This window comes from Amycolatopsis sp. NPDC005232 (genome assembly GCF_040607795.1).
GTDB lineage: Bacteria > Actinomycetota > Actinomycetes > Mycobacteriales > Pseudonocardiaceae > Amycolatopsis.
The window spans coordinates 1-55,311 of sequence record NZ_JBEXHL010000040.1; the positions used below are offsets into that span (position 1 = coordinate 1).

Sequence of the window (55,311 nt, forward strand, 5' to 3'; positions counted from 1 at the left end):
CGCCGGCGTTCGCGATCGGGCTGACGGGCATCGTCGGGCTGATCGCGCTGGCGCTGGACGTGACCACGTCGACGTCGTTCATCAACTTCGGCGTCGCAGCCCAGGGGCCGCGCGAAAACCGCTCAGTCCAGAAGCCGGCGCGATCTCGCGGCGTGGTCGAGCGGAGTGGAGTCACTGGCCCGGCGGTTCGATCGGCGCCATCTCTGGCTGAGCGAACTCACTAGCCGGTCCAGCTGCCGGAGCGTTTGATCGTCCGGATCATCGGCGCCGTCTCGACCTGGTGGACTCCGGGAAGGGCGCCAAGGCGCGTGGCGAGAAAGTCGTAGAGGGCGTCGTCGTCGCGGCAGCCGATGCTGAGGGTCAGGTTGGTCGGACCGGTGGTGGCGGCGACGAGCGCGACTTCCGGGTAGGTCGCCACCTCGCGGGCGACGGCGTCGAGGCGGGACGGGGTGACGCCGAGCCACAGCAGGGCCGACAGGGACGCGCCGAGCAGGGCGGCGTCGACCTCGACGTCGAAGTAGAGGGCACCCGTGGCGCGCAGGTGCTCGAGGCGGCGGCGGACGGTCGTTTCGGAGCGTCCCGACGCGGCGGCGAGGGTGGCCAGCGAAGCGCGGCCGTCGTGAGCCAGGGCGGCGAAGAGGGCGTCGTCACCGGGTTCCAGGCGCGGCGACACGGTGCTTCCAGTGGCACGGCCGTCCCAGCCGGGAGTCAGCGCGGCGACCTGAGCGGCGTCCAACGCACTCGCCCGGCCCGGCCAGCCCGCCGGACCACCGGCGAACCGACGCAGCAATCGATGCGCCGTCACGGACACCACACGCGGCGTGCGCGGCAGCTGCCCGAGCAACAGGCCCTCGTCGGCTTCCTGCCGGGGCGCCGAGGTGTAGCAGGCGATCTCCGTGCCGCCGGATGTCAGGCTGACCCACGACGTGTCGTCGCGCCGCGCCAGCGCCGTGGCGATCACGCCGGCCGCGTCGGGCATGCAGCGCACGCGAAGCAGCCACTGCACGCGCCCGAGCTTCGTCACCTCCGGCACACCCACGACCCGCACCACTCCCGTCGAGCGCAGCCGGTGGTAGCGGCGCGCCACGGTCTGGTCCGACACGCCCAGCACCTCGGCCAGGCGGCTGAACGGCACGCGCCCGTCGAGCTGGAACGCGTGCGTCAGCCGGCGGTCGAGGTCGTCGAGCTGAGGTGAATCCACCGGATCAGCCTATTCCCTGTCGGATTCCAAGCATCTGGATCGAATGAGCAGCCTGAACCACCAGCACGGACGAGAGTCGGGGTCACCGGAAGGAGCCACGAATGAACCTCGACCACACCGTCTTCCTGGCCCAGCGCTACGAGCGCGTCTGGCAGCTCTACGAGCAGCTCGGCTTCACTCTCAGCCCGCCGTCGCGCCACTTCGCCGCGGGCACCAGCGGCAGCGAACCGACGCTCAGCTGCACGGCCAACCGCTGCGCCTACTTCGGCGACTCGTTCGTCGAGCTGATCGGCATCGTCGACGCGAAGGCGGGCGACCCGTGGCACGTGCTGCCGATCGTCGCGCGCGGCGACGGCCTGCACGGCGTGTCCTTCGGCGTCCCCGACACCGAGGCCGCCGAGCGCCGCCTGCGCGAAGCCGGCCTGTCGAAGTCCGGCGTGCTTTCCCTGCAACGAGACGTCGACACCCCGGAAGGACCCCGCACCGCGCGGTTCCGCAGCGTCCACCTGCTCCGCGACCGCACGCCGGAAGGCATCCTGCACACGGCCGAGCACCTCACGCCGGAGTACGTGTTCCAGCCGCAGTTCCTCAGCCATGCCAACACGGCGAAAGGCCTCGACAGCGTCCAGCTCGTCGTCGCCGACGCCGACCTGACCGCCTACGCCCGGCGCTACGAACAAATCCTCGACCAGAAGCCCACCAACAACTCGTTCGCCCTGAGCACGGGACGGCTCGACCTCGTCCCCGCGACCCGGCTCGACGACGTCCTCCCGGGCGAGCAGGCACCCCGCCTGCCGTACTTCGCGGCGCAGACCGTCGCCGTCGAAACCCTCACTCCCGCAAGGAAACTTGCCGCTGACGCCGGCCTCCCCACCGTCGATCTTCGCGACGGCGGCTTCTTCGTCCCCGCCGCCCACGCGGGCGGTGCGGCCCTCGGTTTCGTGGAAAGGTGAACGTGATGATCATCGAGACGGCCAGCGGCAAGGTCCGCGGCGCCGGCGGCGCGTTCCGCGGCATCCCCTACGCCCGTCAGGAACGCTTCCAGCCGCCGGCCGAAGCCCCCGCGTGGACAGGCGTGCGCGACGCGCTGGAACCCGGCCCGGCGGCGATCCAGCTGCCGTCGCGGCTCGAGCCCGTCGTCGGGCCGATGACGCTGGCACAGTCGGAGGATTGCCTGTCGCTCAACGTCTTCACGCCCTCGACCACCGGCTCGCGCCCGGTCCTGGTGTGGATCCACGGCGGCGCGTTCCTCACCGGCTCAGGCGGCCAGGGCTGGTACGACGGCACGCGCCTCGCGAACGAGGCCGACGTCGTCGTGGTCTCCCTCAACTACCGCCTCGGCGTGCTCGGCTTCCTGCCGCTCGACGGCGTCGCGCCGCCCAACCTCGGCATCGCCGACCAGCTCGCCGCGCTGGAGTGGGTGCGCGACAACGCCGCGGCTTTCGGCGGCGACCCGTCACGCGTCACGCTCGCCGGCCAGTCGGCGGGCGCGCAGTCGACGCTCACCCTTTGGTCCGCGGCTCGCGCGCAGGGCCTGGTGCACCAGATCGGGCTGCAGAGCGCGCCCGTCGGGCTGCCGCCGCAGACCCCGGACGAAGCCGCGGGCTGGGCGGAGAAATACCTCCACGCCCTCGGCGCGAGCACCGCGGAGGAGCTCATCAAGATGCCCACCACCCAGCTGCTCGACGGCCTCAAGACCCTCGCGGCCCAGGTCAAGACCGGGATCGCGCCGCCGTTCCAGCTCGTCGCGGACCACGACCTCGTGGCCGAAGACCTGATCGCCGCCGCGAAACCCGGCCGCGCTCTCGTCAGCTGGACCCGCGACGAAGTCCGCGCCTACGATCCCGCCGCGCCCCAAGCGCAAGTCGACCAGCAGACGGCCGCCCTCTTCAGCGGCGATCTCCCACGGCTGACCAAGCAACTCGGCGAAGACGCGACCCTCATGCGCTTCGACTGGTCCGCCCCCGGCAACCCGTACGGCGCCTGCCACTGCCTCGACGTCCCGTTCCTCTTCGGCACGCACGACGCCGCGCCGGAAGCCGCCTGCCTCGCGGGTGCTCCCGAGGGCCTGCCCGAGATCAACGACCTCCGCCGTGTGTGGGCCCAGTTCCTCCACGGCGAACGCCCGGTCGTCGACACCCCGCTGCTCACCGCGTTCTGATCAGTTCCGAGCGCGACAAGGGCCGCTCACCAGCCCGGTGAGCGGCCCTTCCCCAAGCCGTCAGGCCGCCGAAGCAGCCTTCACCGCCGCTTCGACCTCGGCGAACGACGGGTTCACCATCGCGGTCGACCCGACGATCACCGTCGGCACGGTCTCGTTGCCGTTCGCCACCTCGCGCACGCGCTCGGCCGCACCCGGCTCCTCCCAGATGTTGATCTCCTTGACGTTCAGGCCGCTCGCCATCAGCGGCCGCCGCAGCGCCGCGCAGAAGCCGCAGCCCGGCCGCCAGTAGAACTCGACCTCGACGTCACTCATCGCCCGTCCTCCGAAGCACGTAGGTAGTCCAACTGCGCCCGCACGCTCATTTCGGCAGGCGCCCACAGCGCCCGGTCGACGTCCGCGTAGACCACCTCGACCACCTGTCGCGGCGACGCGTCGGCCCCGAGCACCTTCAAGGCGGAACGCACCTGGTCCAGCCGCTGTTCCCGGTGGGCCAGGTATTCGCGCGCGGTCGCGGGCAGATCCGCCAGCTCCGGGCCGTGGCCGGGCAGGCCGGGCGTGCCGTCGGGCAGCTCGATGAGCGTGCGCAACGACCGCAGGTAGTCGCCGAGGTCCTTGAGCACGGTCGTGCCGCGCCCGAGGATCGTGTCGCCGGTGAGGATCTGGCCGGCGACGTGCAGGGAGACGGAGTCGTCGGTGTGCCCGGGCGTGTGCAGCACGCGGAACTCGAGCCCGCCCGCGGTGAACACCTCACCGTCGGCCAAGGCCGAAGCGCCGACGCACAGCGAAGCGTCGAACGCCCGGATCGGAGCGCCCACGCGCTCGGCGAACCACGGCGCGCCCTCGGCGTGGTCGGCGTGGTGGTGGGTCAGCACCACGAGCTCGACGGCGCCGATGGCCGCGAGCTTCTCCAGGTGGTCCAGGTCGTGGTACCCGGGGTCGACGACCACGCCGTCCGACGCGTCCGGACCACGCAGGAACCAGCTGTTCGTGCCCTCGAGCGTCATCGTCGACGGGTTGTTCTCCAGCAGCACCTGCGCGGTCTCGGAGACGCGGCGAAGCACGCCGTACGCGGGAGCAGTCACCGGTCAGACCTCCGTCGGGTCGAGGACGACACGGAAGCGGTCGCCTTCCTTGATGAGCGTCGGCATGGTCCGCAAGATCTCGCGCGGAGCGGCCAGCAGGGCTTCGGCCGTGGCGAACTCGTCGATCTCGACGAGCGTGAGCCACGTCGGGGGCATCAGCATGCGGCGGCCTTCGCGGGCGTCGCCGATCGCGGCCGACGGGCGCTGCCAGCCCGTGGCGTGCGCCTCGGAGGTCGCGCCGTCCGCGCGCTGGCCTTCGGGCAGCTTCGCCGAGAAGAAGCGGGTGTCGTAGCGGCGCGGTTCCTGCGGCGGCGTGACCCAGTGGGCGAACGGCCGCAGCAGGTCCGCTCGCAGCGTCAGCCCGGCGTCGGCGAGGAACGCGGCGAGCGAGATTTCCCGGCTCTCCAAGGCTTTCCGAGCTTCGGCGTAGGGCGCGACATCGGCGACCACCGCGTCTTCCGTGCCCGCCAGCAGCACGCCGGATTCCTCGAACGTCTCGCGCACGGCCGCGCAGACGAGCGCGCGGGCGAGGCTCTCGTCGCACGTGAACTGCGCGGCCCACCAGCTCGGCGGCAGTCCGGCCCACGCCACGGACGCGTCGGCGTCGCGCGGATCCACCCCGCCGCCGGGAAACACGGTCATGCCGCCGGCGAAGGGCATGCCCTTCACGCGGTGTTGCAGGAAGACTTCGAGACCGTCCTCGCCGTCGCGGGTGAGGATCACCGTGGCGGCGTCCTTGGGCTTCACGGGTGGGCCGTCGGCGTTCGCCCTCGTGCTGACTCCGGCCCCTACGGGGATGTCGAAAAGGAACTCACGCGGCCGATCCACCGAGGCAACATACCTCGCACCAGTGACCTCACGCCCACAATTTGTGACATGTCACCGACGCACCGCAGCCCCGGACCCACGCGGGGCCCGGGGCTGCGATCAGAACGTCAGAACCTCAGGACGACGACCAGCGGTCGCCACCCGAACGGGACGCACCGTTGAGCCGCAACCGGGCCGCCTCGGCGCGTTCGCGCTCGGCCAGCTCCTCGTGCAGCTCCCGCAGCAGCGCGCGGTCGCGCTCCGACAGGCTCGGGTCGTCCAGGTCCAGCGCCGGCAGCTCCACGACCTCGTGCATGCTCGGCTTGCCCGCGGCGATCTCGCGGCCCTTCTCAGGGTCCTCGGCCAGCGCCTGACGCAGCTGGGCGACCTCGGCCGGCGTCAGGTCGGCGGTGCGCTCGGCGCGCGTCTCCGACCGCGACTTGCGCGAGTTGTCCACCTGCGGGGTGGGCGCGTTCTGCACGATCGGCACCACGGGGGCGACCGCCTCGGGCGTCTGCCGGATGCTGTGCCGGCTCGGGGCCTCCATCACCACCGGCTCCACCACGGGCGTCGGCACCGGGGTGGGTACCGGAGTCGGAGCCGGTGGCGGGGTCACTACCGGCTCGGGCCGGTAGTCCGAGGTCGTCGTGTGCGTGCTTCCTGTGACCCACACCGGCGTGGCGACGGACGCGGCCGACTGGTGGTACGCGGACCGCGCGACACCCGGGCCGCTGACCTCGACGACCGACCGGATGCCGGCGCGGCGCAGGGCCGTGTCGACGCGGAACGCGACCGCGGGCGGGTTGCCCTCCGGGCCCAGCTCCACCAGCACCACGCGCTGCGGCAGCGCACCCGGCACGGAACCCGCCGGGGTGTTGCGCCACACCGCGTGCACCGAGCGGACGTCCGGCAGCACCTGCAGGGTGCGGTCGAGCGCCTCGGCCAGCCCGAACTCCGGCTGGTTGTCGCCGGTGAAGCGGTGGCTGTGGACCTGCTCGGCCTCGTCGACCAGCAGGTCGTTGGCGAGCGTCGCGTCCGACCGGCTCATCTCGAGCACCAGCGCCAGCTCGCGCTGCTCGGCCGAGCTGACGGAGATGCGGCCCGCGATGAGCGTGCCGGTCGTCAGTTCCACGGCTTCGTCGATGTGCGCGCGAGCGATCAGCTCGCGCGCCTCGGTGAGCGCGCTGTCGTCGATGCGGCCCGCCAGGGCCAGCAACAAGTTGTGCAGGCGCAGGGGCACCGAGAACCCGTCCATGGGCGGGCCTTCGTGAACCTCCACCATTGCTCTGCTCCTCCCAGCTCGCCTGGCGGCTCGAGCGTTATGCGGCGACGAGTCGATTACCGGAACCCGCGGCGCCGACACAGACCAGCTCGGAATTGGCGAGCGCGGCCCGGTGGTACCCGGGAAGGTCGAAGCGCGGTGGGATGACCTCGACGCTCGGTTCCTCGTCCCCCAGCACCCGCAGCACGCGCTGCAGTTCGCCGGTGAGCCTCGGCAGCCCGGACGTCGCCGTCACCAGCAGGACTCGCTTGGCCCCACCCTCACCGACCACACCGAGGTGTCGCCAGCTTTGCCGCACTTCCCCCACATCCGCGCGTCCTCGCAACGTTGCGTGGAGCAAGACGGACACAGAGTCGACTGAGTTCACCCATTCGGGCGCACTCGGTGTGAATGTGTACCTGGTCTCGGTGACGTCGTCTACCCCCAGGGTGGAACTCACCTGGTGCCAGTCGGCGCCGTGCGGGATCAGACCCGCGACGAGCAGGCGGTACTCGGTTTGGTCCAAATCGATCCTGTGCTTAAGCAAAGACCTGGGCAGCGTGCGCGCGAGCGTGCCCATCGCGCCTTCGCCCAGCCAGTCGCGGAACCGCCACAGGAGCTGGTCGGGCGTGCGGCCCGCGAGCCGGATCAGCAGCTCGTGCAGGGACTGTTCGATGTCGGGGTCCATCACTTCACCTCCACGATCAATTCGACCTCCACCGGGGCCCCGATGGGCAGCTCCGCGACGCCGACGGCCGAGCGGGCGTGCTTGCCCGCGTCGCCGAAGATCTCGCCGAGCAGCTCGGACGCGCCGTTGATCACCGCGGGCTGGCCGGTGAAGCCCTCCGCGGACGCGACGAAGCCGACCACCTTGACGATCCGCGTCACCGAGTCGATGCCCACCAACGCGTGCACCGCGGCCAGCGCGTTGAGCACGGAGGTGCGGGCATGGCCCTTGGCCTCTTCGGGGCTGACCTCCGCGCCGACCTTGCCGGTCGCCGCGAGCGTGCCGTCGACGAAGGGCAGCTGGCCGGAGGTGTAGACGTGGGAGCCGCTCTGCACGGCCGGCACGTAGGCGGCCAGCGGCGCGGCGACGCCGGGCAGTTCGATGCCGAGCTCGGCGAGCCGGGAAGTCCAGGTCACGGCGGGTCCCCTCAGTTCTTCGGGCGCTTGAGGTACGCGACGTGCTGCTCGCCGCTCGGGTTCGGCAGCACGGTGACCAGTTCCCAGCCGTCCTCGCCCCACTGGTCGAGAATCTGCTTCGTCGCGTGGATCAGCAGGGGGACGGTCGCGTACTCCCATTTGGTGGCGCTCATGACCCGGGAGCGTAGCTGGATTTTTGGCCCCGGCTCCGCCGGGGCGTGCGAGATCGCCTTTGAGCCGGCTCCTTCCCGACCGATGCGGCCGGCCCGAGGGGCCGACCACATCGGCCAGGAAGAAACCGGCGCGATCTCGCGCTTTCGTCGGCAAAGGTCAGCTGGTTTTGGCCGGCTAGTTCCGCGAAGGGTGCCTTGAAGGAATTTGCGTCCGTGAAGGCGTCCTTCACAGCCGGTTACCGTTGCTGGTGTGGAGACGTGGCGGATCGTCGCGACCGCCTTGCTCGCCGCGGCCGGGCTGCCGCTCGTGCTCGTGGTGATGGCCAAGGTGCGCGACCACGTGAACAGCTCGGCCCGGGTCGCGGTCGGCGGCGCGATCACGTTCACGGCGCTGGTGGTGGTGGCCGTGCTCACGCTCACTGTGCTGCCCGGCGCGCTCACCTGGATCCTCGTCGCGGCGGTCGCGGCTGCGGTCGGCGTCATGGTGCTCGCCAGCTGAGCGCCGGTTTAGTGTTGACGGTGTGACCACACCCTCCGCCGGCTGGCCCGACGAGCTCACCCGGGCCCGGCTGCACTTCGTCACCGGCAAGGGCGGCACCGGCAAGACCACCCTCGCCGCGGCGCTGGGTCTGGCCCTCGCGCGCGAGGGCCGCCGGGTGCTGCTGATCGAGGTCGAGGGCCGCCAGGGCATCGCCCAGCTCTTCGACACGGAGCCGCTGCCGTACGCGGAGCAGCGCATCGCGTCCGTCCCCGGCGGGGGCGAGCTGCGCGCGCTGCACATCGACGTCGAGGCCGCGCTGCTCGAGTACTTCGAGATGTTCTACAACCTGGGCTTCGCCGGCCGGACGCTGCGGCGGATGGGCGCGATCGAGTTCGCGACCACGCTCGCGCCGGGTCTTCGTGACGTCCTGCTCACTGGGAAGATCAAGGAGTGCGTGGGCCGCACGGAGTCCGACGGCCGCCACACCTACGACGCCGTGGTGGTCGACTCGCCGCCCACCGGCCGCGTGGTCAAGTTCCTCGACGTCACCAAGGCCCTGACCGACCTTGCCAAGACCGGCCCGATCCGCGGCCAGGCCGACGGCGTCGTGCGGCTGCTGCACTCGGGCGAGACCGCCATCCACCTCACCACGCTGCTGGAGGAGATGCCGGTGCGCGAGACGGTGGAGGCCGTGGCGGAGCTCGACGGCGCCGACCTGCGCCCCGGCGCGGTACTGGTCAACCGCGTGCGCCCGCCGCGCCTGCCCGCGCGTTCCGTCACGGCGGCCGCAGACGGTCGTGTCGACGCCGGCCGCGTGCGCGCGGGCCTCGCGTCGGCCGGGCTGAAGCTGCCGGACGAGACGCTCGACGCGCTGGTGGAGGAGACCGTGGAGCACGCCGTGCGCGTGGCCGCCGAGCAGCGGGCGCGTGAGCAGCTCGCCGAGGCGGACCTGCCGACGCTGGAGCTGCCGGAGGTCACCGACGGCGTGGACGTGGCGTCGCTCTACGACCTCGCGGAAGCGCTGCTGGACCAGGGGGTGCGCTGATGACGCTGATCGACGTCGACGCCCTGCTCGACGACCCGGAGAGCCGCGTGATCGTGTGCTGCGGCTCCGGCGGCGTCGGCAAGACGACCACCGCGGCGGCGCTCGCGTTGCGCGCGGCCGAGCGCGGCCGGCAGACGGTGGTCCTGACCATCGACCCGGCGCGCCGGCTGGCACAGGCGCTGGGCCTGCGCGAGCTGGGCAACCACCCGCGTCAGGTGCGGGTGGAAGGGTTCGAGCCCAAGGGCGAGCTGTGGGCGATGATGCTCGACATGCGCCGCACGTTCGACGACATGGTGCGCGTGCACGCCGGCCCCGAGCGCGCCGAGCAGCTGCTGCAGAATCCCTTCTACCAGACCATTTCCACGTCGTTCTCCGGCACGCAGGAGTACATGGCGATGGAGAAGCTGGGCCAGCTCGCCGCCACCGACGACTGGGACCTGATCATCGTCGACACGCCGCCGAGCCGCTCGGCGCTCGACTTCCTGGACGCGCCGACGCGCCTGTCCAGCGCGCTCGACGGCCGCATGATCCGGCTGCTGACCGGCCCCGCGAAGGCGGGCGGCTGGGGGCTGCGCAAGGTGGTCAGCGCGGGGTTCTCGATGTTCGCCAAGGCCGTGTCCACGATCATCGGCGGGCAGCTGCTGGCCGACGCGTCGGCGTTCATGCAGGCCTTCGACAGCATGTTCGGCGGGTTCCGCGAACGCGCGCGCAAGACGGCGGAGCTGCTGCGCTCCAGCGGCACGTCGTTCCTCGTGATCGCCGCGCCGGAGCCCGACGCTCTGCGCGAGGCATCGTTTTTCGTCGAGCGGCTCGCGGGTGAGTCGATGCCGCTCGCGGGTCTCGTCGCGAACCGGACGCACCCGGTGCTCGCGTCGCTTTCGGCATCGGAGGCGATCGCGGCCGCGGAGTCGTTGCAGAAGGGCGGCACGAGCGCGCCGCTGGCCGAGGCCGTGCTGCGGCTGCACGCCGACCGCGTGGCGCTGGCCGAGCGGGAGAACCGGCTGCTGGCGCGGTTCACGAAAGCACATCCTGAAGTGCCGCTGGTGCGAGTGCCGGCGTTGGCCGGTGACGTGCACGACCTCGAAGGTCTGCGCGACATCGGGACCAAGCTCGTGAGTGACTGAGCCCGTGAGTGACTGAGCTCGGCTCAGCCACTCACGAGCCGGTCAGCTGACCTGCGCGCTTTCCACCGCGTCACGCTTTGCGGCTTCCAGCAGCTCGGCCCAGCTGGTGACGTCGGAACGCCGGCGCAGCAATGCGCGGCGCTCACGTTCGGTCATGCCACCCCAGACACCGAAACTGATCCGGCCGTCGAGCGCCTCGGCGAGGCATTCCGTGCGAACCGGGCACCCCATGCACACGGCTTTCGCCCGGTTCTGCTCGGCGCCGCGCACGAAGAGCCCGTCGGGATCTGCATCCCGGCATGACGCGCTCATGCGCCAGCTCGACTGGTTGGTCTCCATACCCCCAGCTCCCTACCCTGGTGTTCGACACCAGCGAAGGTGAAGCTCCCGCTCCCACCCCCGCGAGCGTGTCTCCCTCTGCTCTCACGTCGGTGACGGCACCTCCCCGGTGCCGCTGCCGCCGTTCGGTCCAGAGGAGCTCCCACTCGCACTGGGCCGTCGGTCGGCAAAAAATCTTTCGTGAGACGTTGACGGACTGTAGGGGCCCTCGGTTCCCCCCGCCAAGACCTAGCATGCATTCCGTTACCGGAAGTCACCTCATGGGGTCCGTTTTGTCACGACTGTCGCCCCCTGGCGGGTGTGAGGTAACGGGAGCACCACAGGCCTTCAGTACCCTGGCCTTCGTGCGCAAAACGGACGGTCTCTTCAAGCTCATCGGCCTCTGTCTGCTCGCGGGGGTGCTGGTCGCCGGAATCCTGTTCCCCGTGGTGGGCGCGGCCGGCGTGGCGTCGAACCAGGCGAGCGAGACGGTGGAGAAGACATCGTCCGACCTCGCCGACATCCCGCCGCCCCTGGTGACGACGATCACCGACTCGGGCGGCAAGCCCATCGCGACGCTGTACGACCAGTACCGCATCCCGGTGGCGGCCGACGAGATCAACGAGGCCATGCAGTGGGCCCTGGTGTCGGTGGAGGACAAGCGCTTCTACGAGCACCACGGCGTCGACTGGCAGGGCACGCTGCGCGCGGCCGTGTCCAACAGCACCGGCGGCGACACGCAGGGTGCCTCGACGCTCACTCAGCAGTACGTGAAGAACTACTTGATCAACGTGGTCTATCGAGGCGACAAGGTCGGCCAGGAGAAGGCGCAGGAGCAGACGCTCGCGCGCAAGCTCAAGGAAGCGCGGATCGCCATTCAGCTCGAGACGAAGCTGTCGAAGCAGCAGATCCTGGCCGGGTACCTGAACATCGTCGAGTTCTCGCGCCAGATCTTCGGCATCGGCGCCGCCGCGCACGCGTACTTCAACACCACGCCCGAGAAACTGACGGTGCCCCAGGCGGCGCTGCTCGCGGGCCTCGTGAACAACCCGATCAACGACGACCCGTGGAAGCACCCGGACAAGGCCACCGTTCGCCGCAACCTCGTGCTCGACCGCATGGTGGACAACAGGAAGCTCGCGAAGGACGACGCGGAGCGCTTCAAGGCCTCGCCGCTGGGCGTGGTCCCCGACGCCCCCGCCAAGCCCGCGTCGAACTGCACCGGCGCCGGCCCGGAGAACGGGTTCTTCTGCCAGTACGTCGAGGATTACTTGCTGAAGGCCGGCTTCGACAAGGACGACCTGTACACCGGCGGCTACACGATCAAGACCACGCTGGACGAAAAGGCCAACCACGAGGCGAAGGTCTCGGCGGAGACGCAGGTCAAGAAGACGCAGAAAAACGTGGCGAACACGCTTTCGTTGGTGCGTCCCGGGAAAACGCGCCATGAAGTGGTGGCGCTGGCGGCGAACCGGGATTACGGGATCGACGCGGATCAGGGACAGACCACGTTTGCACTGCCGTCCGGTGTGTACAACACCGGTGGAGCGGGGTCGAGCTACAAGATCTTCACAACGGCCGCTGTGCTGGACCGCGGGATTGCCGGGATCTACAGCAATATCCCGGTCGGTGACGGCTATACGTCCCACGTCTTCACCGGCAGCCAGCCGCAGTGTGCACCCACGGGTGCACCGAACACGCGTTGGTACTGCGTCGGTAACGCCGGCCACTACGGCGCTTCGAACACCTTGCAGGGCGCGTTGGCGACTTCGCCGAACACCGCGTTCGTGGCACTCGAAGACAAGCTCGGCAGCACCGCGCCGGGCATCGACATGGCGAACCGGCTCGGCATGAAGAACACCATGGCGAGCAACACCGGCGGCGGCACGGTCGACCCGAACGACCCCAGCAAGGCCGAATCCCAGGCGAAGGCCTACGGCCCCAAGGGCAATAACCCCGGCGTCGGCGCGTTCACGCTCGGCTTCAGCCCGACCAGCGGGCTGGAAATGGCGAACGTCGCGGCCACACTGCTGAGCGGCGGAGTCTGGTGCCCGCCCACCCCGCTGTCCGGCATCACGGACCGCAACGGGAAAACGGTGCCGTACAAGGAAGAGGCTTGCTCGCAGGCCGTCCCCGAGGGCCTCGCGAACACGATGGTCGTCGGCATGAGCAAGGACGACCAGCCGGGCGGCACCTCGGCCGCGGCGGCCGCGGCCGTGGGCTGGAACCGCCCGATCCTCGGCAAGACGGGCACCACCCAGAACAACGGCTCCGCGACCTTCATCGCCGGCACCCCGCAGATGGCCGGCGCCGCCATGGTCTTCCGCCCCGAAGGCGGCACCGGCGGCCTCTGCTTCCGCTCCGTCGGCACCGTCACCACCTGCGGCACCGGCAACATGTTCGGCGGCAAGACTCCCGCCCAGACGTGGTTCGGCGCGATGAAGAACATCATGGCCGACCAGCCGATCGCGCAGTTGCCACCGGAAGATCCGAAGTACACGGGTCGTTGATGCGAGGGTGTTGCCCGTGTCCGACCGTGCTACGGCCGGACACGGGCAACATTGTTTCCGGTTCCCGGTAATTCGGCCGTCATCGCGCTGGCTCACGATGATCGCGGGAATACAATTCCGGAGTGACGGGCTCGCGAAGGATGTCGGCCGGCCTCTGCGGCCTGATGGTGTTGGTGCTGTGCGGCACTGCTTGTACCAGCTCCGCTGAGAAGCTGGAGCCGATTGCCACGAAGACCGTTCGGGACAAGGCTTCGCAAGTGCTTGGCGAATTGCGGAGCACAACTCCGCCAACACCGGAGTCGATTGACCGGGCTGTCACCAAAATCCTGGAGGGATGGAACATCGGCGGCGCCACCGTGCTGCTCGGAAAGGACATTCCCGCTGCTGGTCGGTTCACCGCCAGATTCGCGCTTCTCTCGTTTGTGGGAGGTGGAGTCAACGGAGAGTACATCCAGTACGCGGTGCGGCTCTGCGTTTCTTACACCGGCGACGTGAGCCGGCCCAGCTCAACGGAGATGACAGACCTGGCCTGCCCCCCTGGCTTGCCTGACCCGAGCGACATCATTCCGGTCAGCCGCGAGGTCAAGCTCACCGAATGAGCTGCACTAACTCATGGACCGACCGTCCCCTTTGCCCGGATACTGGAGGTCTCCGGGGGAAGGGGTGGCCGTGGAGTTGCTTCTCGGCGTGGTGGCGTTCTTGGTCGCGTCCTCGATGGTCGTCGCGTGTTGGCGTTCGGTCGGCGCGGTGGCAGGTGGGGCTGCGGACCGCGCACGTGGTCGTGTCGGTGGGGCTCGGCTCGTGGCGGTGCTGCGGGAGCCGTTGGCGTTGTGGGTGTTGTGCCTCGGACCGGACGTGGTGATCGCGGTCGGGCGGCTGGCGGTGGAGTGGTGGCGGCAAGGCAGCCGCCACCCCGAACGGCTGGCGGGAGAATAAGGTGGGCATCGCGTTCGCGTTTCTGCTCATCTTGTTCGCCGCGACGTTGTTTCTTTCGGTGCTGCCTTGGCGCCGGCCCGTCGACGTCTGGGTGCTGACGGCGATCCCGCTCGCTTCGGTGGGCTTGGTGGCTTTCTTCCGCCTCGACGGCTGGCCGGCCGGCGACTGGCCGACGCTGCTGTGGCTCGGCACGCTCGGACCCGGGTCGCTGATCGCTGTCGTGCGGCTGTTCCTCATCGCGCTCGGGCGGTCACCGGGAACGACATGCCAGAAATGAACCCCGCGCCGATCAGAACTTCGTCAGCTTTCCGAGGATGACCTGGTTCCACCACAGGTACATCTGGTCGCGCTCCTTCGGCGTCGACACGCCGTCGAACACGAGGACGCCGAGGGTGTGGGTGCGTGCGTCGGTGTAAACGAACGTGTCGTCGTAGCAGGTGATGAAGTCGCCGGGGTGCGGGGCGTTGGCGTCGGGGCGGTAGTAGCTGCCCCAGATGCCGGGGTGATCCACAGCGTCGCAGCCGCCGTGGTCGTCGTCGCGGATGAGGTTGTGGGCCTGGACCATGCCTTCGAAGAAGGCGGCCAGCGAGGCTTCATCGGGGAATTGGTTGAAGTGCGCCTGGGTCGGCTCGAGGAGGGTGACGTTGCCGGACCGGAAGGTCCCAGCGTTCGACTTCGTGCAGTACATCGCGGCGGTGGCACCCTGGACGGGTTGAGCGGCCATGCAGCCGATCCCCTGGTACGTCTCCGGCACCGGCACATTCCCGCTCGGCTGCTGCGGAGCGCTCGACCCCGCTGATTGCGGCGATTCCGGCGGTTGCGACGACTTCGAGCCGCTCCCGGTCGACGGCGGCGGGCTGCTCGACCTGGACGTCGAAGCCGGCGCCGGGTTCGGTGTCGGAGTGCCCCCGCCGCCCGCGGTGTTCTGACCCTGGCCGCGGATGATCAGCACCGTCGCGACGACCGCGATCACCACCACGACCGCCACGACTCCCGTGACGACCGCCGCGCGCTTCGACTTCGGCGGCGGCACCGGCAGCCGGCCGGGCCGCGTCGGCGGGCGGCCTGGCCACGTCTGGCCCCCGGCGGCCGGCGGAATCGGCGTGTTCAGCGACGTCGACGCCGGTGGCCCGCCGGCCGTGACAGGACCGTTCGGGAACCCGGCCCCTGGCGTGAACGGACCGCTCACACCCGTCGGCGACCCCACGCGGGTGCCGGACGTGTTCGGCCCAGTTGCAGGGAGGCCCGGAGGCGCCTGACCGACGAACGGTGGTCCGCTCTGCCCCGGGGGTGCGCTTGCGCCCGCTGCGAAGCCTGAGGGCGGTGCCGCGCCGCCAGGCCGGGTGCCGTTCGGCCCGGCAGGCGGTGTGCTCGGTGCGGCGGCGAAGCCAGGAGGTGGTGTCTGCGCGCTCGGTCCGGCAGCCGAACCATCCGGCGCACCACCAACTCCCCACCCCACCGGGGGACCACCAGACTGAGACGCACCCGAGCCCGCCGAACCACCCGGCTGCGCCCCGCCCGCACTGGCATCAGAGCCCTCCAGCACACCACCAGGCGACAACCCCGCGCCGCCAGGCTGCGCCCCACCAGCCCCTGACTCCGACCCCGGCGCGCCACCGACCGGCGACCCACCCGAACCCGCCGCCTCGAGACTCCCCTGCTGCCACACCGGCGCACTCGTCTCGGCGCTCGTCGCCGTGGGGCCGGACGTACCAGTCAGCGCCGCGTTCACCGCCGCCGCGAAAGCGCCCGCCGTCGGGTACCGATCGGCCGGGTCCTTCGCCATTCCCCGTGACACCACGTCGTCGAGAGCGCGCGGCAGGTCCCGCCGCGCGGCGGACAGGAGGGGTGGCGGCGCGGTCAGATGAGCCCCCATCTGAGCCACGGCGCCATCAACGGGAAACGGCCGATGCCCCGTCAGGCACTCGTAGAACACGCAAGCCAGCGCATATACATCGACAGATCCGTCAAGCGGCTTGTCGCCAAACCGCTCCGGCGCCATGTAGTCCAAAGTGCCGATCACGTTCCCCGTGCCCGTGATCGACGTCACGGTGCCCGACATCGAGCGCGCGATGCCGAAGTCCACCAGGTAAACAAAGTCACCGTCGGTGACGAGGATGTTCGACGGCTTCACGTCGCGGTGGACGAGGCCGTCGGCGTGGGCGGCGTCCAAGGCACTCGCGACCTGCGTCATCAGGCCGGCCGCCCGCGCGGCCGTCAGCGGTCCCGCCGCGATCAGGTCCTTCAGGTCCTGCCCCTCGACCAGGCGCATGTCGAGGTAGAGCCGCCCGTCGATCTCGCCGTACGCGTGGATCGGGATGACGTGCGGCTCGCGCAGCCGCGCCACCACCTGCGACTCGCGGCGGAAGCGCGCGCGAAACGCCTCGTCGGCCACGTACGCATCGGAAAGGCGCTTCAGCGCGACAATGCGGTCGTGCGCGGTGTCGTAGGCGCGGTGCACCTCGCCCATCCCGCCGCGGCCCAGCAAGGACTCGATCCGGTACGGCCCGAACTGTTCCATCGTTCTCCCCAAGCCCCCCGGCTTGTCACCCGTACTCGGGCCGACGCAGATGCTAACCAGCCCGTTCCCCGGAACCGGGCGGTGTCACCCAACTGTTGAGCACGCGATCGGATACCAAACGCACGCTCAGTGATCATCGCTGCCCGCAAGCCCAGGAACACGCCGACCACGTATCCTCGCCTTGTGAGCACGCTCAGTAACACCAGCACCGCCAGGAAGCTCGCTGTGGGGACCCTCGCGCTCGGGACCGCGACACTCGGTTACGCCGTGGGCGTCGAACGACGGCGGTTCACCCTCCGCACGGCCGAGGTGCCCGTGCTGGCGCCCGGTTCGAAGCCGTTCACGATCCTGCACGTCTCCGACCTGCACATGCTCCCCGGACACCGCGCGAAACAACGCTGGGTGGCCTCGCTGGACCGGCTCGAACCCGACCTCGTCGTGAACACCGGCGACAACCTCTCGCACCGCACGGCCGTGCCGTCGGTGCTGCGCGCGCTCGGCCCGCTGCTCGACCGGCCCGGCGTGTTCGTCTTCGGCAGCAACGACTACTACGCGCCCAAGCCGAAGAACCCCGCCCGCTACCTCATGCCGAAGGGCAAGAAGAAGCGCATCCACGGCACGAAGCTCCCGTGGCGCGACCTGCGCGCGGCGTTCGTCGAGCACGGCTGGACCGACCTCACCCACTCGCGCCACACGATCGACGTCGCGGGCCAGGCCGTGTTCGCCGCCGGTCTCGACGACCCGCACCTGCACCGCGACCGTTACCGCGAGATCGCCGGCCCGGCCGACGCGGGCGCCGTCGTCCGCCTCGGTGTCACGCACTCGCCCGAGCCACGTGTGCTCGACCCGTTCGCCACGGACGGTTACGACCTCGTCCTCGCCGGCCACACTCACGGCGGCCAGCTGCGCTTGCCCGGCTACGGCGCCCTCGTGACCAACTGCGAGCTCGACCGCACCCGCGCCCGCGGCGCCTCCCGCTGGGGGGCGCACATGTGGCTGCACGTCTCGGCCGGCTTGGGCACGTCGCCGTACGCTCCGGCGCGCTTCGCCTGCCCGCCGGAGGCCAGCCTGTTGACGCTGGTCCCGCGCGGAAGCGGGGCCCTCGAAAGTCGTAAGGCAACCCCGAGGAAACCCGCCAAGACCGTCGGCTAAACTTCCCCACGACCCGTTAAGCAGTACCTCGGGGTGTGGCGCAGCTTGGTAGCGTGCCTCGTTCGGGTCGAGGAGGTCGTGGGTTCGAATCCCGCCACCCCGACGTTAAGGAAGGCCCTCGTCTCGCGACGGGGGCCTTCCTTCGTTTTGCGTGTGTTCTCTGGGGATCGAACCCCCAGACCCCCGCCAGGGAGGCTCCGCCCCTGGACCCCCGACGGCGCGGGGTGACCTCAGGACGGCCGGTTCCGAAGGCGGTGGGTCATTTCGTGGCCGTGAGTTCCGTCCAGCACTGGAGGAAGTCACCGGGGCCGGCGGTGCGCGTCCAGGAGTAGGCCGAACGCGCGGCGGACGTGAGCTGGTCGCGGTCCGGGTGGTCGAGATCCGCGAGAGCCTTGGCCAGTGCCTGCTCGACGAACGTCGCCAGATCGCGGTAGACCAGGTCGGAGCGGTGCCGGGTCCGCGTGACGACCTCGATGAAGCCGCTGTCGGACACCTGCTCGGCAATGGTCCGACCGGCGAACGGGTTGGCACCTGAGCGGCGCAGCAAAAGGTAGTAACCACGCAGCGCCGCGTCGACGTTGGCCGTCTTGGGGCGCAGCCGCGCGCGGCTCCAGTCCGAAGTGGACAGCGCGAGCCGGCCGCCGGGACGCAGGACCCGATGCAGCTCCGCGAGCACCCCCGTCGGGTCAGGCAGGCGTTCCAGCAGGGCGTGGGAGAAGGCGACGTCGGCGGACGACGTGGGGAACGGCAGGTCGAGCGGGTCGGTCACGACGTAGTCCACTGTGGACTGGCCGCTCCCGAAGCCCAGCGTGATCGTGCCGTGCCCGCAGCCCAGGTCGACCACCCGCATGCCCGGCGTGAAGAGCGCCTGCGCGAACGCTGCCCGCTCCACCGCCGTGCGTGCCGCACTCCTCGACGCCGCGTCCCGCGTGTATCCCTCCAGCACCCGGCACACAGTACGGCCACCAGGGTGGCAGGATCGAGGGGTGAGCACGCAGTCAGGCAACAAATATCCGCCCGCGGTGGTCCCCGACCGCCTGTTCGCCGACGCCGACGCCGAGTCCCGCTGGCGAGCCCGCTTCCACTCGGCCCGCATCTCCGTGCCCGAATGGGCCCGCGACGCCCCCGACGCCAACGTGTACGTCTCCAACGCCAGCGGCGTCTGGGAGGTCTACGCGTGGGATCGCGCCACCGACAGTCACCGCCGCGTCACCGACCGGCCCAACGGCACCCTGCACGCCACCCCCGCCCCCGACGGCTCGGCCGTCTGGTGGTTCGACGACACCGACGGCGACGAGTTCGGCTCCTGGGTGAGCCAGCCGTTCGACGGCGACAGCTCGGCCGCAACCAAACCGCTGCCCGAGATCCACGACGGCTACCCCGCCGGCCTCGAGCTCGGCTCGCGCGTGATCGCGGTCGGCGTCTCGACCGACGACGGCAGCGCGCTGTTCGCGAAGATCGGCGACAAGACCGAGCGTTTCTACAGCCACCCGGACGACGCCGGCATCGCGTCGCTCTCTCGTGACGAGAGCTTGGTGGCGATCTCACATTCCGAACACGGCGACTCACGCCACCCCGCGCTGCGCGTGCTGGCGACCGACGGCTTCACCACCGTCGCGGACAAGTACGACGGCGAGGGCAAGGGCCTCTCGGCGCTGGAGTTCTCGCCGCTGCCCGGCGACCAGCGGCTGCTCGTGCTGCACGAGCGGCGCGGCCGCGAGGAACTGCTGATCTGGGACGTCCGCGCGAACACCGAGACGGAGCTCAAGATCGACCTGCCCGGCGAGGTCATCGCCGACTGGTACCCCGACGCCCGCGCGCTGCTGGTGGTGCACTTCCACCAGGGCCGCAGCTCGCTTTACCGATTCGACCTCGACGACGGTTCGCTGTCCTCTGTGGACACCCCGGCCGGCCGGATCGGCGGCGCGGGTGTGCGGCCCGACGGCAGCATCGAGTACTCGTGGTCCAGCGCCGCGGAGCCGACGGCGGTGCGCAGCCGCGCGACCGACGGCACCGACGCCGTGCTGCTGGCGCCGCCGGGTGACCAGGCGCCCGGTTCGTCGCCCGTGACCGACGCGTTCGTGGAGGGCGTCGGCGGGCAGATCCACGCGCTGGTGTCGCGTCCCGCCGGCGCACCCGACGGCCCGTTGCCCACGGTGTTCTCCCTGCACGGCGGCCCGCACGCCGCCGACGAGGACCGCTTCTCCGCCTACCGCGCCACGTGGCTCGACGCCGGCTTCGCCGTGGTCGAGGTCAACTACCGCGGCTCCACCGGCTACGGCTCCGCGTGGCGCGACGCCATCGAGGGCCGGCCGGGCCTGACGGAGCTCGAAGACGTCGCGGCGGTGCACGACTGGGCTGTCGAAAGTGGACTGTCCGACAAGGACAAGTGCGTCGTCAACGGCGCCTCCTGGGGCGGCTACCTGTCCCTGCTCGCGCTCGGCACCCAGCCCACGCGCTGGGCGGCGGGCGTCGCGGGCGTGCCGGTGGCCGACTACGTCGCCGCGTACGAGGACGAGATGGAGCAGTTGCGCTCTTTCGATCGCGCGCTGTTCGGCGGCGCACCCGACGATGTGCCCGCGGTGTACAAGGAATGCTCGCCGATTACCTACGTGAACGCCGTCGCCGCCCCCGTGCTGATCCTCGCGGGCGACAACGACCCGCGCTGCCCCATCCGCCAGATCGAGAACTACCTCGACCGCCTGGGCGCCCGCGACGCGCCCCACGAGTTCTACCGCTACGACGCCGGCCACGGCTCACTGGTGATCGCCGAGACGATCAAGCAGACGTCGATCGAGGTGGATTTCGCTTTGCGCGCTTTGCGGTGATTTTGCCCCTGGCCGGAGCCCCTTCCGCGGGCTCCGGCCAGGGAAATTCGCTTGGTTCCGGGCTTTCCGGGGTTGATGCTTCGGCCTGTGGACCTGGTGTTCGAGCACGACCCCCGCGGTGAGACCTTCACGCGCATCACCCGCGAAGACGGGGTTGTGCTCGGGTTGCCGTCGTATTCGCGCAAGTTTCTCGTCCCGCATGACCTCGCGCACGCCGCCGTGGAACGCTCGCTGGGTTTGCCTGGCGGCATCTTCGGCTGCATCGCGGCGGGCGGCGTGTTCGACAATATGAGTGTGTTACAGGGGAAACCACGCCACGACGCCCGGGAGCGCAGCCGCCGGGTACTGAAGGCGGCTTCGGGATCCATTGCGGTGGCCGAGAGCCTGGTCGGCGTCCTGCATCACGCGGTGGAACATCGCCGGCGCCCGCCTTTTGCCGCCGCGCGGGAGGCTTGGGGTGTCATTCGGGCGGAGCCGTATCCCTTTGGTGATGCCGATATCCGTGAGGCGGTGGAGTTGTTGGCGGAGCTGGTTGAGGTGTGGAGCCGTCGGCCGGAGCCGTTGGAGTTTCGGTGGCCTTCGGGGCTACGTGCTGGGTAGGTATTTTGTTCTTGACTCCGCCGTCCGGCTTCATGATCGGCTGCCGGAGAACTCCGCTGAGCTGCGCGGATTGGCCACGGGCGAAGGTGTCGCGCGCGTACGGTCAGCCCGCCTCGCACGCGCGGTTGCGCGAGTTGTCCACAACTGTGGCGACCTGTGGACAACCTGCCTGAGCAGCAGGTTTTGTCGCCCCACCCCGGTAAAATGGATCATGGGCGGCCCCCGGGAGGGTGGGTTAACTTCCGGGCGTCCTCAGGCAGCATCACCACGTTGTGCGAAGACGACTACTTCCACGGCCACCAGCTCGTCGGCCTCGGCGACACCCGCCACCTCGACGGCTGAGCGACCGAAAGTCACATGCCGCGGCTCAACGCCTGCAGCCGGTCCACCGCCGCAGGGTCACCGTCGTAGCTGAGGTGGACGGCGTCGCGGCCGAAGACGAACAGCAGGAGGTCCACGGGGTCGCCCGTGACGGTCACGACGGGGTCGCCGGACTTGACCTGGGCGGAGCGCCCATCGGTGTGGCGCAGCACGACGCCGACGGGGGCCTTGCGCAGGTTGAGCTTCGCGGACTGGCGCGCGAGGCGCCAGGCGGCCTCGTCGCGAGACGGGTCGGCCGGGCGGGGTTCCCAGCCGGGCTGGGCACGGCGGACGTCTTCGTGGTGGACGAGGAACTCGGCGCCGTTGGTGAGCTCGTTCAGGGAGCCGATGGCCATGGGCCAGTACCAGGCCGGGCCGCGGCGGACCTGGTCGACGAGGGCGGGCCACGGCTTGGCCGCGTAGCCGTCCTGCACGCGCTTGGTGTAGCCGGCGAGCGCGGGCACCATGATGCCCGGCGACGCGTCGAGGCGGTGTTCGCGCACGATGAGGTGGGCCGCGAGATCGCGCGTCGCCCAGCCTTCGCACAGCGTCGGGGCGTCGGGGCCGACCTCTTCGAAGAGTGTGCTCAACGCCTGGCGTTCGTCTGCGGCAAGACCCATGCCTCCGACATTACTCGCGAGTACACCCCCGCGCCGGGACGAGACGACCACCACTGGGTGTTTCATCGAATCGTGAGCCGACTCTTCGAACCCCTGTCTCTGCGGGGCCTGACGCTGCCGAACCGCGCGTGGGTCTCGCCCATGTGCCAGTACTCCGCAACCGACGGTGTGCCCGACGACTGGCACCTCGTCCACCTGGGACAGTTCGCCGTCGGCGGCGCCGGGCTCATTCTCACCGAAGCCAGCGCCGTCACCCCGGAAGGCCGGATCAGCCCGCAAGACACGGGCATCTGGAACGACGAGCAGGTCGCCGCCTGGCGCCGGATCACCGACTTCGTGCACGCGCGCGGCACGGCGATCGGCATGCAGCTCGGGCACGCCGGGCGCAAGGCGTCCACGCGACGGCCGTGGGAGGGCACCGGCAGCGTGCCCGCGTCCGACGGCGGCTGGCAGAGCGTCGGTGCCGACGACCAGCCCTTCGGCGACTACGCCCCCGCCCGTCCGCTGACCACCGACGAGGTCACGCGCATCCCGGCCGACTTCGCCGCCGGCGCCCGTCGCGCTCTCACCGCCGGCTTCGACGTCCTCGAGCTGCACCTCGCGCACGGCTACCTCGGCCACCAGTTCCTCTCGCCGCTGTCCAACTCCCGCACCGACCGCTACGGCGGCGACTTCGAGGGCCGCACCCGCCTCGCGCTCGAGATCACCGAGGCCGTGCGCGAGGAGATCGGCCCCGACGTGCCCCTGTTCGCCCGCATCTCCGCCAGCGACTGGGCCGACGGCGGCTGGTCCCCCGACGACTCCGTGCACCTCGTGAAGCTCTTGGCCGACCGCGGCACCGACCTCGTCGACGTCTCCTCCGGCGGCAACGTGCCCCACCCCCGCATCCCCGTCGGCCCGGGTTACCAGGTGCCCTTCGCCGAACGCATCCGCCGCGAGACCGCCGTGCCCACCGGCGCCGTCGGCATGATCACCGAACCGGAACAAGCGGAACAAATCGTCGCCACCGGCTCGGCCGACGCGGTGTTCCTCGCACGCGCCCTTCTGCGTGACCCGCACTGGCCGCAACGCGCGGCGCACGCGCTGGGCGCCGAGGTGAAGTGGGCGGACCAGTACCTGCGGGCGAAGCCGCGCCGCTGACCCGGCTCGTGAACGCCTGACCGACGCGAGGTCCATCGTCCGACGCGGGCCGCAGTCGCGATTTGAGCGCGGCCCGCCGGAACCTCGCCGCGTTGAGCGATTTCCGCGCCGTGGCCCGGCCCGCCGGCCAGAAGGGGCGGGCTTGAGCGTCCGCGAGGAGCTGAGCGGCTGGGCTTCGGACGGCTCCGAAGCCCAGCCGGCGGGCGTCAGTGGTGGAAGGCCGTCGAGGTGGCCGCGTCGTGCTGGGGTTCGGTTTGGCGTTCCAGCTCGGGCAGGGTCCGGCGGAGGTCGTCCATCAAGAGGTCGGCCAGGTCGTGGGTGAAGCCGTTGCGGACGACGATGCGCAGCGCCGCCAGGTCGGTGCGCTTCTCCGGGAAGGTGTAGGCCGGGACGAGCCAGCCGCGTTCGCGGAGTCTGCGGGACACGTCGAAGACGTCGTAGTTGGTGACTTCGGGCTTCGTCGTGAAGGCGAAGACCGGGAGCTGGTCACCCCGGGTCAGCAGCTGGAACGGGCCCAGGCCGGCGATCGCGTCGGACAGGTGGAGGGCGACGTCGCGCGAGGCCTGCTGCACGGCGCGGAAGCCTTCACGACCGAGGCGGACGAACGTGTAGTACTGCGCCGCTACTTCGGCGCCGGGGCGGGAGAAGTTCAGCGCGAACGTGGGCATGTCGCCGCCGAGGTAGTTGACGTTGAAGACCAGCTCCTCCGGCAGCGCCTCGCGGTTGCGCCACACGACCCAGCCGACGCCGGGATACACCAGGCCGTACTTGTGGCCCGAGGTGTTGATTGACGCGACGCGCGGCAGGCGGAAGTCCCATTCCAGGTCCTCGTCGAGGAACGGCGCGATCATCGCGCCCGACGCGCCGTCGACGTGGACGGGGATGTCCCAGCCGGTGCGGGCCTGCAGGTCGTCGAGCGCGGCGGCGATCTCCGCGACGGGCTCGTAGCTACCGTCGAAAGTGGACCCGAGGATCGCGACGACGCCGATGGTGTTCTCGTCGCAGCGCTTCACCGCCTCCTCGGCGGACAGGTGCAGGCGGTCGCCGTCCATGGGCACCAGGCGCGGCTCGACCTCCCAGTACTCGCAGAACTTGTCCCAGCACACCTGCACGTTCACGCCCATCACGAGGTTGGGCTTCCCAGTGCGGCCGAGCTTCGTCCAGCGCCGCTTCAGCGCCATCCCGGCGAGCATGCACGCCTCGGACGAGCCCGTGGTCGAGCAGCCCATGATGTCCGTGGGGTCGGGTGCGTGCCACAGGTCGGCGAGGATGTTCACGCAGCGCCGCTCGAGCTCGGCCGTCTGCGGGTACTCGTCCTTGTCGATCATGTTCTTGTCGACGCACTCGGCCATCAGGTCGCGGGCCTGCGGCTCCATCCACGTGGTGACGAACGTGGCCAGGTTGAGCCGCGCGTTGCCGTCGAGCATCAGCTCGTCGCGCACGAGCTGCAACGCAGAGTCAGGCGGCAGCGATGTGTCGCGAAGCTTGTTGTGCGGCATCACGAAGTCGGCCGCCAGGGCGGGATTCGCCCCTGCGTACATGGGGTTCGTGCCCGATTGACGGTTCGATCCGTTCTGTTCCCCGCTGTGCAGCACCATGCTTGCGACCGTACTGCCGCACCCCCGCCCGCGACAGCACACGACACCCGGCCGGGCGGCCCGTCAGCCCAGCGGCTCCACCTCCAGCACCTGCGCTTCGGGGCCGCACCGGAAGACCAGGCCGGATTCGGTCCGGTCCAGCATTGAAAGTTCAACCCCGTCGAGCCGGGCCCTGAATGCCCCGGGGATACGGCCGATCGTCACGGTCCCCTCACCCGGCACGTCCGGCGTGCGCCGCAGCCGGGCTCGCAGCACGCCGTCGACGACCTCCGCCTGGCTGACCTCGACGTCGCGATCGACGACGGTCAGAGCCGGTTCCTCGAAATGGCTCGCCGGCCACGGATTGGTGTAGAGACCCCACAGGCCGTCGGGGGTGTTGAGGCGGGCGTAGCCGAGCAGGACGTTGCCGCTCATCGGCTCGATGTCGGTGCGGTTGCCGTCGGCGTCGGCCGGGGTGTCGTTGCGCGGGTAGTACAGACCGCCTTCACGCCAGGTCGGGTTCATGAAGCGGTCGGCGTGCGCGAGCAGGCTCTCGAGCGTGGTGGCGTCACCCATCTCCGACGCCCACGCCGCCACCCAGCCGAAGTCGCACGTGTCCGTGATGACGGGCTGGCCCATCACTTCCCGCGCCGGCGCCGAGCGGACGGACAGGGTGCCGCCCGGCCCCTCGACGAGGAACCGCTTGACCTGCTCCGGGTAACCGTCGTGGACGAAATCGCGATTCCACATGTTCATCAGCGCGCCGCACCACGCGTCCACCCACGGCGACGGCGCTTCGTTCGGCCGCACGCGCTTGGAGTCGGCGGTGATCATCATGTTGTAGTGGCCCGATTCGTCGAGCCGGCCGAAGTCGGCCCACGCGCGTTCGTAGCCGGCCACGACCTCTTCGGCGCGATTGCCGCCGGTGATCAGGTCGTGGAGGCGGAAGCCGAGGATGGCGGGCTGGTTGCAGATCTGGAACACGCAGTTGGGCTCGCACGCCACGCCCAGGTAGCCGTTTTCCACCATCTGCCAGTAAATGTGGTCGTTGAGCGACTCGCGGTCGTACGGGAACCGCTTCTCCTCGCCACCCCAGAAGTACGACCAGTGCTGGAACGTCAGCGACCCCGGCGCCGCGAACTCGTCAGCGGCGAAGAGGTAGTCGTGCAGCAGCGCCATCGACTGCACGTACGCGCTGTACATGATGTTGTCGCGTACCACGGGATCCCACTCCTCTTTGAGATCCCCGAGATGCGCGTTGACCACCGCCCCGCCGCGGCTGACGTCGCGCCAGTACAGCCACACCTCGGGCAGCAGGATCTTCTCGACGAGCCGCCGCAGCGTCGGCCGGAACAACCCCGGCGCGGCGGGCAGCCGGTGCCGGTGCGTCAGGGCCAGCGCGTACGCCATGTACGCGAGCTGGAAGCGGTAGCCACCGAAGTCGTCTTGGCCGGTTCCCTTGCCCTGCATGAAGGACCAGTCGTTGCGGAACTGGCGGGAGAGGTTGTCGAAGTGCCTGAGATGACCGAGTTGCTGCCGATCCAGCGGCGGGTGGAGAGCGGGCATGTCCTCAAGTGAACACGGAAGCGGGCGGAAAAGCCCGTGCCGGACGGCGCGAACGGTCCCCTCGCGCCGAAATGACACGAACGGGCCGTTCGTGCCATCGCGGCTACCGTGCGTTTACGGCGCGAAGCGATGCGCGCGCCGCGAAGCGCACAACGGGCGCCACGTTCCGGCCGGAAAACAAGGCGCAGGCCACGAGGGAACCCGCCAGAATCGGCCGGTGCACGACATCGAGCCACCCGACAAGGCGCCGAGTGAAGACGCTCCACACCCGGACCCCGAGATGACCGCAGCTCTCCTGGCGGCAGCCCGCCGCCACTCTTGTACGCGCAGCGTGCGACGACTCGCGGCTCACAGAAATCGCCACGGCGGCAGTCGCCGCCGGCACCGACCGCGAAGACGTCCTGCGCGCCTGCTACGCAGCACAGGACGAGATCCAACAAAGCGCGGGCGACGAAGAAGACCCGGCTGAAGACCATTTGCTCGACCTGATGGACAGGCTGGTCGGCTGGTGCCCACCCGGTGCCGCCATCTGACGGCGGGCCGACCCATGGGTGCGCGCCGCGAAGCACGTAACGCGCGCCGTCTCCACGAAAAAAGGCCGCCCACCCAGAAGGGTGAGCGGCCCGTGCGGCCAAGATCCGTCAGGCCTGCTGCGCCTGCCACATCCAGTGCGCCTCTTCCAAGGCGCGCGTGATTTCGATCAGCAGGTCCTGCGTGACCAGGTCGCTCTTGTCTGTCTCGTCGATGCGCTTGCGGAGGCGCTGGATGAGCGTCGCCAGGATGTCGACGATGGCGGCGACCGTGGTTTCCACCGACTGCCAGTTGTCGGGGTAGCCAGGGGCGCCCGAGCTCTCGACGACGGTCTTCGCCTTGCCGTTGGGCGAGATGCCGATGGCGTTGGCGCGCTCGGCGACCTCGTCGGTGTACTGGCGGGCAGTCGCGACGAGCTCGTCGAGCTGCAGGTGGGCGCTGCGGAAGTTCTTGCCCACGACGTTCCAGTGGGCCTGCTTCGCGATCAGCGAAAGGTCCACGAGGTCGACGAGCGTCGCTTGCAGGGCGTTGCCCGTGATCTCCTTGTCGGCGTCACTGAGCGGGCTCTTGATGGGAGAGTTGACCATCGGGGGTTTCCTTCCTGTGTCGTGGTTGCGGAAGCAGGCGCCGAACGCGTCAGACCGTGGTGGTGAGCGCGACCTCGATGTTGTCCCGGGTCGCGTTCGAGTACGGGCACACCTGGTGCGCCTGCGCCACGAGCTCATCGGCCTGGGCCTTGTCCATACCGGGCAACGCGACGTTCAGCACGACGCCCAGCTTGAAGCCCACTTCCTGCTTGTACAGGCTGACTTCGGCGGTCACCGTCGACTCCGGCAGCTGCACCTTCCCCGCGCGCGCCACGGCCTGCAGAGCGCTGTGGAAGCACGCGGAATAGCCGGCGGCGAACAGCTGCTCGGGGTTGGTCTTGTCACCGCCCGGGCCGCCCATTTCCTTCGGCACTGCCAGCGACTCGTCGATGACCCCGTCGGACGAGGTCACCTCGCCGTTGCGGCCCTCGCCTCGCGCGGTCGCGGCCGCGGTGTAGATCGCGTCAGCCATTCTTTCGCCTACCTCCTCGTCGGGACGCCTCGCTCAGCGTCTCATCGACAACAACGTTGCGCATCAGCGGAACCTTGCCACCGCATGGCAGGCATCACGCCGGGGAATACCCGGCGTCCGGCGGATGAAACCTCAGCGCGACAGGGTGAACTCGGCCACCTGGCGGCCGATCAGGCGCAGCGTGCGCACGCTCTTGTCGTCGGACGCGCCGCCGGACTCGTCGAACTTGGTCTCGGCGGAGTTGATCGAACCACCCAGCGGCGTGGGCCAGCCGCGCAGCGCGTGCGTGATCGTGCGCAGCTGGTCGAGCGTGGTGACGGCGGCCTGCCACCCGAAGGCGACGGCGGCGAGGCCGACCGGGCGGCCGTCGAGGTAGGGGCGGGTGTCTTCGCGCAGGTCCTCGACGTAGTCCAGGGCGTTCTTGACGAGCCCGGACAGCGCGCCGTGGTAGCCGGGCGAGACCACGATCAGGCCGTCGGCGCGGCGGATGCTCTCGATCAGCCGCCTCGCGCGGTCGTCGCGCTCGCCCGTGTCGTAGAACGGCAGCACGAGCTCGGGCCCGGGGATCAACTCCGTCTCCACCCCCAGCTCGGCAGCCGAATCGAGGGCGATCCGCAGTGCGCGCTCGGACTGCGAGCCGTCGCGCAGCGAACCACCGATCCCGAGCACCGTTTTGGCTGAAGTCACGTCCCCGAGGCTAACCCCTCGACTTAAGTGGAGGACCAGGATTTGGGACGGAGTTCTCGATCACAGCTGGACCCACTATCTACTGGCAAGTAACGTCGGGGTCCACAGCCGAGGAGGAACGATGGCGATCCCGCTCCAGGTCCGCGCCCAGGCCGCCGCCGCGCAGCTGGTCTTCTGGCTGCCCCGGCCCGTCCGGCGGCTCATCGCCGGCCCGCCGCTGCGGCGCGACGGGCAGGAACTCGCCCTCGACGCGCAGCTCCTGCTGCGGTTGCAGCAGCTCACCGGCACCGCGCTCGTCGGCGAGACCGTCGAGGGCTCGCGGCTCGGGCTGGAGCTCGGCCGCCACCTGGTGAGCGGCAAGACGATCGAGCCCGTGGCCGTGCGCGACGTGGTGATCCCGTCCGGCGACGCGTCGCTCGACGCCACCCTCTACACGCCTGCGGGGCTGCCCGAACCGTCCGGGCTGCTCGTGTTCTTCCACGGCGGAGGCTGGGTCGTCGGCTCGCGCGCCACGCACGACAACGCCGCGCGCTACCTCGCGAAGCACGCTGGCGTTCGCGTGCTGTCGGTCGAGTACCGGATGGCGCCGGAACACCCGTTCCCGACTCCGTTCGAAGACGCGCTGGCGGCGTTCGACTACGCCCACGCCAACGCGGCCGAGCTCGGCGCGGACGCCGACCGCATCGCCGTGGGCGGCGACAGCGCGGGCGGCAACCTCTCCGCCGCGTTGACCCTGGCGGCGGTCCGGCGCGGCGGCCCGGCGCCGGCGTTCCAGCTGCTGATCTACCCCGCGGTGGACTTCACGACGCGCCGCCGCTCGCGCGAGATCTTCGGCGAGAAGCTGTTCCTCACTGACGAGTCGATGACCTGGTTCGAGGACCACTACGTCCCGGCCGGCACCGACAAGGCCGACCCGCGCCTGTCGCCCCTCGTCGCGACCGACCACAGTGGACTGCCGCCGGCGTTCATCATGACCGCGGGCTTCGACCCGCTGCGCGACGAGGGCGAGGCGTACGCGGAGAAGCTGCGCGACGCCGGAGTCTCGGTCGCGGTGAGTCGCCAGCCGGACCTGATCCACGGGTTCCTGAACTTCACCGGCGTCGGCTCCCGTTTCCGCGAGGCAACGGCCGAGCTGGCCGGCGCGCTGCGGCTGGGGTTGGCGCGGCAGCAGAAGGAGAAATAGCCCCGGAAACCACCGGAGCCTGGTGCGGCGAACCGCACCAGGCTCCGAAAACCCCGTGTTCCGGGGGTGGTTGCTACGCGCCCGGGACGGGCAACGGCGGCACCGGCAGCGGAGGCACCGGCAGAGAGCCGAGCAGTCCGCCCAGGATGCCAGTGACGGCACCCAGCAGGGCCTTGAGCAGGTCGCTCACGATCTTCAGCGGACCGGGCAGGTCCGGGATCGGCGGGAGCGGCAGCGGCGGGAGCTGACGCGGCGACGCCGACGGGTCGGACAGCAGGCGGCTGGACTCGTCCGCACGGCCCTTGGCCGCCGACGAGAGCTGCTGCGTCTCCGACTGGATCGTGTAGCGCTTGCCCGCGGCGAGGTCGCCGAGGACAGGGCTGAGCTTGTCCAGGTCGGCACGCGTCAGACCGACGTTGCCGGCATACGCGGCCTTCGTCAGGTCGTCTCGCATCTGGAGCACCTGCGCGCCGACCGCTTCGGTGGACGACGAGCCCTTGCCACCCGCAGGGCTCGCCGAGGCCATCCCCGAGGTGCCGACGGCCAGCAGACTGCCGGCGGCTACCAAGGCGATGATCCGCCCAATCTTGCCTTTCATTCCTTACCTCCTGGCCTCTGGAGACCTGACGGGTAAATCGATACCCGCCGTGTCGACCCAGCACCAGCCGATCACCGGATAGGGACGTTTTCTAACCCTTACGTGCCGAATCCGTCTTTCGGGAACATGCCCGCAATTGATTAACGTGGACGGCTTGCCCATCCCCCTGAAGATCATCATGACCGATCATGAATCAGACTCGGAGTAGCCGTCCGCCACGAATGGCCCTTCCGCTCACCCACACAGGTGTATTGCGTGATCGTTTACCCTCATCACTCCGTCGGACCGCGTGTCGCCACTGCTCCGGTCGGGGTTCCCCCACGCACGCACCGCCACAGGTGGAGTAGCCGGGTCACAGCCAGATCTCCGGCGTGGAGAGCAGCGGAAACAGCGCACGAATGCGCACTGAACTGCGCGCACCGAGGTCAACACATGAATGCGCAAAAATATTCGCGAACTGTTTCGCGTCAAGAACAACAGTTGCGCCGATTCAGAGCGGCAGGCCTTCTTCGAGGTGCGTGAACGCGCGTTCCAGCAGCACCACGAAATCGACGCTCTGATCCGCCGCTGCCGTCAGCGCCGTGGAGAGGATGACGCCGACGACGGCGCCCGCCCAGTTGCGCACCTCGAAGTCGCCGCGGGCACGACCGGTCCGTTCGGCCGCCAGCTCGACGAGCATCGTGATGCCCGAGACGTAGTTGTCCATCACCTTCGCGCGCAGCTCCGGCACGGAGAACACGAGCAGCTGCCGGCGCCGCTCCTCGGCCCACACCTCGGGCGGCAGGCTGTCGTACACCTCGCGCAGCGTCGCGCGGACGACCCCGAGCAGCGTCAGGTCCTCGGGCTGCCGACGGGCGGCCTCGACGAGCAGCGGGTCGATTCGGTCGTAGAGGACCGTCGCCTCCTTCGTCGGGAAGTAACGGAAGAACGTGCTCGGCGAGATGTCCGCGGCCGCCGCGATCTGCTCGACGGTGGTCGTCGCGTAGCCCTGCTCCTGGAACAGCCGCAGCGCGTGCCGCTGGATCGCTTCGCGCGTGCGGGCCTTCTTGCGCTCGCGCAGGCCTGTCGGTTCAGCCGGGGTCATGCGGCGATTGTCGCGGTCGCTCTCGTTTGACAGCAACTGTCACGAAGATCGCCCCCAAACAAGTTGCACGCGCGTACCAGGATTTGCTCTCATGAGGTACGTGCCCTTCGAGCCGTACCGCCAGGTGCTGACCCTGTCCCGAGTCCGTCCGTCGATGGCGCTGATGTTCTTCGCGCGCCTGCCCATGACGATGACCGGCGTCACGCTCACCCTGTACGTGGTCACCAACCTGGGCCACGGCTACGGCGCGGCCGGCATCGTCGGCGCCGCCACCACGCTGGGCATGGCACTCGGCGCGCCGCTGCTCGGGCGCACGATCGACCGCTACGGCCTGCGTCCGGTGGTCGCCGTCTGCGGCGTCGCGTCCACGGCCTTCTGGGTCGCCGCGCCCCACCTCTCCTACGCGGTGCTGGTGGCGTGCGCGCTGCCCGCCGGTTTCCTGTCCGTGCCCGCGGGCTCGCTGGCGCGCCAGATCCTGGCGGCGCTCGTACCCGCCGAGCACCGGCGGGCGGCCTACTCGCTCGACACGATCCTGGTCGAGGCGTCGTTCATGATCGGCCCGGCGGCCGGCATCGCGGCGATCACGTCGCTGTCGGCCACTTTCACACTCAGCGGCATCGGCGTGCTCTTCGGCGGCACGGCATTGCTCATCTTCCTGCTCAACCCGCCCATCCGGAACGAGGACGAGCTCGCCCCCGTCGGCTCCGTGCGGCCGCCGCTGCGGTCGTGGCTCACCGGCCGCCTGCTCGCGACGCTGCTGGTGGCCGCGGGCGCCCTGTTCTGCCTGGTCGGTACGGAGGTGGCGACGCTGGCGGCGCTGCGCTCCCACGGTGACATCGGCTGGACCGGCCTGGTCATCGCGGTGATGTGCGCGGCGTCGATGCTCGGCGGGATCGTGCACGGCGCCGTGAAGAAGTCGCTGCCGCAGGGGGTGCTGATGCTGCTGCTCGCGGCGCTGGTGCTGCCGGTAGGGCTGGCGGACCAGCCGTGGTGGCTGCTGATGCTCCTGCTGATCCCGACGAACCTGCTCTGCGCGCCGACGCTGGCCGCCACCACGGAAACGGTGAGCGCCATCGCGCCCCCGGCCGTGCGCGGCGAGGCGATGGGGCTGCAGGACGCGTCGACGCGGCTCGGGCTGGCCGCGGGAAGCCCCGTGGTGGGCTTCGCGATCGACCACTCGAGCCCGGCGTGGGGCTTCGTCGCCGCGGGTGCCGGTGGTTTGGTCCTGGCCGCGGCGGGCCTGCTGTGGACGCACCGGCGCCGGACAGCCACGGCGCCGGCGATGGCCGCGGCCGTGCAGGCACGTCGCTGACCGGACCACCCCAATGTGGCATTGGGTGCGCCCAACGCACCGAACGCCGCATTGGGTGCGCTGGGCGCACCGAACGCCGCATTGGGTGCGCTGGGCGCACCGAACGCCGCATTGGGTGCGCTGGGCGCACCGAACGCCACATTGGGGGCGCTCGGGCGCGGCCGGCTCAGCTACACGCCTTGCGCAGTGCGTCGAGCTTTGCGACGTTCCGCTTGGCCCAAGCGGCGACCACACCGGCGTCCTGGATGTGCTCCTTCTGCACCTCGACGTAGGAGTCCGCCATGCCGAGCAGCGCGTTCTTCACGTCCTGTTCCTGCACGTCGGCCGCCAGCGCGCGCAGGCGTTGTTCCTTGTCCTGCGCGCGGGCCTTCAGCTTGTCGGGGTCGACCAGCGGATTGAGGTCCGCCAGCCCCAGCGCCTGCGTGCACGCGCTGACCTTGTCGGCCGTCGAGTTGGCCGTGTCCACCGCCGAGTTGACCTGGTCGCACCCGGCCAGCAACGTTCCGGCGGCCGCCAGCGCGACCACCGCTCCCCACCTCGTCATGGATCCAGCGTAGCGGGCTCGCGGGGCCGGAACCGGCCCCGCGAGCACCTTCACCCCTTCACGCAGACGACCTGCTTGAGGTGCGCCACGACCGCCACGAGGTCGGTCTGCGCCTCGATCACCGCGTCGATGTCCTTGTAGGCCGCCGGGATCTCGTCGACCACGCCGGTGTCCTTGCGGCACTCGACGCCGTCGGTCTGGGCCGCGAGGTCGGCCGCGGTGAAGGTCTTGCGCGCCTTCGTCCGCGACATCCGCCGCCCCGCGCCGTGCGAAGCCGACTCGAACGACGCCGTGTTCCCGAGCCCGCGCACGATGTACGAGCCGGTGCCCATGCTGCCCGGGATGATCCCGAGGTCACCCGCGCCGGCCCGGATCGCGCCCTTGCGGGTCACGAGCAGGTCGACGCCGTCGTAGGTCTCCTCGGCGACGTAGTTGTGGTGGCAGCTGATCGCGTCGTCGAACGTCGTCCCCGGGATCACCTCGGCGACGGCGAGCTTGACCAGCGCCACCATCGTGGCCCGGTTGCGCGCCGCGTAGTCCTGCGCCCAGAACAGGTCACGCCGGTAGGCCGCCATCTCGGGTGTGCCCGCGACGAACACGGCCAGGTCGCGGTCGGGCAGGTCCGCGTTGTGCGGCAGCTTGCGCGCCACGGCCATGTGCCGCTCCGCGAGCTCCTTGCCGATGTTGCGCGAACCCGAGTGCAGCATCAGCCACACGCGGCCCTCGTCGGCGCCGCCCTGTTCGAGGCAGACCTCGATGAAGTGGTTCCCGCCGCCGAGGCTCCCGACCTGGCGCGCTGCGCGGTCGTGCAGGTCCTGCACGCCCTCATGGAGGTCGCCGAACGACTTCCAGAACGCGTCCCAGCCGCCCACGCCGTGGACCTTCGCGGGGTTCACGGGCGTCTTGTGCAGCCCGGACCCCACCGGCACGGCCGACTCGATCCGCCGCCGCAGCCGGCCGAGGTCGTCGGGCAGGTCCGCCGCGGTCAGCGACGTGCGCACCGCGCTCATCCCGCACCCGATGTCGACGCCCACCGCCGCCGGCGACACCGCGTCACGCATGGCGATCACGCTGCCCACGGTGGCGCCCTTGCCGTAGTGGACGTCGGGCATCACCGCGACGCCGTGCACCCAAGGCAGATTGGCGACGTTGTGCAGCTGGCGCATGGCTTGTTCCTCGACCGACGTGGGGTCGGCCCACATCCGGATCGGGACGCGAGCACCGTCTACCGCCGTGTACATGACTTTCCTTTCCTGGCTGGGATTCTTCGAAAAGCATCCCCCTGGACGACGAGGTGGCGCCACGGGTTTTCGTCCTGGCGGATTCGTGGGCGAAACGAAACCGTGGCTCCCGGCGATATCGGGCACGATGACCGGCCAGGCGCCCGAAGCGCCCCGGGGGAGGAACCGTCCGTCCATGAAGAACTCTTTTCGAGCGCTGGCCGCCGTCGTCCTGCTGGCCGGGTTTCCGGTGCTGGTGCTCGCGCTCGTCGCCGGGATCGTCGTGGTGGAGGTGTTCGCGTTCCGCAACCGGCTTTCCCACGGGCTGGAGTTCGCCGTCTTCGCCGCGCCCGCGACATACGTGCTGTTGCGGGCACTGTTCACCTTCGACCGCACAGGCGACGCCCCGGGTCTTCCGGTCACCGCGGAGGCGCAACCCGAGTTGTGGGCCCTGGCCCGCGAATTGGCCGAAGCCGTCGGGACCGCGCCGCCCGACGAGATCCGGATCATGAACCGGGCGAACGCGGCGGTGTTCGAGCGAACGCGCTGGTTCGGGCTGCGCGTCACGGGGCGCACGCTCTTCATCGGTGCCCCGCTGTTCGCGGGCCTGCGTGTGGCCGAGCTGCGGGCCGTGCTCGGCCACGAGTTCGCACACTACAGCAACCGCGACACCCGGTTTGCCGGCGCGACCTACCGCGGCCGGGTGGCGATCCTACGGGTCCTGAGTGGACTCGACGGGGCGTCGTGGTTCAGCCGGCTGCTGCGGCCACTGTTCCAGGTCTACGGCTGGGTGTACTTCGCCGTCTCGGCGCGGGTGAGCCGCGATCAGGAGCTGGCCGCCGACGTCGCGGCCGCGCGGGTCGCGGGCACAGCCGCGGCGACCGGCGCCCTGCGCGAGATCGAGGCGCTCAACGTCGCGTGGCGGGACTTCGTCCGCAAGTACCTGATGATGGGCTGGGACGCCGGATACCTGCCCGCCCAGCCGGCCGAGGGCTACCGGCTGCTGCTGACCGACGAAACCCGCGCCCACGAAACAGCGCGGCTGTGCCAGGACCCACCGGAGGAAAAGCCGTCGCCGTTCGACAGCCATCCGCCGACGGCCGAGCGCATCAGGGTGCTCGAAGCGGCCGGTGTGATCTCGGGGCCTGGGGCTGAGGACCGGCCGGCGAGCGAGCTCCTCCGCGACTCCGAAGAGGTCCTCGGCACCGCGTGGTTCGCCGAACTGTCGGACGAAGGCCGCACAAAGCAGCGCACCGACTGGGACACGCTCGCCGACGTCTCTTCACGGCACGAGTTCGGTGAACTGGCGGCGCGAGTCCTGCGGGGCCGGTCGGTGAGCGGCGTGCTCGACGCGCTGGATGCCGGGCAGTTGGAGGACCTGGCTGATCCCGACCTGCCGATTCCGGCCGACGCGGACCAGCGGGCTCGCCAGGAGCTCGTGACCGAGTCCGCTCGCATCCGGCTGTCGTTCGTGGCCCTGTCGCAGGCCGCCGGCGCGGGCGGCGCGCGGTGGACCATCTCGTGGTCGGAGGTGACCGCGCTCGGGCTGACCCCGCGGTACAGCGGAACGCTCTTCCCCGGGATCGACGCCGCCGTGGCCGGTGACACTGCCGCCCTGCGCTCGCTCCTGAGCGAACCCGGCCGCGTTTCGTCTGCTTGATTACCGAGGCGAACGGCGTCCGCTCCACAATGGATCAACCGGGAACCGTCCGAATAGCACGATTTGCCGGAGTAACCCGGAGAACGTCGTTTCGTGAGCGAAACGAAATCGAGGTTCCCGGCGATATCGGGCACGATGATCGAGCCCGGCGCTCGGTGCGCCACTCGGGGAGGATTCCGCTTTTCCATGAAGAACTCATCGCGAGCATTGCTCGCTGTCATCCTGCTGGCCGGGTTCCCGGTGCTCGTGCTGGCGATCATCGCCGCGCTCGTGGCGCTGGAGATCTACGCGTTCCAAGACCGGCCCGCGATCGGGCTGCGGCTCGCGATCATCGTCGTACCGGTGGTTTACGTGCTACTGCAGGCCCTTTTCACCATCGAACGCTCCGGCGACGACGAAGTCTCCGGCCTGCCGGTGACCCCCGAGGCGCAGCCTGAACTGTGGGCACTCGTCCACGAGCTCGCCGACGCCGTCGGCACCCGGCCGCCGGACGAGATCTACCTGGTGCCGCAGGTCAACGCGAGCGTCGAGGAGCAGACGCGGTGGCTCGGCCTGCGGGTGAAACGTCGCCGGTTGTTCATCGGTGCGCAACTGTTCGCCGGGCTGCGGACCGACCAGTTCCGCTCGGTGCTGGGCCACGAACTCGCGCACTACAGCAACCGCGACACCCGCTTCGGCGGCACGACTTACCGTGGCAGGCAGACGATCGGCCGAGTCGTGAACGGACTGAACGGCAGCACGTGGTTCGGCCATATGCTGCGGAAGTTGTTCCACGCCTATGCCAAGCTCTACTTCGCCGTGTCTATGCGGGTGAGCCGCGACCGCGAGCTCGCCGCCGACGCCGCGGCCGCCCGGGTCGCGGGCACCGCGGCGGCGAGCAGTGCGTTGCGCGAGGTCGAGGCGCTGGACGTCGTCTGGCGGTTCTTCCTGAACACCTATGCGACGATGGGCTGGAAGGCAGGCTATCTACCGGCCCGGCTGGCCGAGGGGTACCTCCACCTGCTGGCCGACGGCGGTCGCGCCGAGGAGATCGACAAGGTGCGGCGCAATCCCCCGAAGCACAAGACCTCCCCGTACGACAGCCACCCGCCCACTCTCGAGCGCATCGCACTGCTCGAAGCGGCGCCTGTCGTGCCGGTAGCGGAAGGCGGCGAGCGACCGGCGACCGAGATCCTGCGCGAGGCGGCCAAGACTCTCGACGCCACCCTGCTCACGGGCCTGTCGACCGAAGCCCGCCGGAAGAAGCCCACGGACTGGCCGACCCTCGTCGACGCCGCCACCCGCCACCAGTTCAGCGAGAACGCCACGAAGATCCTGCGCGGACGTTCGCCGCACGACCTGCTCGACGCACTCGACGCCGGCCGGCTTGACGACGTGGCCGACCCCGGCCTGAAGGTGCCCACCGGCGCCGGCGCTCGGGCCCGCCGCGAGCTTCTCGGCCAGTCCGTCCGCGAGCGACTGTCTACTGTGGTCGTCTCGGAACTCGCCACCGCCGGGCTCGCACACTGGACGCTCTCGTGGTCCGGGCCGGCCGAGCTGGCGCTCGACGAGCCGTACGACAAAGCACTCGACCCGGCGCTCGACGCCGCCGTCACCGGGGACACCGCCGGTCTGCGGGCGCTGCTGCCCGCGGCCGAACCCGACCCGATCCGTTCTTGAGAGGAAACCCATGGGACTCGTAAGCCTGCTGTTCAATCCGAGACGCCGGAAGACCGCGCTGGCGCTGGCGAAAGCCGCGCGGGAACGCGGCATGAGCGTGGCCGAGTTCACCGCTTCGCTCAGCCGTGAGGACCTGGCGCGATACGTCGCGCCGGACAAGAAGGCGCCAAAGGTCGAGATGCCCGACGTGGCGCTGTTCGGCCTGCCGCCGGACGCCGACGTCACGAGGGCCGACTTCATCCCCGACCGCGAGATCGACGAGGCCCGGCAGGCGCTCGTGACCGGCGGCTGGCAGCCGGCGGCGCAGCTGCTCTCCGAGATCGGTACCGACTGGGACCGGCGCGTCGTCCTCGTCCGCCACCTCGGTGAGGTCGTGGCGAACGACGAGATCGGGCTGGACCACTGGCAGAGCGAGCGGCCGCGCGACGCGGACGCCGCCGCCGTCAACGCCGAGAGTCTCGTGCAGCTGGCCTGGCAGGTCCGCAGCGGGCTGGGGGCCGAGCACGTGAGCCGCGAGCAGTTCCAGAAGTTCTTCGCCATCCTCGAGTCCGCCGTGCCCGCGGCCCGTGAGGCGGCGGCGCTGGCGCCCGAAAACCCGACGCCGTGGGTGACGATGCTGGCCGTCGCTCGCGGCCGGCAGTACGACAACGACGCGTTCCGCGAGGTGTGGGAGGAGCTGGTCGCCCGCGACCCGGTGAACCTGCCCGCGCACAGTTCCGCGCTGCAGTACTGGTGCGAGAAGTGGTTCGGGTCGCACGAGCTGATGTGGGCGTTCGCCGAGGAAGGCGCGGCGAAGCACCCGAAGCTGGCGGTTCTGCCGCTGGCCGCGGCGCACGAAGCGGAGTACCGCGGGGTCGAGGACGCGTGGCGGAACCCGCTGGTCGCGCCGGCCGTCGACCGGCTGCTGCCCTGGCTCGAAGGCGAGGGCCGCGACGCGCCGGGCACGGCGACGAGCCGGGCGTACGCCGCACGCGCGCTGGTGGAGCTCGGGCGCGGCGAAGAGGCCGTGGAACAGTTCCGGCACCTCGGCGTGCACGCGGACGCCAACATGTGGGCGTACGGCAAGAAGGGGCCGATCGTCGAGTTCCGCAAGATCCGGTACCTGGCCTGTCACCTCGCCGAAAAGGCGAAGTCCACAGTGGAGTGACGGAAACGTTGTCCCCGCCACGAGCGATATCCGACAGGACCGAGCTCGGCTGGGGAGGAGGTCCGGATGGCGCTGCGTGCCGTGGGGCTCCTGGTCGCGTTCTGGCTGGCGGTGGTCGTCCTCGTCGGCGGGTTCGTCGCGGCGGAGGCCGTGCTGTGCGTGGCGATGTCCCCCGCGTCGCTGGCCTTGCTCGTCGTGGTGCCGGGACTCGCGACGCTCGTGACGGCGATGTGCTCGCGCGCCGGCCCCACGCCGACGATCCGGCTCACGCCCGCGTCGACGCGGCTGTGGGAGCTGGTGCACTCCGCGGCGGACGACGTCGGCGTCGAGGCTCCGACGTCCGTCCAGCTCGACGCCGGCGTCGCGGTGGGGCTCGCGTCGCGCCGTCGGCTCGTCATCGGCGTCCCGTTGCTCGCGGCGGTGAACCCGGAGCAGCTGAGCGCTTTGGTGCGCCGCGCGCTCGGCGAGGACGTCCGCTTCCGGCCGGCGATCGCGTGGGGAGTGCGGTTCCTCTCTCGCACGCGCGACAGCCTGGCCCGCACGCCGCGGTGGAACGCGCCGGCCCGGCACGCGGTGCGGGCCTTCACCGGGTACTACCTGCGCGTCGCCGAACAAGCGCTGGCCGCGCCGGACTCGGCGGAGGTGCGGTGGGAACGCGAGGTGATCGAAGAGCTCTGGGAGCTGTTCCTGGTCCGCTACGCCGCGCTCGGCCTGCGAGCGGGATTCCTGCCTGCGCGGCCGATGGCGGGCTTCCGGCAGCTGCTCGACGCCGAGCTCCCCCTCGGCGACGAGGCTCGGGCCAGCGCGCTGCTCGCCGACGACGAGACGCTCGACCACGCCTTCGCGAAGCTGCTCTCCGAGGAGCAGCGCGCCATGCCGCGCGCTGACTGGGACACGCTCGCCGATCTGTCCCAGCGGCACGAGGTCACGCGCTCGGCCGAGGAGGTCCTCGGCGGCCTCACCCTCGGCGCGGCACTCGACCGGCTGGCCGCGGGTGAACTCGCGTTCCTCGCCGAGCCCGGCGTCGCGGACGTCGTGGCTTCCGTCCGCTACCGCCTGGCCCTCGTCGTCACGGCGGCCCTGGCGGATGTCGGAGTCGTGCGCTGGCGCATGGCGTGGCCCTGGCCGCCGGAGCTGGTCGTGGACGATCCGGGGGCGGAGGCGATCACGACCGCGCTCGACGAAGCCGCAGCGCTGACGCCGGAGGTGTTGCCGCTGCGGATGCTGCTCGTGGTTTCCGGTGTGTCGCCGGACTTCCGGCCGGTTCGGCAGGTGAGCTTGCCCCGATGACACAGGGCCGCCTTCCCGGAGGTAGACGGCCCTGTGCCACCCGAGAAAATCAGCGGTTGCTCGCCACCAGCTCCGCGATCTGCACCGCGTTCAACGCCGCGCCCTTGCGCAGGTTGTCCGTCGCCACGAACAGGGCCAGGCCGCGGCCGTCCGGCACACCGGGATCGGAGCGGATGCGGCCGACGAAGCTCGGGTCCTTGCCCGCGGCCTGCAGCGGCGTGGGCACGTCCGAGAGCTGCACGCCGGGCGCGACCGACAGCAGTTCCGTGGCCCGCTCCACCGAGATGGGCTGCGCGAACTCGACGTTGATCGACAGCGCGTGGCCGGAGAACACCGGGACCCGGACGCACGTGCCGGACACGAGCAGCTCCGGCAGGCCCAGGATCTTGCGGCTTTCGTTGCGCAGCTTCTGCTCCTCGTCCGTCTCGAACGAGCCGTCGTCGACGACGGAGCCGGCCATCGGCAGGACGTTGAACGCGATGGGCGCCACGTACTTGGCCGGGGCCGGGAAGTCCACGGCGGAACCGTCGTGGGTCAGGGCCGCGGCGCGGGAGGCGACGGCGTTGACCTGGGCGGCCAGCTCGTCGACGCCGGCGAGGCCGCTGCCGGACACGGCCTGGTACGTGCTCGTGATCAAGCGCAGCAAGCCGGCCTCGTCGTGCAGCGGCTTGAGCACCGGCATGGCCGCCATGGTGGTGCAGTTGGGGTTCGCGATGATCCCCTTGCGCGCCTCCTTGATGGCTTCCGGGTTGACCTCACTGACGACCAGCGGCACGTCCGGGTCGCGGCGGAAGGCCGACGAGTTGTCGATCACCGTCACGCCAGCGGCGGAGAAGCGCGGCGACTGCTCACGCGAAGTCGAGCCGCCCGCGGAGAACAAGGCGATGTCCAAACCGGACGGATCCGCGATGGCGGTGTCCTCGACCGTGATCTCCTCGCCCTGCCACGGAAGCTTCGTTCCCGCTGACCGGGACGACGCGAAGTAGCGCATCTCGTCCACCGGGAAACCGCGCTCCGCCAGCAGCTTCCGCATCACACCGCCGACCTGGCCGGTCGCCCCGACCACCCCGACGCGCAGACCGTTGCTCATCAGCGACCACTCCCCGCATACACGACGGCTTCTTCGTCGCCGCCGAGCTCGAACGCCTCGTGGATCGCGCGCACGGCGTCGTCGAGCTGCGCGTCGCGGATCAGCACCGAGATGCGGATCTCCGAGGTGTTGATGATTTCGATGTTGACGCCCGACTGCGCGAGCGCCTCGCAGAACGTCGCCGTGACACCGGGGTGCGAGCGCATCCCCGCGCCGACGAGCGAGACCTTGCCGACGTGGTCGTCGTACAGCACGGTCTCGAAGCCGATCTCGCCCTTGACCTTCTCGAGCTCCTGCACGGCCTTGGCGCCGTTGGCCTTCGACAGCGTGAACGTGATGTCGGTGCGACCCGAGATCGTGCTGGACACGTTCTGCAGCACCATGTCGATGTCGATCTCCGCGTCGGCGATCACGCGGAAGATCCGGGCGGCCGCCCCGGCGTGGTCCGGCACGCCGGTGACCGTGATCTTGGCCTCCGAACGGTCGTGTGCCACACCGGTGATCAGCGCTTGTTCCACGGGGATCTCCTCGATTGACCCGGTCACGGTGGTGCCCGGCTTGTCGCTGTAGGAAGAGCGGACTCGGATCGGCACGCCGTAGCGGCGCGCGTACTCGACCGAACGCAGGTGCAGGATCTTCGAACCGCTCGCGGCGAGCTCCAGCATCTCCTCGTACGGGATCGTGTCGAGTTTCCGCGCGTCCGGCACGATCCGCGGGTCGGCGGAGTACACACCGTCCACATCGGAATAGATCTCGCACACGTCGGCGCCCAGCGCGGCGGCGAGCGCGACGGCGGTGGTGTCCGAACCGCCACGGCCGAGCGTCGTGATGTCCTTGGTGTCCTGGGAAACACCCTGGAACCCGGCCACCAGCGCGATGTAGCCCTGCTCCAGCGCCTCCGTGACGCGGCTCGGCGTCACGTCGATGATGCGCGCGTTGCCGTGCACCGACGTCGTGACGACACCCGCCTGCGAACCGGTGAACGACCACGCCTCGGCGCCGTGCGCGGAAATCGCCATCGCGACCAGCGCGTTCGAGATGCGCTCACCGGCCGTGAGCAGCATGTCCATCTCCCGCTCCGGCGGCGCGGGGTTCACCTGCTGCGCCAGGTCGAGCAGCTCGTCGGTGGTGTCACCCATCGCCGAGCACACCACCACGACGTCGTTGCCCGCCTTCTTGGTGGCGACGATGCGTTCGGCGACGCGCTTGATCCGGTCGGCACTTTCCAGCGACGAGCCACCGTACTTCTGGACCACGAGGGCCACAGCCCGAACCTCCTTGACGGGCCGGGTCTGCTCCTGGTGGGCACCGAGGAGCCCCCGCGTCCCTTCACTTGGGCGAAAGCCTACCGGGGCCGAGGGCGCTCGCCACTCAATCGAGTGGCGGCGCACACCGATCGAGGGTGTGTCGGAAGTAAATCTTCCTTAACACCACCGAAATGTTCGAAGCCCTTCCTCCGGAGTGATGGAGAGCACTCCCGCCGTACTACGGTGCGGGACGTGCGCAAACCCGCCGAGACGAGCGTCCCCGTGAGCCAGGCCGTCGCCGAGCGCTGGAGCCCCCGCGCCTTCGACGCGACCGCCGAGGTATCCCCGCAGGAACTGACCGCTTTGCTGGAGGCCGCGCGCTGGGCGCCGTCCTTCGGCAACACCCAGCCCGCGCGCTACCTCGTGGGCCGGCGCGGCGACCCCACGTTCGCCCGGATCCTGGCCGCGTTGAACACCGGCAACCAGGCGTGGGCGTTCCGCGCGGGTGTGCTGCTCGTCGGCGTGATGGTGACCACCAACGAGAAGGGCGAGGTCCCCTACGCCGAGTACGGCCTGGGCCTGGCGAGCGAGAACCTGGTGTTGCAGGCCGTGGAGCTCGGCCTGATCGCGCACCAGATGGCGGGCTTCTCCCCCGACGCGGTCCGCTCGTCGTTCGGATTGCCGGAGGTCGCCGTGCCGCGGGTGGCCATCGCGGTGGGCCACGCCGCCGAGGCCGCCGTGCTGGAGGACGAGCGGCGCATCGAGCGGGAGCTGAAGCCGCGGCAGCGGATTCCGCTGAGTGAGTTCGCGTTCAGTGGTGAATGGGGCACGCCCGCGCTGGGTGACGCGCGGCACGACTGATCGCATTCACTTCGCACCGCTAAGTAATGTCGCTCGATCAGGGAACCGCTGATCGGGGCACCGCATCGAAGCCCGCACACACTGGGTGGACATGAGGAGAAAACGACATGCGTAGTCGTGTGCTGGCGGTCCTGGGGGTCTCCGCGGCGGTGCTGGCGCTGGCCGGCTGTGCGGGTGAGACGGGCGGCACGCCTTCGGCCGCGTCCGGCGCCCCCGCGCCGAGCCAGAGCAGCAGCAGCGCGAGCGCTCCCGAGACGAGCAATTCCGCGTCGTCGGGCGGCACGGGGAACACGTCGTCGGCCGGCGGTTTCACTCAACAGGGCACCAAGCTGAAGCTGGGCGACAAGGCGATCGTGCCGTTCAAGTCGGAGGACAAGACGGGCTCGATCGGTGTCACGGTGAAGTCGATCGACAAGGGCACCGAGGCCGACCTCGCGCCGCTCGACCTGGGCGACAAGGCGAAGGGCATGACGCCGTACTACGTGCGCGTCACCGTCTCGAACGAGAGCGGCACGGACTTCTCCTACAGCTCGCTCGGGCTGATGAACGCCCTGCTCCCCGACGGTTCCGAAGCGCAGGGCGTGTCCGTGATCGGCACGTTCGACAAGTGCGACAGCGGCGACGCGGGCAAGGACTTCACCACGAAGGGCGCCACGTACGAAAGCTGCGTGCTCGCGGTGGCGCAGGCCGGCACGACGGTGACCGGCGCGTCGTACGACGAGGGCGACTACAGCGACCAGGCTCCGGGCACGGACTACGGCAGCAAGCCGATCACCTGGCAGAGCTGAACCGGGCTGACCTGAACCGGGCTGTCCTAAGTCCGTGCGAACGGGCCGTTCGCGCCACGGCGGGAACGGCCCGTGACCGCGGTCAGGAAGAGATCCCGCCGATGCGACGGAGGATCTTCGCGACGATCCCGGACACCACGAGCCAGAAGATCGCCGCGATGCCGTAGTTGACCAGCACCCTGAGTTTCGCGTCACTCGGGGTGAAGAGGTCCTTGAAGCCGATCGAGAGGAAGTCGGCCCAGCTTCGGACGAACGAGACGATTCCGTTGTCCGGATTGGCCTCGCCGACGGTGAAGATCACGTGCAGCACGAGGATCGCGGCGAAGATCAGCCCGACCCACCGCACGAGCGTGGCGACGAAGGAAAACGCCTGCTCACGGGTGCGCCGCCAGTCGATCTCGGCGCGCTTCGGCCGCGACTCGGTCTCCGTGTCGGGTGCCTCTTCGGCGTGCTCGCCCATGCTCGGCAGTCTGACACGTCACACCCCCGCCCGCTACCCGCTGGTAACACCCGGCGGGCACCGGAAGTAACAGTTCGATCGCGGAGGCGACTTCACAACGGCCGCGTTCCGTGGTTAAGGTGACCTCGTGGCGCGTGCTCTCCTGCTTCGCTGCCGCGACGGGGCCTGACCAGACCGGCTCCTCGTCGCGGGGCTTTGTGGTGCCGGTCGTAAGCACCCACCTCGTCAGGAGACGTCTTCACCCATGGCCACGAACGACCCCCGCACGAGCACTTCCCGCGTTCGCACGCCGTCGCGCCCGGCGCCCGCGGACCAGCCCCGCTGGAACCCGCAACGCGGCACGTCGATGCCCGTCCACCGCTACAAGCCCTGGTACGAGCTGATCGAGAACATCGAGCTGCCCGACCGCACCTGGCCCGAGAAGCGCATCGAGCGCGCGCCGCTGTGGTGCGCGGTGGACCTGCGTGACGGCAACCAGGCCCTGATCGACCCGATGTCGCCGGCGCGCAAGCGCAAGTTCTTCGACCTTCTCGTACGCATGGGTTACAAGGAGATCGAGGTCGGGTTCCCCGCCGCGTCGCAGACCGACTTCGACTTCGTCCGCGAGATCATCGACGAGGGCGCGATCCCGGACGACGTGAGCATCCAGGTGCTGACCCAGTGCCGTCCGGAGCTGATCGAGCGCACGTTCAAGTCGCTCGAGGGCGCGCCGCGCGCGATCGTGCACATCTACAACTCGACGTCGATCCTGCAGCGCCGCGTGGTGTTCCGTGAGGAGCGCGAGGGCATCAAGAAGATCGCGACGCAGGCCGCGGAGATGGTCGTCGAGCTGGCCGCGAAGCAGCCGGACACCGACTTCCGCTTCCAGTACTCGCCGGAGTCCTACACCGGCACGGAGCTGTCGTACGCGCTCGAAGTCTGCAACGCCGTCACCGAGATCTGGCAGCCGACGCCGGAGAAGCCGGTGATCCTGAACCTGCCGGCGACCGTCGAGATGGCGACGCCGAACGTCTACGCCGACTCGATCGAGTGGATGAGCCGCAACCTGGAGCGCCGCGACTCGGTGATCCTGTCGCTGCACCCGCACAACGACCGCGGCACCGGCATCGCCGCCGCCGAGCTGGGCTACCAGGCGGGCGCCGACCGCATCGAGGGCTGCCTGTTCGGCAACGGCGAGCGCACCGGCAACGTCGACCTCGTCGCGCTGGGCATGAACCTGTTCAGCCAGGGCATCGACCCGCAGATCGACTTCTCCGACATCGACGAGATCAAGCGCACCGTCGAGTACTGCAACCAGCTGCCCGTGGCCGAGCGCACGCCGTGGGGCGGTGACCTGGTGTTCACCGCGTTCTCCGGCAGCCACCAGGACGCGATCAACAAGGGTCTCGACGCGATGAAGGACGCCGCCGACAAGGCCGGCGTACCCGTGGACGAGTACCCGTGGGAGGTCCCGTACCTGCCGATCGACCCGAAGGACGTCGGCCGCACGTACGAGGCCGTGATCCGCGTGAACTCGCAGTCGGGCAAGGGCGGTGTCGCCTACATCATGAAGGCCGAGCACCAGCTCGACCTGCCGCGGCGCCTGCAGATCGAGTTCTCCAAGGTGGTCCAGGCCTACACCGACACGGAGGGCGGCGAGGTCGACCCGGCCACGATGTGGAACGCGTTCTCCAAGGAGTACCTGGAGTCGCGCACCCCGCTGGAGCTGGTGCGCCAGCGCGTGACCGACAACGGCGGCGGCGAGTACGACATCGAGGCCACGGTGACCGTCGAGGGCGACGAGCACGACATCACCGGCCGCGGCAACGGTCCCATCGCGGCATTCTTCGACGCCCTGTCGACCGTCGGCTTCGACCTGCGGCTCCTGGACTACAGCGAACACACCCTGACCCCGGGCGACGACTCGCGCGCCGCGTCGTACATCGAGTGCGCGATCTCCGACCGCGTGTTCTGGGGCGTGGGAATCGACCCGTCGATCGTGACGTCGTCGCTGCGCGCGGTGGTGAGCGCGGTCAACCGCGCGAACCGCTGATGTCGTTGCGGTGAAAGCGGAGAGGCTGGTCGCGCTGCTGTTCACGCTGCAGCGCCGCCGCAGCGCGACCGCCTCTGAGCTCGCCGCGGAGCTGGGCGTTTCGGAACGCACGATGCACCGCGATCTGGCGGCCTTGCGAGACGCCGGCGTTCCACTGTGGACGGAGCAGGGCCGGCACGGCGGCTTCCGTCTCGTCGACGGTTGGCGGGCGGGGCTCGACGGGCTGACCGCGCGGGAAGCCGTGGCGCTGTTCGCGTTGGGCGCGCCGGAAGCGTTGGCGGGGCTGGGGTTGGACACCGCCGGGAGTGCCGCGCGGGCGAAGGTTTCGGCGGGGATGCCCGCCGAGCTGCGGGAGCACGCGGCGCTGGTGGCCGGGCGGTTTCACCTCGATGCGCCGGGGTGGTTCGGTGGCGCCGACCAGCCGGCGGCGTTGAGCACGGTTTCGCGCGCGGTCTGGACGCAGCGGCGGCTCGCGATTTCCTATCAGCGCAAGGACAAAGTCGCCGACCGGGTGCTGGAGCCGTTGGGGCTCGTGTTGAAGGCGGGGGTCTGGTACCTGGTGGCGCGGGTCGAGAACGCCTACCGCACGTATCGCGTCTCCCGGATCCTTGACGCCGACGAGCTCGCCGAAGAGTTCGACCGCCCCACCGATTTCGACCTCCCGACCTGGTGGCGCACTTCTTCCGCGACCTTCGAGCAAGTCTCCCGCCCAGTGCGCGTCCGCGCCCGCCTGAACCGCCTCGCCATCCGCGAACTCCGCCGCGTCTTCGGCGGCGAACACCTCGCGGACACCGTCCTCTCCCTGGCCGAACCAGACTCCGACGGCTGGGCGCCGGCGGAACTCGCGCTTGAGGGCGGCGAGATCGCCCTCGGTCAACTGGTGGCCCTCAGCCCCGGCATCGAAGTCCTCGACCCACCGGACCTCCGCGCCGCCCTGGCCGACATCGGCACCGAACTCGCCGCCCGCAACGCTCCGCAATAACCGCCTTATCGACCGGTTTGCCCCCACCGGCCCGGAGACAGGCCACCGGCCCGGAGACAGGCCCCCGCCCTCCCAAGGGGGGCGCGCCCATGTCCATTCTATCGGCCACCCCCGACAAAACCCGGTGGTCGCGCCGTTGAAGGCCCAGCTGTCCACAACTCGACTCGCCTGTGGACAACCGCCACGCTCAGCGGTAGCCGCTCACGTCCGCCGGCTTGCCGGCGTCCGCCACCTCCACCAGGTAGCGCCACGCGTCCGGGCGGCTGCCGTCCACGTCGTCGATCGAGTAGGCCTGGGCGAGTTGGCCGCTGCTCACCGTTTGGCCCGACCAGCGAGCGCGGTCCGGGTCCGCGGCCAGCGCGACGATCGCCCGGCCGCCATAGGCCGGGGATTCCGAGATGGCGAAGTGCGGCACCTCGGCCACCGCGTCTCGCCACGTGGCTTCCGTGACGCCGTAGATCTCCAGCATGGCCTCGGAACGCAGGTAGCCCGGGGTGAACGCGACGGCCGTGCAGCCGAACGGCGCCAGCTCGGCCGCCTCGCCGATCGCCAGCGGGTGGGCCGAGGACTTCGCCAGGTAGAACGGCAGCGAGGTCCCCGCCCGATACCGCGCGTTGTACGACGCGGTGCCGTCCGTCAGCTCCACCACCAGCCCACCCGGGCGGTCGATCATCAGCGGCAGCAGGTAGTGGCTGGTGATGAGGTGTGCGTCGATCGCCAGGCGGATCATGCGCAGGCCCGCGTCCAGCGAGTGTTCCCAGACGGGCTTGCCCCATTCCAGGTGGCGGTCGCCGCCCCAGAGGCCGTTGACGAGGATGTCCAGGTGGTCCAGCCGAGAGGCCAGAGCCGCGACCTCGGAGGGCACCAGGTGGTCGACGCGGATGGCCTCGCCGTGGCCACCCGCCTCCTCGATCAGAGAGACCGTCTCCTCGATCGTCTCCGGACGGTCCACTTCGGACCGCTCAGACCCCGAAGTACGGCCGGTCACGTAAACGAAGGCTCCCGCCCGCCCCAGCTCTACGGCGATCGCTCGGCTGGCACCGCGCGTGCCACCCGCGACGAGGGCGATCTTTCCCAAAAGGTTCATACGGACCACGGTCCCGGTTAACCATGACACCCGCTGTCATGGTTGACCCAAGCTGTGTACCGCCTGTGCCTTTCTGTGAGTACTCGGTGAACGGGACTCATCCGCCCGCGCACAGCGGTTAATGGGAGTGTGAACGCAACGACGGCAGGGCTCGTGGTGCTGTTCGTCGTCTCGCTGGTGCCCCTGCTGCCCACCGAGGTGACGATCCTCGGCATGGGCATCGCGGCCGCGCAAGGCGGGACGTCGCTGGCCGTGGTGATCGCCGTCGCCACCGCCGGGTGCCTGGTGGGCGACCAGGCCCTCTACGCACTGGGCCGCTTCGGCGGCGCGCGCGTGCTGATGCGTCTCAGCCGGCGCCGCAAGATGGCCGCCGGACTGGCCTGGCTCGACGGCCGCCTCCAACGCCACCCGCGCCCGATCCTGGTCGTCGCACGCTGGCTGCCCTCGGGCGGCACGGTCGGCGCGCTGCTGGCCGGCTCGCTGCGCTGGCCGATGGGCGAGTTCTTCAGCGCGTCGGCGATCGGCATCACGCTGTGGACGTCGTACGTCGCCTTCCTCGGTTACGCCGGCGGCGAGCTCATCGACGAGCCGGTGGTCAGCATGCTGCTCTCCTTCGGCGTCGCGACGTTGCTGGGCGTGGCGATCACGTTCGGCGTCCGCCGCGGCGCCCGGAGCTAACCCGTCAACGCCGCCACTTCCTCGCGCAGCTGGGCGATCACCGTCGCCACCGCCGGCCGCGACAACGCACCCCGCCGGCACACCACCTCGACCAGCCGCGCAGCGCGGATCCCCGCCAGCGGACGCCCGACCAGACCACTGCCCCGGCGCGTGTCCATCGTGTAGCGCGGCAGCAGCGCGATGCCGTGCCCCGCCGCGACGAGCCGCTCGGTGATGCGGAAATCGTTGATGCGCTGGACGATCTGCGGCCGCACCCCCGTCCGCACGGTCAGCGACCGCAGCACGTCGTCCACCGGAAATCCGTGGTCCACGGAGATCCAGCGTTCGTCGGCGAGGTCCGCGAGATCCACCCGGCGCCGCCGCGCCAACACGTGCCCCGCGGGCAACGCGACGTCCAGTGGCTCCCGCAGCAGCGGTACCACCTCGAGCCGGTCGGAGGTGAACTCGCCGGCGTGCTCGTCCCGGTGCGTCACGACCACGTCGTAGTCCGCGACCAGTCCCGGCACGTCCGAAGGCGTCATGTCGACGTCGCGGACGTCCACCTCCAGACCGTCGAACGCCGCGACGCGCGTCAGCAGCCCCGGCAGCAGCATCAGCCCCGCCGACTGGAAAATCGCGATCCGCACCCGCCCGCGCGGCGCACTTCGGTACGTGTCGAGCTCGGATTCCGCCCGATCCAGCGCGGCGAGCACCTCGTCGGCGCGCCCGACGAGCGCCCGGCCGGCGTCGGTGAGCCGCAGACCGCGGCCGTCCGGCTCGGTCAGCGGCAGGCCGACCTCCGTCTGAAGCGCGCGCAGCTGCTGCGACACCGCCGAAGGGGTGCAGTGCAGCGCCCTCGCCGCGGCCGTCACGCTGCCGCGGTCCGCGAACTCGCGCAATGTCCGGAGTCTTCCCAGGTCCACCATGTCCACCTTTACCGATCCGACCAAAAGCAGGCGGGTACCCAACCGGACGTCACGTGTCTGGCAACCATTCCCGCCGTGACTGTGGTCGGGTCGGTAAACAACAACACTATTTGAAGGAGGGCTACATAGTCAGTGCAGTTTTTCTCGCTGGTCCTTCACGATCCGCGCCTGCACAGTGGAGGACATGCCCGCACGTGACCGTCTCCTCGCTGTGCTCGTCGCGGTGCTGTGGGGCTGCAACTTCCTCGCCATCCACGCCGCGCTGGGCCAGTTCCCGCCGATGTTCGCCGGCGCACTGCGGTTTGTGCTGATCGCGATCCCGACGATCCTGTTCGTGCCGTGGCCCAAGGTGAAGCTGCGCTACCTGCTCGGCTACGGCCTCGGGTTCGGCACCGGCCAGTTCGCGTTCCTGTTCGTCGCCATGGACCTCGGTATGCCGACGGGCTTGGCCTCGCTGGTGCTGCAGGCGTCCGCGCCGTTCACCGTGCTGCTCGGCGCCGTGCTCCTGCGCGAACGCGTGTCCGCCCGCCAGCTCACCGGCATCCTGCTGGCCGTCGCCGGCATGACGGCGATCGCGTGGCAGCAGTCCTCGCACGCCGCGCTGCTGCCGGTGATCCTGACGCTGCTGGCCGCGCTGAGCTGGGCGTTCGGCAACCTCGCGGTGCGCCGCGCGACGCCCGACAACCCGGTGCACCTCATGCTGTGGATGTCCGTGGTGCCGCCGCTGCCGATGCTGGCGCTGTCGTTCGTCTTCGAAGGCCCGACGGCCGGCTGGCACTCGCTCACGACGCTCGGCACCACCACCGGCCTGATCGGCGTCGCGGGCATGGCCTACGTGATCGTGTTCGGCACCGTCGTGGGCTCCGGCATCTGGACGACACTCATGAAGCACCACCCCGCCGGCGTCGTCGCGCCGTTCTCGCTGCTCGTGCCGGTGGTCGGGCTCACGGCGTCGTACTTCGTGCTCGACGAGGTGCCGACCGTGCTCGAGATCGTCGCCGCGGCCGTGGTCATCGGCGGGGTGCTGCTGGGGAGTCTTCGCCGCAAGCCCGTGGAGCTGCCCGACGAAGATCTGCTACCCGCCGGGGCCTGAGGCCGGCGGGGCGAGGCGGGCGTCGAGCTGGCTCCACGCGGCGAGCGCCACCAGCCCGGCCAGCCCGAACACCGCGGGCAGCCCGATTCCGGACGCCGCCGCCCCGGCCAAGGGTGACGCCGCGGTCTGCCCGACGCCGAGGCCGACGAACGACCAGGTGACCCCGCGAGCCGGACGCGTGGGGAACAGGCGGGCGGCCCACAGGATGCACAGCCCGGTCAGGGCCATGTACGTGCTGCCGAACAGTGCGCTGGACACCAGCGCGCCAGGCAGGCCAGGTCGTGGCAGAGCGAGCAGCGCGAGGCCGGCCGCCGCCAGCGTCCACGTGACGAGGTTGGCGGTCCGCAGCCCGACGCGCTCGGCGGCCGGCCCGGCCAGTCCGCCGAGCAGCCCGGCCACGCCGATCGTGAACCAGCACCAGGTCGCCGCGGCCGGGCTCAGGCCCGTCGCGGTGAGCCGGGAGCTGGAGAACGTCCAGTACGGCGCGCTCGTCGCTCCGATGAGGACGGAGTTGACCACGAGCGGCGTCAGGCCGTGGACCGGCGTGGACTTCGCCGGAAGCTCGGCGGACGCGGGCGGGCGCGGCAACGTCCGCCAGGCGAGCACCGTCATCGCCGCGGCGAGCACGGCGAAGCCGGCCCAGATCGAAGACCAGCCGAACGCCAGCAGCGGCGTGAACGCCGACGCGGCCAGCCCGAGCCCGGTCCCGGTGTTGGCCCAGGTCTGCGCCCGGACCCGGTGGCGCACTCCGACGGTTTCCCCGATCAGCTGCGCGACGCCGGGCGAGACCAGGCCCGCGCTCCCGCCCGCGAGGACGATCCCGGCGCCGAACACGGCCACGTTCGGCGCGGCGGCCATGAACCCGAGCCCCACTGCCGCCAACGCGCCGGCAAGCAGCACGGTGGCGCGCGCGGATCGCGTGGCCGTGCGCAGGGACAGCAGCAGCCCGACGCCGTAGCCCGCGGTGGACAGTCCGCCGAGCACGCCGACGCCGACGTTCGTGAGCCCGAACGTCTCGCCGAACCGGGGCACGAACAGCCCGTAGGCGTAGCGCGCGAATCCGTAGCAGAGCGCGATCACGCCGGCGCCGACCGCGGCGGTGGACCACCACCGCGCGGTTGTCTCCTCGCTGATCCCGACCACGCTTGCAACCAAACAGACAGGTCTGTCTGTTGTCAACCGATGCTATTATTTGGACTGGTCAGAATAAGACCGAACAGTCTGGAGGAGTTGTGAGCCGGACCCGGCCCGGCGACGCGGGAGCCAAGGTGCTCAAGGCCGCGTCGACGTTGTTCTACCGCGACGGCATCCACGCCGTGGGCGTCGACACCGTGGCGGCCGAGGCGGGCGTGACGAAGGCCGCGCTCTACGGCAACTTCGGTTCGAAGAGCCGGCTCGTCGTCGCCTACCTGCGCGAGCGGGACCGGCAGTGGCAGGAGGAGATCGACCGGATCACGGCCGGGCACACCGATCCGGCCGACCGGGTCCTGGCGGTGTTCGACGCCTACGAAGCCTGGCTCTCCCGCGACGGCTACCGCGGCTGCGGCTTCCTCAACGCCACCTCGGAGTTCCCCGATCCGGCCGACCCGGTGCGCGAAGTCGTCCGCCACCACAAGACCGCGCTGCACGGCTACCTGCTGACGCAGCTCCGCCGCATCAGGCCCGAGCCCGCCGAAACCGTGGCCGACGAGCTGATGCTGTTGCTGGAAGGCGCCGCGGTCACGTCGGTCGTCACCCAGGCCTCGCGGCCGTTCCACACGGCGAAGCGGCTCGCGTCGACGCTGATCTCCCCGCCGGCGAACTAGGCGACCGCGTCGTCCTTCTGCTCCGCCTGCACCTCGTGGTTGCGCGACATGCGCTTCTTCAGCACCAGCGTCACGACCACGCCGATCACCAGCGCCGCGCCGAGGCCGGCCCACTGGAAGCCCTTGAGCCACTTGTCCGCGACCACGCCGAGGTAGTAGATCAACGCGGTGGTGCCGCAGGCCCAGACGATGCCGCCGAGCGCGTTGGCGATGAGGAAGCGCGGGTAGTGCATGTTCAGCGAACCCGCGAGCGGGCCGGCGAGGATGCGCAGCACGGCGACGAAGCGGCCGAAGAACACGGCCCACATACCGCGTTTGTGGAACATCCGTTCGGCGTTCGCGATGTGTTGCGGACCGAAGTGTTTGGGGAACTTCCGGCCGGCCCAGTCGAAGAGACGTTTCCCGCCCTTGCGGCCGATCAGGTACCCGATGCTGTCGCCGATGATGGCACCCGCGCTGGCCAGGATGCCGATCCACAGCGGGTTGAGGCCACTGTGCGACGAGGCGAGCAGCGCCGCGCTCACGAGCACGATCTCGCCGGGCAGCGGAATCCCGAGGCTCTCGACCATCACGACGAGCCCCACGAGGAGGTAGACCGACAGCGGAGGGATCGCCTCCAGCACGTGGTCGATGTTCACTGCGCCTACCCCCTGCGGCTTGCCGGTTTTGTGCCTGCTCTCCGCAGACTACCGGGGGCCCTGGTGCGCAGGCGTCACCCTTCAGTCGGGGGCCGGGTCCGACTTGAGTAAGGGTTTTCCGGACATACTGTACTTTTCGGACTCCAATCCGACCACAGTCACGGCGGGAATGGTTACCACTCACGGTTACGTCCGGTTGCGTGCCCGCCTACTTTTGGTCGGATTGGCACCGGGCGAAGCTCTCGCTTCGAGGTGCCTGCGCTCGGGCAAGCTCAACGTCCGCCGGGCCGCCGCGGCGTAGAACTCCCGGGCGGCTTCGAGATCACCCGCGAGCTCCAGCAGGTGCGCGCGGACGACGTCGACACGGTAGTGGTCCGGCGGTTCGGCGGCGTCGAGCTCGGCCAGCGCGACGGTCGGGCCTTCGACCATCGCGAGCGCCACGAGCCGGTTGAGCGTCACCATCGGTCCCGGCGCGACCTGGCGCAGCAGGTCGTAGAGCAGCAGGATCTGGGGCCAGTCGGTGTCCTCGGCCGAAACCGCCTCGCCGTGGACGGCGGCGATCGCGGCCTGCAGCTGGTACGGACCGACCGGCGCGGTCGCGAGCGCGTGGGTGATCAGCGCCGTGCCCTCGGCGATGGCGTAGGCGTCCCACCGCGAACGGTCCTGCTCCGCGAGGGGGACCATCGTGCCGCCGGGCCCCAGGCGAGCGGCCCGGCGCGCGCCGGTGAGCAGCATCAACGCGAGCAAGCCGGTCACCTCACCATCGTCCGGGAGCTCGGCGTGCAGCTGCCGTGTGAGCCGGATGGCCTCGGCCGTGAGCTCCACGCGGTCGACGGCCGAGCCCGCGCTGGCCGTGTGCCCCTCCGTGAACACCAGGTACAGCACCTGCAGCACGGCGGCGACGCGAGCGGGCCGCTCGTCCGCCGGCGGCAGGCTGAACAACGTGCCCTTCACCTTCTGCTTCGCGCGGCTGATGCGCTGGCCGATCGTCGGCTCCGGCACGAGGAACGCCCGCGCGATCTCGGCCGTCGTCAGGCCGCCGACCGCGCGCAACGTCAGCGC

General features: G+C 70.2%; 57 protein-coding genes and 1 tRNA gene (1 of these 58 only partly in view). 29 read left to right on the top strand and 29 right to left on the bottom strand.

Annotation, left to right across the window (positions count from 1 at the left end):
* Window positions 1–224, top strand: a 224-nt coding sequence (locus tag ABZU76_RS43670) for a hypothetical protein (protein ID WP_354881899.1), incomplete at its 5' end; no start/stop codon positions are given.
* On the opposite strand, the gene ABZU76_RS43675 is transcribed toward ABZU76_RS43670, so the two are convergent.
* Window positions 221–1,201, bottom strand: a complete 981-nt coding sequence (locus tag ABZU76_RS43675; RefSeq protein ID WP_354881902.1) for an AsnC family transcriptional regulator — start codon at window positions 1,199–1,201, stop codon at window positions 221–223. The genes ABZU76_RS43670 and ABZU76_RS43675 overlap by 4 nt on opposite strands.
* Before the next feature lie 101 nt (window positions 1,202–1,302).
* On the opposite strand from ABZU76_RS43675, the gene ABZU76_RS43680 reads away from it, so the two are divergent.
* On the top strand, window positions 1,303–2,154 hold the full coding sequence (locus ABZU76_RS43680; protein ID WP_354881904.1) for a VOC family protein: 852 nt from the start codon (window positions 1,303–1,305) through the stop codon (window positions 2,152–2,154).
* Window positions 2,155–2,159: 5 nt separating this feature from the next.
* A complete protein-coding gene (locus ABZU76_RS43685) occupies window positions 2,160–3,362 on the top strand; it encodes a carboxylesterase family protein (protein ID WP_354881907.1) in 1,203 nt (400 codons plus the stop codon).
* Between the two features lie 60 nt (window positions 3,363–3,422).
* On the opposite strand, the gene ABZU76_RS43690 is transcribed toward ABZU76_RS43685, so the two are convergent.
* The 7 genes from ABZU76_RS43690 to ABZU76_RS43720 all read right to left on the bottom strand — a co-directional run bounded on the left by ABZU76_RS43690 (window position 3,423) and on the right by ABZU76_RS43720 (window position 7,831).
* Entirely contained in the window at window positions 3,423–3,677 is a 255-nt protein-coding gene (locus ABZU76_RS43690; RefSeq protein WP_220244876.1) for a glutaredoxin domain-containing protein, read from the bottom strand.
* Complete coding sequence (locus tag ABZU76_RS43695) at window positions 3,674–4,447, bottom strand: MBL fold metallo-hydrolase (RefSeq protein ID WP_354881912.1); 774 nt, start codon at window positions 4,445–4,447, stop codon at window positions 3,674–3,676. Before ABZU76_RS43695 ends, ABZU76_RS43690 begins: the two co-directional genes overlap by 4 nt.
* A gap of 3 nt (window positions 4,448–4,450) precedes the next feature.
* Window positions 4,451–5,275 carry an NUDIX hydrolase gene (locus ABZU76_RS43700; protein WP_354881915.1) on the bottom strand — a complete coding sequence of 275 codons (825 nt, stop codon included), beginning with the start codon at window positions 5,273–5,275 and terminating at the stop codon, window positions 4,451–4,453.
* A 115-nt stretch (window positions 5,276–5,390) separates the two neighbouring features.
* Window positions 5,391–6,536, bottom strand: a complete 1,146-nt coding sequence (locus ABZU76_RS43705; protein WP_354881917.1) for a hypothetical protein — start codon at window positions 6,534–6,536, stop codon at window positions 5,391–5,393.
* A 37-nt stretch (window positions 6,537–6,573) separates the two neighbouring features.
* Window positions 6,574–7,203: a hypothetical protein gene (locus tag ABZU76_RS43710; RefSeq protein ID WP_220244880.1), complete on the bottom strand. Its 630-nt coding sequence runs from the start codon at window positions 7,201–7,203 to the stop codon at window positions 6,574–6,576.
* Window positions 7,203–7,658, bottom strand: coding sequence for a RidA family protein (locus ABZU76_RS43715; protein WP_220244881.1), 456 nt, complete (start codon window positions 7,656–7,658; stop codon window positions 7,203–7,205). The genes ABZU76_RS43710 and ABZU76_RS43715 overlap by 1 nt, the downstream gene beginning before the upstream one ends.
* Before the next feature lie 11 nt (window positions 7,659–7,669).
* Window positions 7,670–7,831 carry a DUF4177 domain-containing protein gene (locus ABZU76_RS43720; RefSeq protein WP_006238837.1) on the bottom strand — a complete coding sequence of 54 codons (162 nt, stop codon included), beginning with the start codon at window positions 7,829–7,831 and terminating at the stop codon, window positions 7,670–7,672.
* Window positions 7,832–8,081: 250 nt separating this feature from the next.
* Between ABZU76_RS43720 and ABZU76_RS43725 the strand changes: the two genes are divergently transcribed.
* The 3 genes from ABZU76_RS43725 to ABZU76_RS43735 are packed head-to-tail and all read left to right on the top strand — an operon-like array spanning window position 8,082 to window position 10,481.
* A complete protein-coding gene (locus ABZU76_RS43725; RefSeq protein WP_220244882.1) occupies window positions 8,082–8,330 on the top strand; it encodes a hypothetical protein in 249 nt (82 codons plus the stop codon).
* A 22-nt stretch (window positions 8,331–8,352) separates the two neighbouring features.
* On the top strand, window positions 8,353–9,357 hold the full coding sequence (locus ABZU76_RS43730) for an ArsA-related P-loop ATPase (RefSeq protein ID WP_354881922.1): 1,005 nt from the start codon (window positions 8,353–8,355) through the stop codon (window positions 9,355–9,357).
* A complete protein-coding gene (locus ABZU76_RS43735; RefSeq protein WP_354881925.1) occupies window positions 9,357–10,481 on the top strand; it encodes an ArsA family ATPase in 1,125 nt (374 codons plus the stop codon). Before ABZU76_RS43730 ends, ABZU76_RS43735 begins: the two co-directional genes overlap by 1 nt.
* Window positions 10,482–10,523: 42 nt before the next feature.
* Here ABZU76_RS43735 and ABZU76_RS43740 read toward each other — a convergent pair whose 3' ends face one another.
* Window positions 10,524–10,820, bottom strand: coding sequence for a WhiB family transcriptional regulator (locus ABZU76_RS43740; protein ID WP_220244885.1), 297 nt, complete (start codon window positions 10,818–10,820; stop codon window positions 10,524–10,526).
* A gap of 344 nt (window positions 10,821–11,164) precedes the next feature.
* Here ABZU76_RS43740 and ABZU76_RS43745 point away from each other — a divergent pair, with 344 nt between their 5' ends.
* From ABZU76_RS43745 to ABZU76_RS43760, 4 genes are all read left to right on the top strand, one after another.
* Window positions 11,165–13,309, top strand: coding sequence for a transglycosylase domain-containing protein (locus ABZU76_RS43745; protein ID WP_354881928.1), 2,145 nt, complete (start codon window positions 11,165–11,167; stop codon window positions 13,307–13,309).
* Between the two features lie 122 nt (window positions 13,310–13,431).
* A complete protein-coding gene (locus tag ABZU76_RS43750; RefSeq protein ID WP_354881931.1) occupies window positions 13,432–13,908 on the top strand; it encodes a hypothetical protein in 477 nt (158 codons plus the stop codon).
* Between the two features lie 70 nt (window positions 13,909–13,978).
* Window positions 13,979–14,245, top strand: a complete 267-nt coding sequence (locus ABZU76_RS43755; RefSeq protein ID WP_354881933.1) for a hypothetical protein — start codon at window positions 13,979–13,981, stop codon at window positions 14,243–14,245.
* 1 nt (window position 14,246) lies between these two features.
* Entirely contained in the window at window positions 14,247–14,522 is a 276-nt protein-coding gene (locus ABZU76_RS43760; protein ID WP_354881936.1) for a hypothetical protein, read from the top strand.
* A gap of 12 nt (window positions 14,523–14,534) precedes the next feature.
* Here ABZU76_RS43760 and ABZU76_RS43765 read toward each other — a convergent pair whose 3' ends face one another.
* Entirely contained in the window at window positions 14,535–16,766 is a 2,232-nt protein-coding gene (locus ABZU76_RS43765) for a protein kinase (RefSeq protein ID WP_354881939.1), read from the bottom strand.
* A 183-nt stretch (window positions 16,767–16,949) separates the two neighbouring features.
* Between ABZU76_RS43765 and ABZU76_RS43770 the strand changes: the two genes are divergently transcribed.
* The gene (locus ABZU76_RS43770) at window positions 16,950–17,918 is read left to right on the top strand and encodes a metallophosphoesterase (protein WP_354881942.1); all 969 of its coding nucleotides are present in this window, start codon (window positions 16,950–16,952) and stop codon (window positions 17,916–17,918) included.
* Window positions 17,919–17,947: 29 nt separating this feature from the next.
* Window positions 17,948–18,021 (top strand) — tRNA-Pro (locus tag ABZU76_RS43775).
* Window positions 18,022–18,177: 156 nt separating this feature from the next.
* Here the strand turns inward: ABZU76_RS43775 and ABZU76_RS43780 are convergent.
* Window positions 18,178–18,864: a methyltransferase domain-containing protein gene (locus ABZU76_RS43780; protein ID WP_354881945.1), complete on the bottom strand. Its 687-nt coding sequence runs from the start codon at window positions 18,862–18,864 to the stop codon at window positions 18,178–18,180.
* 40 nt (window positions 18,865–18,904) lie between these two features.
* Here ABZU76_RS43780 and ABZU76_RS43785 point away from each other — a divergent pair, with 40 nt between their 5' ends.
* The 3 genes from ABZU76_RS43785 to ABZU76_RS43795 all read left to right on the top strand — a co-directional run bounded on the left by ABZU76_RS43785 (window position 18,905) and on the right by ABZU76_RS43795 (window position 21,688).
* Window positions 18,905–20,746 (top strand): prolyl oligopeptidase family serine peptidase, encoded by a 1,842-nt coding sequence (locus ABZU76_RS43785; RefSeq protein WP_354881948.1) that lies wholly within the window; start codon window positions 18,905–18,907, stop codon window positions 20,744–20,746.
* 87 nt (window positions 20,747–20,833) lie between these two features.
* A complete protein-coding gene (locus tag ABZU76_RS43790; RefSeq protein ID WP_354881951.1) occupies window positions 20,834–21,346 on the top strand; it encodes a hypothetical protein in 513 nt (170 codons plus the stop codon).
* Between the two features lie 204 nt (window positions 21,347–21,550).
* On the top strand, window positions 21,551–21,688 hold the full coding sequence (locus ABZU76_RS43795; protein WP_354881954.1) for a hypothetical protein: 138 nt from the start codon (window positions 21,551–21,553) through the stop codon (window positions 21,686–21,688).
* An 11-nt stretch (window positions 21,689–21,699) separates the two neighbouring features.
* Here the strand turns inward: ABZU76_RS43795 and ABZU76_RS43800 are convergent, their stop codons facing one another.
* Window positions 21,700–22,326, bottom strand: coding sequence for a TIGR03085 family metal-binding protein (locus ABZU76_RS43800; protein WP_354881957.1), 627 nt, complete (start codon window positions 22,324–22,326; stop codon window positions 21,700–21,702).
* A 141-nt stretch (window positions 22,327–22,467) separates the two neighbouring features.
* Between ABZU76_RS43800 and ABZU76_RS43805 the strand changes: the two genes are divergently transcribed.
* Window positions 22,468–23,466, top strand: a complete 999-nt coding sequence (locus ABZU76_RS43805; RefSeq protein ID WP_354882088.1) for an NADH:flavin oxidoreductase/NADH oxidase — start codon at window positions 22,468–22,470, stop codon at window positions 23,464–23,466.
* Window positions 23,467–23,672: 206 nt separating this feature from the next.
* Here ABZU76_RS43805 and ABZU76_RS43810 read toward each other — a convergent pair whose 3' ends face one another.
* The 5 genes from ABZU76_RS43810 to ABZU76_RS43830 all read right to left on the bottom strand — a co-directional run bounded on the left by ABZU76_RS43810 (window position 23,673) and on the right by ABZU76_RS43830 (window position 28,868).
* Window positions 23,673–25,064, bottom strand: coding sequence for a glutamate decarboxylase (locus ABZU76_RS43810; RefSeq protein WP_354881960.1), 1,392 nt, complete (start codon window positions 25,062–25,064; stop codon window positions 23,673–23,675).
* Window positions 25,065–25,127: 63 nt separating this feature from the next.
* Window positions 25,128–26,609 carry a hypothetical protein gene (locus ABZU76_RS43815; protein ID WP_354881963.1) on the bottom strand — a complete coding sequence of 494 codons (1,482 nt, stop codon included), beginning with the start codon at window positions 26,607–26,609 and terminating at the stop codon, window positions 25,128–25,130.
* Window positions 26,610–27,250: 641 nt separating this feature from the next.
* A complete protein-coding gene (locus ABZU76_RS43820; protein ID WP_354881966.1) occupies window positions 27,251–27,727 on the bottom strand; it encodes a DNA starvation/stationary phase protection protein in 477 nt (158 codons plus the stop codon).
* Window positions 27,728–27,776: 49 nt separating this feature from the next.
* Complete coding sequence (locus ABZU76_RS43825; protein WP_354881969.1) at window positions 27,777–28,199, bottom strand: organic hydroperoxide resistance protein; 423 nt, start codon at window positions 28,197–28,199, stop codon at window positions 27,777–27,779.
* Window positions 28,200–28,331: 132 nt separating this feature from the next.
* A complete protein-coding gene (locus ABZU76_RS43830) occupies window positions 28,332–28,868 on the bottom strand; it encodes an NAD(P)H-dependent oxidoreductase (protein ID WP_354882091.1) in 537 nt (178 codons plus the stop codon).
* A 139-nt stretch (window positions 28,869–29,007) separates the two neighbouring features.
* On the opposite strand from ABZU76_RS43830, the gene ABZU76_RS43835 reads away from it, so the two are divergent.
* A complete protein-coding gene (locus ABZU76_RS43835; protein ID WP_354881972.1) occupies window positions 29,008–30,069 on the top strand; it encodes an alpha/beta hydrolase in 1,062 nt (353 codons plus the stop codon).
* Window positions 30,070–30,142: 73 nt separating this feature from the next.
* On the opposite strand, the gene ABZU76_RS43840 is transcribed toward ABZU76_RS43835, so the two are convergent.
* Together ABZU76_RS43840 and ABZU76_RS43845 are read right to left on the bottom strand one after the other, a co-directional pair.
* Window positions 30,143–30,667, bottom strand: a complete 525-nt coding sequence (locus ABZU76_RS43840) for a hypothetical protein (RefSeq protein WP_220244902.1) — start codon at window positions 30,665–30,667, stop codon at window positions 30,143–30,145.
* Window positions 30,668–31,157: 490 nt separating this feature from the next.
* Entirely contained in the window at window positions 31,158–31,751 is a 594-nt protein-coding gene (locus tag ABZU76_RS43845) for a TetR family transcriptional regulator (protein WP_354881975.1), read from the bottom strand.
* Window positions 31,752–31,905: 154 nt separating this feature from the next.
* On the opposite strand from ABZU76_RS43845, the gene ABZU76_RS43850 reads away from it, so the two are divergent.
* The gene (locus ABZU76_RS43850; protein ID WP_354882094.1) at window positions 31,906–33,063 is read left to right on the top strand and encodes an MFS transporter; all 1,158 of its coding nucleotides are present in this window, start codon (window positions 31,906–31,908) and stop codon (window positions 33,061–33,063) included.
* A gap of 166 nt (window positions 33,064–33,229) precedes the next feature.
* Here the strand turns inward: ABZU76_RS43850 and ABZU76_RS43855 are convergent, their stop codons facing one another.
* A complete protein-coding gene (locus tag ABZU76_RS43855) occupies window positions 33,230–33,607 on the bottom strand; it encodes a hypothetical protein (RefSeq protein WP_220244904.1) in 378 nt (125 codons plus the stop codon).
* A 50-nt stretch (window positions 33,608–33,657) separates the two neighbouring features.
* Window positions 33,658–34,848 carry an RtcB family protein gene (locus ABZU76_RS43860; RefSeq protein WP_354881978.1) on the bottom strand — a complete coding sequence of 397 codons (1,191 nt, stop codon included), beginning with the start codon at window positions 34,846–34,848 and terminating at the stop codon, window positions 33,658–33,660.
* Between the two features lie 175 nt (window positions 34,849–35,023).
* Between ABZU76_RS43860 and ABZU76_RS43865 the strand changes: the two genes are divergently transcribed.
* The 4 genes from ABZU76_RS43865 to ABZU76_RS43880 all read left to right on the top strand — a co-directional run bounded on the left by ABZU76_RS43865 (window position 35,024) and on the right by ABZU76_RS43880 (window position 40,583).
* A complete protein-coding gene (locus ABZU76_RS43865) occupies window positions 35,024–36,487 on the top strand; it encodes a M48 family metalloprotease (RefSeq protein WP_354881981.1) in 1,464 nt (487 codons plus the stop codon).
* 186 nt (window positions 36,488–36,673) lie between these two features.
* Window positions 36,674–38,146 carry a M48 family metalloprotease gene (locus ABZU76_RS43870; RefSeq protein WP_354881984.1) on the top strand — a complete coding sequence of 491 codons (1,473 nt, stop codon included), beginning with the start codon at window positions 36,674–36,676 and terminating at the stop codon, window positions 38,144–38,146.
* Window positions 38,147–38,156: 10 nt separating this feature from the next.
* Complete coding sequence (locus ABZU76_RS43875; RefSeq protein WP_354881987.1) at window positions 38,157–39,293, top strand: DUF4034 domain-containing protein; 1,137 nt, start codon at window positions 38,157–38,159, stop codon at window positions 39,291–39,293.
* A gap of 66 nt (window positions 39,294–39,359) precedes the next feature.
* Window positions 39,360–40,583, top strand: a complete 1,224-nt coding sequence (locus ABZU76_RS43880; protein ID WP_354881989.1) for a hypothetical protein — start codon at window positions 39,360–39,362, stop codon at window positions 40,581–40,583.
* A 49-nt stretch (window positions 40,584–40,632) separates the two neighbouring features.
* On the opposite strand, the gene ABZU76_RS43885 is transcribed toward ABZU76_RS43880, so the two are convergent.
* Together ABZU76_RS43885 and ABZU76_RS43890 are read right to left on the bottom strand one after the other, a co-directional pair.
* Window positions 40,633–41,673 (bottom strand): aspartate-semialdehyde dehydrogenase, encoded by a 1,041-nt coding sequence (locus tag ABZU76_RS43885; RefSeq protein WP_220244907.1) that lies wholly within the window; start codon window positions 41,671–41,673, stop codon window positions 40,633–40,635.
* Complete coding sequence (locus ABZU76_RS43890) at window positions 41,673–42,938, bottom strand: aspartate kinase (protein WP_220244908.1); 1,266 nt, start codon at window positions 42,936–42,938, stop codon at window positions 41,673–41,675. The genes ABZU76_RS43885 and ABZU76_RS43890 overlap by 1 nt, the downstream gene beginning before the upstream one ends.
* Before the next feature lie 234 nt (window positions 42,939–43,172).
* On the opposite strand from ABZU76_RS43890, the gene ABZU76_RS43895 reads away from it, so the two are divergent.
* Both ABZU76_RS43895 and ABZU76_RS43900 read left to right on the top strand, forming a co-directional pair.
* Window positions 43,173–43,781, top strand: coding sequence for a nitroreductase family protein (locus ABZU76_RS43895; RefSeq protein WP_354881993.1), 609 nt, complete (start codon window positions 43,173–43,175; stop codon window positions 43,779–43,781).
* Window positions 43,782–43,888: 107 nt separating this feature from the next.
* The gene (locus ABZU76_RS43900) at window positions 43,889–44,569 is read left to right on the top strand and encodes a hypothetical protein (protein ID WP_354881996.1); all 681 of its coding nucleotides are present in this window, start codon (window positions 43,889–43,891) and stop codon (window positions 44,567–44,569) included.
* A gap of 82 nt (window positions 44,570–44,651) precedes the next feature.
* Here ABZU76_RS43900 and ABZU76_RS43905 read toward each other — a convergent pair whose 3' ends face one another.
* Window positions 44,652–45,029 carry a hypothetical protein gene (locus tag ABZU76_RS43905; RefSeq protein ID WP_354881998.1) on the bottom strand — a complete coding sequence of 126 codons (378 nt, stop codon included), beginning with the start codon at window positions 45,027–45,029 and terminating at the stop codon, window positions 44,652–44,654.
* A 244-nt stretch (window positions 45,030–45,273) separates the two neighbouring features.
* On the opposite strand from ABZU76_RS43905, the gene leuA reads away from it, so the two are divergent.
* Window positions 45,274–47,061, top strand: coding sequence for a 2-isopropylmalate synthase (leuA, locus tag ABZU76_RS43910; RefSeq protein WP_220244912.1), 1,788 nt, complete (start codon window positions 45,274–45,276; stop codon window positions 47,059–47,061).
* A gap of 10 nt (window positions 47,062–47,071) precedes the next feature.
* Window positions 47,072–48,043, top strand: coding sequence for a YafY family protein (locus tag ABZU76_RS43915; RefSeq protein WP_354882001.1), 972 nt, complete (start codon window positions 47,072–47,074; stop codon window positions 48,041–48,043).
* A gap of 187 nt (window positions 48,044–48,230) precedes the next feature.
* Here the strand turns inward: ABZU76_RS43915 and ABZU76_RS43920 are convergent, their stop codons facing one another.
* Window positions 48,231–49,130 (bottom strand): SDR family oxidoreductase, encoded by a 900-nt coding sequence (locus ABZU76_RS43920; RefSeq protein ID WP_354882004.1) that lies wholly within the window; start codon window positions 49,128–49,130, stop codon window positions 48,231–48,233.
* Between the two features lie 129 nt (window positions 49,131–49,259).
* Here ABZU76_RS43920 and ABZU76_RS43925 point away from each other — a divergent pair, with 129 nt between their 5' ends.
* On the top strand, window positions 49,260–49,808 hold the full coding sequence (locus ABZU76_RS43925; protein ID WP_354882007.1) for a DedA family protein: 549 nt from the start codon (window positions 49,260–49,262) through the stop codon (window positions 49,806–49,808).
* Here ABZU76_RS43925 and ABZU76_RS43930 read toward each other — a convergent pair.
* Complete coding sequence (locus ABZU76_RS43930) at window positions 49,805–50,710, bottom strand: LysR family transcriptional regulator (RefSeq protein WP_354882010.1); 906 nt, start codon at window positions 50,708–50,710, stop codon at window positions 49,805–49,807. The genes ABZU76_RS43925 and ABZU76_RS43930 overlap by 4 nt on opposite strands.
* Window positions 50,711–50,897: 187 nt before the next feature.
* On the opposite strand from ABZU76_RS43930, the gene ABZU76_RS43935 reads away from it, so the two are divergent.
* Complete coding sequence (locus ABZU76_RS43935) at window positions 50,898–51,806, top strand: EamA family transporter (protein ID WP_354882013.1); 909 nt, start codon at window positions 50,898–50,900, stop codon at window positions 51,804–51,806.
* On the opposite strand, the gene ABZU76_RS43940 is transcribed toward ABZU76_RS43935, so the two are convergent.
* Window positions 51,789–52,949: an MFS transporter gene (locus tag ABZU76_RS43940; protein WP_354882016.1), complete on the bottom strand. Its 1,161-nt coding sequence runs from the start codon at window positions 52,947–52,949 to the stop codon at window positions 51,789–51,791. The two genes, ABZU76_RS43935 and ABZU76_RS43940, sit on opposite strands and share 18 nt — an antisense overlap.
* Window positions 52,950–53,038: 89 nt before the next feature.
* Here ABZU76_RS43940 and ABZU76_RS43945 point away from each other — a divergent pair, with 89 nt between their 5' ends.
* Window positions 53,039–53,611 (top strand): TetR/AcrR family transcriptional regulator, encoded by a 573-nt coding sequence (locus ABZU76_RS43945; RefSeq protein WP_354882019.1) that lies wholly within the window; start codon window positions 53,039–53,041, stop codon window positions 53,609–53,611.
* Here the strand turns inward: ABZU76_RS43945 and ABZU76_RS43950 are convergent.
* Together ABZU76_RS43950 and ABZU76_RS43955 are read right to left on the bottom strand one after the other, a co-directional pair.
* Window positions 53,608–54,249: a DedA family protein gene (locus ABZU76_RS43950; RefSeq protein WP_354882022.1), complete on the bottom strand. Its 642-nt coding sequence runs from the start codon at window positions 54,247–54,249 to the stop codon at window positions 53,608–53,610. The two genes, ABZU76_RS43945 and ABZU76_RS43950, sit on opposite strands and share 4 nt — an antisense overlap.
* Before the next feature lie 186 nt (window positions 54,250–54,435).
* Window positions 54,436–55,311: the 3' portion of a DUF6596 domain-containing protein gene (locus ABZU76_RS43955; RefSeq protein ID WP_354882024.1), read on the bottom strand. Its footprint extends 345 nt past the window's final position; 876 of the gene's 1,221 nt are visible here — the last part of the coding sequence; the start codon falls outside the window, past its right edge; the stop codon is at window positions 54,436–54,438.

Bases quoted from the DNA above. Each gene is read 5' to 3' on its own strand.
- ABZU76_RS43680 (WP_354881904.1), top strand. From the start codon at position 1,303: ATGAACCTCGACCACACCGTCTTCCTGGCCCAGCGCTACGAGCGCGTC.
- ABZU76_RS43685 (WP_354881907.1), top strand. From the start codon at position 2,160: ATGATCATCGAGACGGCCAGCGGCAAGGTCCGCGGCGCCGGCGGCGCG.
- ABZU76_RS43690 (WP_220244876.1), bottom strand. From the start codon at position 3,677: ATGAGTGACGTCGAGGTCGAGTTCTACTGGCGGCCGGGCTGCGGCTTC.
- ABZU76_RS43705 (WP_354881917.1), bottom strand. From the start codon at position 6,536: ATGGTGGAGGTTCACGAAGGCCCGCCCATGGACGGGTTCTCGGTGCCC.
- ABZU76_RS43710 (WP_220244880.1), bottom strand. From the start codon at position 7,203: ATGGACCCCGACATCGAACAGTCCCTGCACGAGCTGCTGATCCGGCTC.
- ABZU76_RS43720 (WP_006238837.1), bottom strand. From the start codon at position 7,831: ATGAGCGCCACCAAATGGGAGTACGCGACCGTCCCCCTGCTGATCCAC.
- ABZU76_RS43735 (WP_354881925.1), top strand. From the start codon at position 9,357: ATGACGCTGATCGACGTCGACGCCCTGCTCGACGACCCGGAGAGCCGC.
- ABZU76_RS43740 (WP_220244885.1), bottom strand. From the start codon at position 10,820: ATGGAGACCAACCAGTCGAGCTGGCGCATGAGCGCGTCATGCCGGGAT.
- ABZU76_RS43765 (WP_354881939.1), bottom strand. From the start codon at position 16,766: ATGGAACAGTTCGGGCCGTACCGGATCGAGTCCTTGCTGGGCCGCGGC.
- ABZU76_RS43795 (WP_354881954.1), top strand. From the start codon at position 21,551: ATGGATCATGGGCGGCCCCCGGGAGGGTGGGTTAACTTCCGGGCGTCC.
- ABZU76_RS43800 (WP_354881957.1), bottom strand. From the start codon at position 22,326: ATGGGTCTTGCCGCAGACGAACGCCAGGCGTTGAGCACACTCTTCGAA.
- ABZU76_RS43805 (WP_354882088.1), top strand. From the start codon at position 22,468: ATGTGCCAGTACTCCGCAACCGACGGTGTGCCCGACGACTGGCACCTC.
- ABZU76_RS43810 (WP_354881960.1), bottom strand. From the start codon at position 25,064: ATGGTGCTGCACAGCGGGGAACAGAACGGATCGAACCGTCAATCGGGC.
- ABZU76_RS43815 (WP_354881963.1), bottom strand. From the start codon at position 26,609: ATGCCCGCTCTCCACCCGCCGCTGGATCGGCAGCAACTCGGTCATCTC.
- ABZU76_RS43820 (WP_354881966.1), bottom strand. From the start codon at position 27,727: ATGGTCAACTCTCCCATCAAGAGCCCGCTCAGTGACGCCGACAAGGAG.
- ABZU76_RS43825 (WP_354881969.1), bottom strand. From the start codon at position 28,199: ATGGCTGACGCGATCTACACCGCGGCCGCGACCGCGCGAGGCGAGGGC.
- ABZU76_RS43835 (WP_354881972.1), top strand. From the start codon at position 29,008: ATGGCGATCCCGCTCCAGGTCCGCGCCCAGGCCGCCGCCGCGCAGCTG.
- ABZU76_RS43840 (WP_220244902.1), bottom strand. From the start codon at position 30,667: ATGAAAGGCAAGATTGGGCGGATCATCGCCTTGGTAGCCGCCGGCAGT.
- ABZU76_RS43845 (WP_354881975.1), bottom strand. From the start codon at position 31,751: ATGACCCCGGCTGAACCGACAGGCCTGCGCGAGCGCAAGAAGGCCCGC.
- ABZU76_RS43850 (WP_354882094.1), top strand. From the start codon at position 31,906: ATGGCGCTGATGTTCTTCGCGCGCCTGCCCATGACGATGACCGGCGTC.
- ABZU76_RS43855 (WP_220244904.1), bottom strand. From the start codon at position 33,607: ATGACGAGGTGGGGAGCGGTGGTCGCGCTGGCGGCCGCCGGAACGTTG.
- ABZU76_RS43860 (WP_354881978.1), bottom strand. From the start codon at position 34,848: ATGTACACGGCGGTAGACGGTGCTCGCGTCCCGATCCGGATGTGGGCC.
- ABZU76_RS43865 (WP_354881981.1), top strand. From the start codon at position 35,024: ATGAAGAACTCTTTTCGAGCGCTGGCCGCCGTCGTCCTGCTGGCCGGG.
- ABZU76_RS43870 (WP_354881984.1), top strand. From the start codon at position 36,674: ATGAAGAACTCATCGCGAGCATTGCTCGCTGTCATCCTGCTGGCCGGG.
- ABZU76_RS43875 (WP_354881987.1), top strand. From the start codon at position 38,157: ATGGGACTCGTAAGCCTGCTGTTCAATCCGAGACGCCGGAAGACCGCG.
- ABZU76_RS43880 (WP_354881989.1), top strand. From the start codon at position 39,360: ATGGCGCTGCGTGCCGTGGGGCTCCTGGTCGCGTTCTGGCTGGCGGTG.
- ABZU76_RS43885 (WP_220244907.1), bottom strand. From the start codon at position 41,673: ATGAGCAACGGTCTGCGCGTCGGGGTGGTCGGGGCGACCGGCCAGGTC.
- ABZU76_RS43900 (WP_354881996.1), top strand. From the start codon at position 43,889: ATGCGTAGTCGTGTGCTGGCGGTCCTGGGGGTCTCCGCGGCGGTGCTG.
- ABZU76_RS43905 (WP_354881998.1), bottom strand. From the start codon at position 45,029: ATGGGCGAGCACGCCGAAGAGGCACCCGACACGGAGACCGAGTCGCGG.
- leuA (WP_220244912.1), top strand. From the start codon at position 45,274: ATGGCCACGAACGACCCCCGCACGAGCACTTCCCGCGTTCGCACGCCG.
- ABZU76_RS43920 (WP_354882004.1), bottom strand. From the start codon at position 49,130: ATGAACCTTTTGGGAAAGATCGCCCTCGTCGCGGGTGGCACGCGCGGT.
- ABZU76_RS43935 (WP_354882013.1), top strand. From the start codon at position 50,898: ATGCCCGCACGTGACCGTCTCCTCGCTGTGCTCGTCGCGGTGCTGTGG.